Origin of the sequence: Streptomyces sp. H27-H5 (genome assembly GCF_026627505.1) — a bacterium.
In the GTDB taxonomy this organism is placed as follows: domain Bacteria; phylum Actinomycetota; class Actinomycetes; order Streptomycetales; family Streptomycetaceae; genus Streptomyces.
In genome coordinates this window covers 1-53,045 of the sequence record NZ_JAPNLK010000060.1, presented here as the reverse complement: position 1 = coordinate 53,045, position 53,045 = coordinate 1, and the positions used below count along the sequence as shown (strand labels likewise).

Genomic DNA, 53,045 nt, shown 5'->3' with positions numbered 1-53,045 from the left:
ACTTCCTGCCCTCAGGCCTGCCCTTCGGCAGTCCCGAGGACTGCCTCGACTGCGCCTGCTACCTCTACCTCGGCGACCAGCCGACCTGACCAACACCCCTCCACGAACTTTCGCGGTGCAGCACTAGAGTGTGCGCGTGACCGAGCAGAACCCCGTACTCATCGCCGGCAGGTACCAGCTTCTCGAACGTATCGGCCAGGGCGGCATGGGCCGGGTCTGGCGGGGCGTCGACCAGCAGCTTTTCGGGCGCGAGGTCGCCGTCAAGGAGATCCTCTTCCCGCCCGGGCTGGACGACCACGACCGTGCCACCCTCGTCGGTCGCTTCACCGGCGAGGCCCGCGCGGCGGTCACACTCAGCCACCCCGGGATCATCACCATCCACGACGTCGTGGATCACAACGGCGCCCCCGTGATCGTCATGGAGTTCATCCGGGGGGAGTCCCTCGCCGCGGCCATCCGTCGGGAGGGCCGGCTGCCGGTGCGGCGGGTGGCGGAGATCGGCTCCGCGATGCTCGACGCGCTCGCGGAGGCGCACCGCGCGCGGATCGTCCACCGCGACATCAAGCCGGACAACGTGCTCCTGACCAAGGACCGCGTCATCGTCACCGACTTCGGCATCGCCCACCTCGCGGACGCGACGACCAAGCTCAGCCACAGCGGCATCGTCATCGGCACCCCTCAGTACATGCCGCCGGAGCAGTTGGAGGGGAAGCGGCCGACTCCCGCCAACGACCTGTGGGCACTCGGCGCGACCCTCTACCACGCCGTCGAAGGGCACCCGCCGTTCGAGGCGGAGGGATTGCACGCCCTCGCCGTGGCCGTCTTCACCCGCCCCCACACCCCGCCGGTCCACGCCGGGCCCCTGGCACCGGTGCTGGAAGCGCTGCTCGCCAAGGACCCGGCGCGGCGCGTCGGCGCGGCCGAGGCCGCCGCGTTGCTGGCGTCGGCACTGGAGTCGCTGCCGTCCCGTACGGCTTCGACCGGCGGATCCGTCGGGCGAGGATCGACCGGCGGATCCGTCGGCCCGGGTCCCGTACCGGAGGCGACCGCCGAGGGCACTCCCACCCCGACGGCACCGGTGGCGGAGTCCTCCCCCGTACCGCCCCTGCCGACGCCCACCGTCAAGGATTCCGCGTCCACCGCCGGGGAGGCCGCGGCCCCGGCCGGGGAGGACGTGTCGGGCGCGGTCACCCTCGGGGGTCCCGTGCCGGAACGGCCCGGCGGCCCGCCCACGGTCGTTCCCCCGACCGACGATCTGGTGGCGCTCGGCGGCACGGATGACCGGCGGCACGGCAAGGAGGCGTCCACCCCGCGGCGCGACCTCACCCGGCGCTCGGTCGTCCTGGGAACGGCCCTGGCCACGGTCCTCGTCGGGTCCGCCCTCACCTGGACCCTCACCCGACCCGACACGCCCGACGGCGGGTCATCCGACAAGGGTGCGGCGGCCTCCCCCGTCACGGTGGTCATCGGTGTGGACGCTCCCCTCAGCGGCGGCATGTCCTCCTGGGGACTGGGCATCAGGAACTCCGCCGACCTGGCCGTGAGGAACGCCAACCGCACCGGTCACGTGCCCGGCGTCAAGTTCGAGATCAAGGCGCTGGACGACGCGGCCAGCCCCGTCAACGGCGCGCCGAACGCCACTCGGTTCATCGCCGACAAGGCGGTGCTGGGCGTCGTCGGCCCGCTCAACTCCGGTGTCGCCCAGAGCATGGTGGATCCGCTCGCGCAGGCGCGCCTGGTCAACGTGTCCCCGGGAAACACCAACCCCGCGCTGACCCTGGGCCCCGCCTGGGCCAAGGGCACGAAGTCCCGCCCGCATGACACCTACTTCCGTACCATCGCCACCGACGTCGACCAGGGCCCGTTCGCAGCCCGGTACCTCCACGACGCCGGAAAGACGAAGCTCTACGTCGTCGACGACAACAGCGCCTACGGCACCGCCCTCATCGCCGGGTTCGGCGCCGAGCTCACGAAACTCGGCGGAACCGTCGTCGGTACGGAGCACGTCGACCCCGCCCAGAGCGACTTCTCGGGACTCGCCGCGAAGGTCCGCGCCTCGGGAGCCGACGCCGTGTACTTCGGCGGCTACTACACGACCGCCGCGCCCCTCTCCCACCAGCTCAAGCAGGCGGGCGTGAACCTTCCCCTGATGGGCGGCGACGGCATCTTCGACCAGCAGTTCATCTCGACCAACCCGAAGGCCGAGGGCGACCTGACCACCAACCTCGGGGTGCCCGTCGAGGACCTGGCGGCAGGAGCGGAGTTCACCGAGCAGTACCGCAAGGCGGGGTACCCCGAGGCGGCCGGTTCGTACGGCCCCTCCGCGTACGACGCGGCCTGGACCGTCATCGAGGGGGTGAAGGCGGTCGCCGCCGCCCATGGCGGGACCCTCCCTGCGGATGCCCGGGCGAAGATGCCGCGGGCCGTGGCAGGACTGGCCTTCGACGGCGTCACGGGTCGTGTCGCCTTCGACGGGTTCGGCGACACCGTCAACCGCCGGCTGACGGTCTACGCGGTGAAGGGCGGCAGCTGGACCGCCGTGAAGAGCGGCACCCGCACCCCCTGACATCGGCGCGACGCCGCCGGGCGCGCGGCACTCACCAGCTGTCGGTCCGTGCCGTTGATCCAGCGCTGGTGGTCGTGGAAGGACAGGTGCGCCGTCGAGACGCCGGTGCTGCGTTGACATCCTCTCCGCCCAAGTGGGCGGAGGTTCCCGCCTGCCTGCCGGTGGTCACCGGCTGGGGCTTCGGGTGGGTTCCTGTTTCTTCGCGCCGTGCCGGGAGGAGCCCCGGTCTTACCCGCGCTCCGCAGGCTGATACCGCCAGTCCGGCGGCCTTGGCGTCGTTGACCGCCGCATTGATGTCCCGATCGAGGACAACCCCGCAAGCCCCGCACGTCCATACGCGGATACCGAGGGGCTTGGAGCCGTCCCTGACACCACACACCGAGCAGACCTGCGAGGTCGGTTCGAATCGACCGATTCGGTGGAAAGCTCGCCCGTACAGAGCGGCCTTGTATTCCAGCATCGCCACGAACGCCGACCACCCGGCATCGTGCACGGACTTGGCTACGCGCGTGCGGGCGAGTCCCTTGACCGACCCCCGTACGCGGGCGCTCACCGACTGAAGGGGGTACCGCCATGGCGTGTGCTTGCACGAACGCGGGTCGCACGAAGTGCGCCTGGTGCAAGGAGGCCGAACACCTGCGCAGGCCGCCGTCGGGACACAACTGCCAGTGGGGCAAGTGCTCCTGACCCGGCTCCGCCCGATCGGTTGATCCGCCGGTCCGCCGGCCAGTCGGTCGGTCGGTCGGTCGGTCGGTCGGCCAGTCAGTCGGTCAGTCGGTCAGTCGGTCAGTCCAGGGTGAGTTGGAAGTACGCCGTCTCCCGGAATCCGGCGCTCGGCGGGTCGACCTCCACCGTGACCGGAATCCCTTTCCTGCTCGGCTTGACGCGGATCGGAACGGTTCGCTTCTTGTCCGTGCCCAGCGTCGGCATGAGGGTGGCGGCGGACTCCCGCCGGTTCAACCAGCTCACGCTGTAACCGGAGGCGTAGTCGTCGAGCGACGTGCCCGCGCGGACCACCAGGGGCGCGGGACCGTATGCGGACACGCCGGCCTCCGGTGACTCCCCGCCGGGGAGGAGTTCTTCGTCGGTGTCGTTCTCGTAGGTCACCGTGAGGCTGTAGGTGCCGTCCGGCTCCGGGCGCGGTCGGCTGACCGTCACCTTCAGGCCGTCCTCGTACCGCGCGGTCGCGCCGGGGCCGAGCGGGTCCGCCACGTAGCCGGAAGGGCCGCTCTGCTCCAACTGGCCGTAGCCGTCGAGGCCCTTCTCGAACTCGGCCAGGGCCCAGGCGCCCAGGGCGACCAGGCAGGTGAGGACGGCGACGGCGATCGCGCAGCCGTAGAACCCCCGCGGTGTGTCCGAGGTCGGCGTACTGGTGGGGGTCTGGTCCGTGTCCATGCAGGTCACGATAGGGATCGGCCGGCGCACGGATCATGAGCAGGCGTACTCAGAGACCGCCTGAGTAGCCTCGTGCGCCGGCTTCCCCACCCGGACCGGGTGTACCGCGCGGTCGCGGGCGCGCGGAAGGCCGGGGTGAGGTGTCAGGCGTTCGCGTGGCGTGGGGTGACGGCCCGTCGGGGTGCGGCGTGGTGGGTCGGCGTCTCGGTGGGCCGGACGCGCCGCAGCCAGACGGAGGTCGTGACCAGCAGGCCGGTGAACACCGTGAGGAGAAGGACGGAGACCCACATCTGTCGGCTCCCGGGATGCAGCCAGCCGGCCCAGGCGGCCGCGGCCGCCCAGAGCAGGGCTCCGGCCGTGTAGAGGGAGCGGACCCGCCGCAGTTGGCGTGCGGCCCGCAATGACGTGAGGAGTTCGCGCTTCGGTGCCATGCCGGCCCGTCTACCCCGAAGTCGCCCGTGTCCACGGGTGAATTCGGGGTTGTTCCCCCAACCCGGAGCGACCGGCCCTCTCTAGGTCCTCGGTGTTCAGGAGGCTTCGGAGGGTTCGGGGCCTTCGAGGGCGTGACGGAACTTCTCCTTGAGGGTCTTCGGCGGGGCCTGGGTCACTTCTCGGGTGTGGATCAGACGGGCGGTGCTCACGCGGAGGTGGCACTCGCGGTGACGCTGCCTGAGCCGGACCAGCCAGGCGCCGTCCAAGGTGAGGAAGGCCTGACGGGCCGGGACGTCCCCCGGTCTCGCGTGACGAGCCAGGATCCCCGGCAGGTGGTACAGGGCCGCGTCCTCGGCCACGGCGCGAGCCTGTTCCTCCGTGCCGTTGACGGGGTGGGTGGCCACCAGTGTCCAGCGGTGCAGTTTGAGTTGCACTCCGTCGGCACTGCGCGTCGTCCGGGTGTCCTCCTCGATGAGGACGTACCACTGGTCGGTAGTCATGGCCGGAACCTAGTGCTGTGACCGGAAAGGTTCACCGTGTCACGACGCCCGGCACGGCACCTCGCCGCGTTGTCGAACCGCCCGAGTACGTCCAGTACAAGCGGCAGTCCTCCGCCTTGCGATGCACCGCACCGGACACCGCGACCCGGCAAACCTTTCCGGCCACAGCACTAGGTCGTCTCTTCCGGGGTCGGGAAGCACGGTTCACAGCCGTCTCGCCCCACGGCCGGGAAGATCGGCCGGTGCATTCGGCTCGCGAACGAGGGGTGCGGGCGATACGGGTCGGGGGGCGGTGCGGGCGGATACGGCCCGGGCCCGGAACCCCCGCAGGGGCTCCGGGCCCGGGCCGGTGGGTCAGGCGGTGCCGGGGGTCATGCCGCCGATCATCTCGGCCAGCACGGTCCGCCGGTCCTCTCCCGGCCGTGCTCGCAAGGGGCGGGCCAGGCGGGCGGCGTCGTAGTGCCAGCGGTGATCGAGGTCCCGGGGGACGTCGTCGCTCTCGCGGAGGTCGGCGCGGGTGTCGAGCAGTTCCGTGAGGTCGAGGGCCAGGTCACGCCAGGACACGTGGCCGCTGGACGCGTTGGCGACCCCGTGCACGGGACGGTCCAGGCTCTCGGTCACGGCGCGGGCCAGGGCTGCGGCGTGCACCCACGCCACTCCGTACCAGGGGTGGCCGGCGGCACCGGGCCGCGGCAGTTCGATCGGCCGGCCCTCGCGGGCGGACTGGTAGAGCGTGCCGATGGCGCCCCAGCGCAGCTGTTCGCGCAGCCGGTCGTGCGCGCCCCACACGATCGGTGACCGTACGGCGCTCGCTCCGCCGCGTCCCTCGGTGCCCGCGGCGCGCAGCAGCAGAGCCTCGCAGTCGAGTTTTGCCCTGCCGTACGGGCTGACGGGCCCGTGGGGCGGCGCTTCCTCGGCGACCCGGTCCGTGTCGGGGTGCCCGTAGGCGTCGACGCTGCTGACGAAGACGAACGGTCCGCGGCGCCAGGCGTCGACCATCGTCTCCATGGCCGCCAGGTCCACGTCGTGCCGGGTGAAGGTGCAGGCGGAGTGGACGATGGCGTCGGCGTGCGCGACGGCGTCCCGTAGTCCGGCCAGGTCGGAGAGGTCGCCCTCGATGACGTCGACGCCCTCGCCGGCGATCAGGTGGGCGGACTCGGGCCGGGCCAGCGCCAGCACGGGGCGGCCCTGTGCGGCCAGTTCGCGTACGACGAACGCGCCGACGCCGCCGGTCGCGCCGGTGACCAGGACCGTGCCCGGGCGGATCTCCCGGGAGCGGGGGGCGGGCCTGCTCGCGGCCTTCGCGGCGTTCTGCCGTGCGGCGCGTTCGTCGAGGAGCGCGGTCAGCGCCCGGGGCGTACGGGCCTGGAGGACGTCGAGGCCCGTGAGGGGCAGCCCGAGGTCCGTACGGAGCCGTTCGGCGAGTTGGACGGCCTTCAGGGAGTGGCCACCGAGGGCGAAGAAGTCGTCGTCGGGCGAGGGGAGGACACCGAGCACGGCGGCGAAGGTCGCCGTGACCGCTTCGGCCCGGGGGCCGGACGGGGCGCTCGGCGTGGACGACCCGGGCAGCCGGCCGTGGTCGAGGGGGCCGGCGGCCGCGCGCGGAAGCGCGTCGAGCAGGGTGACCGTGGCGGGCACGGACTCGGCGGCGAGCGATCGGCGCAGCAGGCCGAGCAGTTCGTGACCGGAGGGGCCGACGCTGTCGTGCAGGACGGCGTAGGCCACGGGCGGTCCCTGGGCGGGCCGGACCACCGTGGCGTCGGCGACCTGCGGGTGGGCGCGCAGGGCCCGCGCGGCCGGGTGCCCGTCGCCGTCCGGGTCGTCGCCGTCCGCTTCCCCGCCATCCGGGCCGTCACCGCGGTCCGGTTCGGCGTCGTGGTCCGGTTCGGCGTCGTGGTTCGGGCCGGTCAGGGGCAGTTGGGCCAGGGCGAGTTCCGGGTCGGCCGCCACCGCGTGGAGCAGGGCCGCGTAGTCCCGTACGGCCGTCTCCGCCACGGTGTCGTCCAGCGCGTTCCCGTCGTACTGGACGAGCGCCACCGGCTGTGCGGCGTCGCCCAGGCCCAGGCCGTAGGACAGGGTGAACTTCGCGCCGTCGGTGGGTACGTCGACGTATTCGGCCGACGTGCCCGGCAGGCGCAGGACCGTCGGCTCGCCGAGGACGTCGGAGGTGACGCGGACCAGCGCGGTGCCGTCGGCGCCGCGTGCCCCGGCGCCGAGGCGTTCGAGGACCAGGTCGAAGGGGATGTGCCGGTGGCTCTGGGCTTCGAGGAGTGCGGCGCGTACCCGGTCCAGCAGCTGGACGAAGGTCGGGGCGCCGGAGACGTCGACCCGTACGGGCAGGGTGTTGACGCACAGGCCGACCAGGCCGCGCATGGCGGTTCCGCTGCGGTGGGTGCCGGCGACGCCGATGATCAGGTCGTCGTCGCCGGTGAGGCGGTGCAGTGCGGCGAAGGCCGCGGTGAGCGACACCGCGAAGAGCGTGGCGTTGCGGTCCGCGCCCAGCGCCCGCAGGGCGTCGGGCACGGTGGGTGCGAGGGGTACGGTGCGCACGGCCGCGGGCCGGCGCGCGGAGGACGGCGCGGCCGCCGCGGGTCGGGGCAGGCACGGGGGTGCGGCGTCGGCCAGCAGGTCGCTCCAGCGGTCCAGTTCCGCCGCGTGGCCGGGCAGGGCGTCGTGCTCGCGGCGGGCGTGGTCGGCGTACCGGGGCGGTGCGGCGAGGGTGTGCCGGCCCGTCCCGTCGGTGGCCGCCGTGTAGAGGACGGCGAGTTCGCCGGCGACCGTCTCCAGTGAGCCGCCGTCCACGGCGATGTGGTGGAACGTCAGCAGCAGGGTGTGGTCCTGCGGGCCGTGGCGCAGGACGAGGGCCCGTACGGCCTCGCCGGCCGTGAGGTCGAACGGCCGGGCCGACTCGCGCCGCAGCAGCCCGGGGGCGTGCGTCGCGTCGGTGTCGACGACGGGTACGGGGACCGTCCGCGGCGCGGGCAACACCTCCTGGCAGGGTTCGCCCGCGCGCTCCGTGTAGCGGGTACGGAGAATGCCGTGCCGGGCCACGAGCGAGGTGAGGGCGCCGGTGAACGCGGCCACGTCGAACGGGCCGCGCACCCGGGTGGCGAACGGTACGTGGTACGAGTCGCCCGCGCCGCCGAGCCGCTCCATCAGCCACATGCGGCGCTGGGCGCGGGAGAGGGGGATGCTTCCGTCCTGCGGGCCGGTACCGGAGGCGTGGCCGGTGTCCTTCGGTACGGGACCGCCCGCGCCGGCGGTGGGTTCGGCCGTCACGCGTCGGGCGGTTCCGGCGCGGGCCCGGCGCAGCAGTTCCCGCTGGAGATGCTGTTGGCGCTCGCGGGCCGCGGAGTCGGCGTCAGTGGACATCGCTGTGCTCCGAGGTCTCGGGGTGGAGGTCGCTGTGGGCGGCCAGGAGGGCGCGTTCGACCAGTTCGGCCTGTGCGGCGACGGTCGGGGCGGCGAAGAAGTCGGCGAGGGAGAGTTCCACGCCGAGTTCCTCGCGCAGGTCGTCGGTGACGGCGAGGGCGAGCAGGGAGTGGCCGCCGAGGGCGAGGAACTCGGCGTCGGCGCGGGTGACCTCGCTGCCCAGTTCTCGGCTCCACACGTCGGCGACGGCCTGTTCCAGCGGGGTCATCGGCTGCGCCGGCGCCTCGGCGGGCCCGTGGTCGGCCGTGTGCGCGCGGGCGGTGAGCGCGCGTCGGTCGACCTTGCCGGCCGGGGTGAGGGGAAGGCGTTCCAGGACGGTGACCGTGTCGGGCACCAGGTGGGCGGGCAGGACCGCGGTGAGCCGCTCGCGCAGCGCTCCGCCGGACGGCACGGGGCCGGGCGCGGCGACGACGAACGCGACGAGGGACGCCTCGGGGGTGCCGGCTCCTTCGACGGTGACGGCGGCGTCGTCCACGTCCGGCTGCTCGCGGAGCGTGTGTTCGACCTCGGCGGGTTCAATGCGGAAGCCGCGGACCTTCACCTGGTCGTCGTTGCGGCCGTGGAACAGCAGGATGCCGTCGGTCCGGAGGGACACGATGTCGCCCGTGCGGTAGAGCCGGCCGGCGGCGGGCTGCTCGACGAACCGTTCGGCGGTGAGTTCGGGCAGGCCCGTGTACCCCTGGGCGAGCCTGCTGCCGCCGATCCACAGTTCGCCCCGGTCGCCGTCGGCCACCGGCCGGCCGTCGGCGTCCAGGACGTGTGCCGTGGCTCCGGCGATGGGCCTGCCGATCGGTATCGGCGCGTCGCAGTCCTGCCCGGTGACCCGGTGGGCGGTGGCGAAGGTGGTCGTCTCGGTCGGCCCGTAGCCGTTGACGAGCTCCAGCCAAGGGAAGGCGGTGAGCACCTCGCGGGCCTGTGCGGTGGCCATGGCCTCGCCGCCCACGACGACCGAGCGGAGCTGGGCGAAGACGCGGGAGCGGCGCGCGGCGAGCTGGTGGAAGAGGGCCGTGGTGAAGAACGCGACCGTCACGCCGTGCCGCTCGACGTGCCGGGCCAGGTCCTCCAGGGAGGGGCGCTGCTCGGTGCAGACGACGACCGCGGCGCCGTTGGCGAGCGCGACCCAGACCTCGAACGTCGAGGCGTCGAAGGTCATGGGCGAGTGGAACAGGACGCGGTCGCGGCCGGTGAGGGTGACGTAGTCGGGTGCGGTGACCAGCTCGGCGATCGCGCGGTGCGGCACGGCGACACCCTTGGGGCGGCCGGTGGAGCCGGAGGTGAACATGATGAACGCCGAGCTGTCCGGGTCGGACGCGTCGACGGGCCGGCCGCTCGTGAGCGGCTCCTCGGGCAGGGCGAGGACGGGGCCGGGGAGCCTGGCGGCCTCCAGCAGCTTCGCGTCGCCGACGGTGAGCGTCACCTCGGCGTCGGTGATCATCGCCTCGGTGCGCGGCCTGGGCTGGGCGGGATCGAGCGGCACGCACACCGCTCCGGCCAGCCACAGCCCGAGCTGGGCCACGACCGTGCGGGACGACCGTGTCGTCAGCAGCGCCACCCGGTCGCCGCGCACCACGTGGTGGTCGCGCAGGCGGGCCGCGAGGGCGTGGCCGGCCAGGAGGAGCCGGCCGTAGGTGAGGGTGGTGTCACCGTCCACGACGGCGAGGGCGTTCGGGGTGAGCTCGGCATGCCGTGCGACGAGGGCCGGCAGGGTGGCCGCCCGGGCCGACGGCGGTACGGGCGTGCCGTTCGCCGGGTCGGCGGGCTGCAAGGTGGTGGGTGCCATGTCAGGCTCCTTCCGGGCGCGGGGTCCGGCGCTGGTCGAGGAGGGCGGCGAAGGCGCGCAGGTCGGTGCTGAGGAGCAGCTCGTGGGCGCGCGGGCGTACTCCGGTCTCGCGTTCGACGATCGCCAGCAGCCGTGCGGCGACGACGGAGGTGCCGCCGGCGTCGGTGAAGTGGTCGCCGAGGCCGGTGCCGGGACGGCCGAGGAGGTCGCGCACGGTCGTCAGCACGAGCCGCTCGGTGGCGGTGGCGGCGGCGAGGTCGTCCGGGGTGGCGGTCCGGGACGGTACGGGGGCCGATCCCCGGGCTTCCTCCCGGGCCACCAGAGCCACTCGGTCCACCTTGCCGTTGGCGTCGAGCGGGTAGCCGTCGACGATCCGTACGGCGGCGGGGACGGCCTGCTCGGGGAGCCAGCCGCGGACCGCGGCGAGGAGGTCCCCGCTCGCGGGTTCGGCGCCTTCGGCCGGCCGTACGTGGGCGACGAGGCGGCTGTGTCCGGAGCTGTCGCGCAGCACGGTGACGACGGCGCTGCGCACCCGGTCGTCCTGCTCGAAGGCGGCTTCCACCTCGGCCGGTTCGATCCGCACCCCGCTGATCTTCACCTGGTCGTCGAGACGGCCGAGGAAGTCCAGGCTGCCGTCGGCGTTCATCCGTACCCGGTCGCCGGTGCGGTAGAGGCGGTCGATCCCGGACGGCGCCAGTTCGCGCGGCGCCTTCGTGAACCGGCGTGCGGTGAGTTCGGGGTCGAGGTAGCCGAGCGCCAGGCAGTGGCCGCCGACGCGCAGTTCACCGTCCTGCCCGCGGGCGACGGGGCGGCCCTCGTCGTCCGTGACGACGAGGGTGACGCCCGGCAGCGCGGTGCCGATGGGCGGCGGGGTCGGGTCGCCGGCCTCCGGGTCGGTGCCGCGCATGGCGTGGGTGGTGGTGACGACGGTGGCTTCCGCGGGGCCGTAGGCGTTGTGGATGGTGGCGGTGACGTCGGCGCCGGGGCGGCGGCGCATGCGGTCGCCGCCGACGACGAGGTGACGCAGCTTCAGGTCCTGCGGCCACGGCCGGTCCAGGAGCGGCTCGATGGTGGGGGTGGCCGCCACGGCGTGGGTGAGGCCGGTGTCGCGCCACCAGTCGGTGAGCACGTGCGAGTCCCAGCGGGTGTCGTCCGGGGCCGGGACGAGGGCGGCGCCCGAGGTCAGGCCGGCCCACAGTTCCAGCAGGTGCGGGTCGAACGCGACTCCGATGAGCAGGGACTGCCGGTCGCCCGGCGCCAGGCCGGTCTCGGCCCGGTACCAGTCCAGGGCGACGGACAGCGAGGGCTCGGCCACGGCGACCGCCTTGGGGCGGCCGGTGGAACCGGAGGTGAGGACGGCGTACAGGGCGCCTTCGGGCGCGCGCCGGGTGCCGCGGCCGGAGCCGGCGAAGGCCGCCACCGCGGCGGCGGGGGCGTTGACACCGTCGGTGGGCAGCGGCAGGGAGGTGTGCTCCCCGCCGCGGTGTGCCTCGGGCAGGACGCCGGGGTCGCCGATGAGGCAGGCGACGTCGAGGTCCTCGGTGACGGCCTGGGTGCGGCGTTCGCCGGGGCGGGGGCCGAGCGGCAGGTAGACGGCGCCGATCCGGGCGAGCGCGACGGCGGTGACCACGAGGGCGGTGGAGCGGTCGAGGCAGACGCCGACCAGGTCACCGGGTCGTACGCGGTCGCCGAGGGCGGCGACGACCCGCGCGGCCGCCGCGTCGAGGTCCTGGTACGTCCAGGTCCGCGTTCCGTCGATCACGGCCGGGGCCTGCGGGTCGCGCAGGGCCTGCTCCTCGAAGCGGGCGAGGACACCGGTCGGTTTGGCGGCGGGGCCGTGGGCGATGCTCGCCACGGCGGCGGTGTCGGTGCCGTGTGCGTTCGCGATGCTGTGCGCGGTGTCGGTCGCGGTGCCGGTGGCGTGGCCCGTGTCGACGGGCGTGGCGGGGGCGACGGGAAGGGTCGGGGACTGGGTCATCACGACTCCGTGGAAAGGGTGGTGGTGGCGAGGGCCTCGGCCTGGTCGGCGAGCACGGGGTTGCGGAAGAGCACCTTCAGCGGCGGGCGCGTGCCCAGCCGGGGCTCCAGCCAGGCGGCCAGCTCGGCGGCCAGCAGGGAGTGGCCCCCGCTGTGGAAGAGGTGGGAGCGGGCGTCGAAACGGCCGTGGCCGAGGACCTCGCGCCAGCCTTCCGCGAGCAGCGCCGTCATCGGATGGTCGGACATGACGGACACGGCGGTGCCGGCGGGCCCGGACTCGGCGCCGGTTCCCGACTCGGACGTCACGCTGTCCTCGGGGGCGGACGTCACGGTGTCGTCGGGGTCGAGCGCCGCCGCTCGGCGGGACAGCGCCGTACGGTCGGGCTTGCCTCCGGCGAGGGTCGGCATGGTCTCCAGCCGTGCCCAGCGGGCGGGTACGAGCGGGCCGGGCAGGCGCAGGCTCAGCGCGGCGTGCAGCGACTTCTCGTCGAAGTCCGCGCCGTCGGCGCCGTCTTCGAGGAATCCGATGAGCCGGGGCCCGGCCGTGCTCTCCCGGTCCAGGACGACGGCGCAGGACCGGCCGCCGAGCACCGCGGACGCCGCCGCCTCGATCTCCTCCAGCTCGATGCGGTGACCGCGCAGCTTGATCTGGTTGTCGCGCCGCCCCAGGAAGTACAGCAGCCCGTCCAGGCCGCGGTAGCCGAGGTCGCCGGTGAGGTAGACGCGCTCCCCGTCGAGCGCGTCGACGGTGACGAACCGGGCTGCCGTCACCTCCGCGTTGCCCGCGTAGCCCTCGGCGAGACCGGGTCCGGCGACGGCGAGTTCACCGACGGCGCCGGACGGCAGCGGGCGGTGGTGGGCGTCGAGGACGAGGACCCGCTCGCCCGGGAGTTCGGTGCCCAGGGGGATCTCGGCGCCCTCGGCGAGGGCGTCGCGGGAGACCTCGTGGACGGTCGAGCTGATGGCCGCCTCGGTGACGCCGTACACGTTGAGCACGGTCGCGTCGGTGTCGGCGAGGACGCCGCGCAGGGCCTCCACGGGGAGGCGTTCGCCGCCGAGCACCAGGAGCCTCGGCGCCCAGCTCTCGTCGCGCAGCGCGGGACGCAGGTCCTCGCGGGTGGCGAGGAAGTAGCTGGTGGGCAGGTTGGCGACGGTGACCCGGGCGGACGCGAGCAGTTCGGCGAGCTCCGCGCCCGTGGGCACCTCGTGCTCGGGCAGGACCAGGCACGCCCCGGCGTGCAGGGTCGGCAGCACCTCCTCCAGCGCCACGTCGAAGGACGGCTGGGCGAACATCAGGACCCGGTCCGAGGTGACGAGGCCGAACCGGTCGGCGGCCGCCGTCATGTGGTGCGTCAGCGCCGCGGGGCCGACGGCGACCGGCTTAGGCGTGCCGGTGGAGCCCGAGGTGTGGATGACGTACGCGGCGCCGGGGAGTTCGGCGGCCTCGCGCGCGGGCGGCAGGACCGGGGCGTCGATCCGGGCGATCGGCAGCGCTTCCGGCAGGGAGGGGGCGCCGTCACCGGTGAGGACCAGGGCCGGGGCGAGCCGTTCCAGCAGCAGTCCGAGGCGGGCCGGCGGATCGGAGGGGGACAGCGGGCAGTAGACGGCGCCGGTCCGCAGGCACGCGAGCAGGGCGACGACCGAGTCGGTCCCCCTGGGCAGGACGGCGGCCACCGGCCGGCCGGGCGTCACACCGGCGGCGCGCAGCCGCTCGGCGAGCGAGCCGACCCGGTCGTCGAGTTCGCCGTAGGTGAGGCGGCGCGCGCCGCACAGCAGGGCGGGCAGCGACGGGTGGTGCGCGGCCACGGGGTCCAGCGGATCGCGGTCGGTGGGCACGGGCACGCGCTCGGCGGCCGGTTCCACGGCGGTCGGTGCCAGGTCGGCCAGCGGGGTCTCGGGGCTGTCGAGATAGGCGCGCAGCAGGTCCAGGAAGCGGCCGGAGAGCAGCCGGGCGACGTCCTCGCCGAAGAGGTCGTCGTCGTAGTCCCAGACCAGGGTCATGCCGGGCGAGCCGTGGCGCGGGGTGACGCCGCGCCGGTCGTCGGGGAGCAGCACCACGTCGAGGTCGAAGCGGGTGGTGCCGGTGTTGAACCCCTCGAAGAGGGTGATGTCGAGACCGGGTACGTCGATCTCGGGCAGCGGTGCGTCGTGGGCGCTGAACATGACGGAGAACAGCGGGTTGTCGGCGCCGGAGGTGTGCATGCCGAGCGCCCGGGTCAGCTCCTGGACCGGCACGTCCTGGTGCGGCAGGGCCCGGATGAGGGTGTCGGTGACGTCGTACATGGTCTCCTGGGCGGAGACGGCGCCGTCCAGGGCGAGCGCCAGCGGGATGGTGTTGACGAACATGCCCACGGCGTCCTCGTAGCCGAGGGGGCGGTTGCCGACGGCGGTGCCGATGACCATCCGGGAGCGGCCGCTGTGCCGGCGCAGGAGTTCGGCGAACAGCCCCAGGAGCGTGGCGAACGGGGTGAGACCGCGCGAACGGGTGTGGGCGCGCAGCCGTTCGGCGAGATCGGCGCCGATCGTCTGGCGCAGCTGGCCGCCGTTGTGCCGGCGACGGGCACCGGGGCGGACGAGACCGGGCAGCGGCAGGTCGTGGGGCTGGTCGCGCAGCTCGGTCCGCCAGAAGTCCAGGGATTCGGGGGCGTACGCGGCCTCGGCCCGGGCCCGGACGTGGTCCGCGTACGACGAGGCGGGCGGGAGCTCCAGGGGTTCGCCGAGGACGTGGGCGCGGTAGACGCGGAAGACGTCGTCGAGCAGGATCGCGAAGGAGTGCCCGTCGTGGATCAGGTGGTGCTCGACGTGGACCAGCCGGTGATGGTTCTCGGCCAGCCGTACGAGCGTCCAGCGGATCAGCGGGGCCTCGAAGGTGTCGAGCGGTGTCTCGGCCTCGGCGCGCAGGAGGTCGGCGAACGCCGCCTCGGGGTCGGCCTCCGCTCCGAGGTCGACGGTGCGCAGCCTCGGCGGACACTGCGGCGCGACCCGCTGCCCGGGTACGGAACCGGTGGAGGCGACGAGTTCGAGGCGCAGGCCGGGGTGGCGTGCCAGGGTGGCGGCGAGTCCCAGCCGCAGCGCCTCGGCGTCGAGCGGGCCCCACAGGTCCAGCGCGGCGGTGAAGTTGTAGGCGCGACTGCCGGGCTGCATCTGTTCGTGCAGCCAGACGATCTCCTGCGAGGAGGAGAGGGGAAGCATGGGCGATCCCTGAGGTTGTCGGGTCGGATTCCGGTGCCGGTCACGGTTGTGTCCGGTGGTCGTGCGGGCGGCTTCGCGGGTCGCGCGGTGCCGTTTCGGGCGCGGGGGGGGGATGCCATGGGGGGAGTTCGGGGTGCGCTGGGACGCGCGGTGCGCCGGCGTGGGGTGCACCGGTGCGGGGGCGGCGGTGCCCGGAGGGGCCGGGGTCCGGGGCGGGGTCAGACCGCGGTGTGCGGGGCGGGGCGCAGCGCGTGGGTGAGCGCGTCGAAGGCCCGGTGCGCGGTGGCGTCGTCGAGCACCGCGCGGTCCCACACCATCCGCAGGTGGATCTCCGCTCCCTGGGTGACGGAGACGGCGAAGGGGCCGCGGACGGGTCTGCCGTCGACGTGGACCTCCCGCCCCTCGACACCGGCCAGTCGCAGGGGCGGGCGACGGCTGTCGTCGTCCACGGTGAGCAGTCCGTCGAGGCCTCCGGTCCAGCCGGAGCCGGCGGCGCGCACGGCGGTCACGACGGCGTCGAAGGGCACGTCGGCCCGGTCGAGGTCGTCCCACCACGCGTCGGCCGTCGCCTCCGGGTCGGGCGTGCGGCCGGTGTCGGCCGGGAAGACGACGGTGTTGAGGAAGCAGCCGATGACCGGCTCCGCCCCCGAGGGACGGCCGCCCCACGGGTAGCCGAGCGGGACCACGAGGTCCGGGCCGTACAGCTCGCGGGCCGCGGCGCGGCAGGCGTCGAGCAGTCCGGGGAACGGTACGCCGCCGTCGTGCGCGGGCAGCCGGATCTGCGCGACACCACTGGACGACGCGCCGTCGGGCACGCGTGCCGGACGGGGTGACGGGGCGTGGGCCCGGAGCGTACGCAGCCGGTCCGCCCAATACGCGGCCGCCTCGGGCGTCTCCGCCCTTTCCTCGGCGGCGAGTTGGCGCAGGACGGTGTCCCGGTAGGCGGCGAGTTCGGCTTGCGTCTCCTCGGGCGCGGGGCGGGCCGTGATGGGCTCCTCGCTGTAGGCGGCGCCGAGTTCGTCGACGATCCTCGCCAGGGAACGGCCGTCGCAGACGGCGTGGTCCAAGGCGATGGCGAGGACGTCCTCCTCGCGCTCCTCGTCGCGTACGAGGAAGAGCCGCAGGGGGGAACCCTGCGCGTCCCAGGAGGACAGCGCGCGACGGAGCGTGTCGGCGGGCCGCTCCCCCGACATCGGGGCCGGCCGGGTCACATCGACGTCCGGATCGGCGACGCGCAGGACGGGAGTGCCGCGCACGACGGCCGGCCGCGAGCGCAGGGCGGTGTGCCGTGCGGCGAGCCGGTGGGCCGCAGCCCGCAGACGTTCGGGGTCGATGGTTCCGTGCGGGAAGGCGAAGAACATCGGCACCAGGTCGGGGCGGCCCGACGGATCCAGCGAGCGCACCAGGAGGAAGCGGCGCTGTGCTCCGGTGACGGGCAGCAGGACGTCGGACCGGTCGCCGGCGGCGGTGAGACGCCGGTAACGGGCCAGGTACTGACTCGTGATGCTGAGCACGTGGTTCTCTCTGTCGAGGCCGCGGTCGCGGGTCGCGGGTCGCGGTCGCGCGGAAGGGTGTGGCGGCGGTCGCCCCCGCGCGTCGCGGTACGGGTGGTCAGCGGGTGGGTGCGGGGGCCGGCCGTTCGTCGCCGGCGGCGGCGGCGGTGTTCTCCCCCGGCGCCTCGTGGGTGGCGCGGGCGTCGTCCTGCGGGCCGGGCAGGTCCCGCATCCGGCGCAGCGGGGAGAGGAGCAGCGGCAGCGGTACGGCGAGGATGCCGACGGCGCACCAGGCGAGTGCCGTACGTGACCCGTAGGACTGGGCGAGGGCGCCGCCGATGAGCGCGCCGAGCGGCAGGGTGCCCCACATGAGGAAGCGCAGGGTGGCGTTCATCCGGCCGAGCAGGCGTGGTGGGCACAGCCCTTGGCGGAAGCTGACCTGGGCGATGTTGTAGACGACCGCGCCGAAGGAGACGACCGCCGATCCGGCGGCGAAGAGGGCCGCCCCGGGGACGCCGTGCCCGGACAGGGGCCACAGCAGGGCGAACGGGCCGGTCACGAGGACGGACAGGAGGATGACCCGGGCCTGCCCGAGCCGGGCGGCGAGGCGTCCGGCGCACAGGGCGCCCAGCAGCCCTCCGACGGCCGACGCGGACAGCACCAGCCCGAGCCCGCCGGGTTCGAGTCCGACGACGCGGACGAGGTGCACGGTCTGCGTCGCCATGAGGACGGCGGTACAGAGGTTGGCGAGGCCGGTGGTGAGGGCGATGACCCGGAGCAGCGGATGGCCGAAGACGAAGCGGACGCCTTCGGCCATCTCCTTGCGCAGGGAGGCCCCGGCGGCGGGCTCGGGTATTTCCTCGGGCTGTTTGACGCGCAGGAGGAACAGGGCGGAGAGCACGTAGCCGATGGCGTCGGCGACGACGGCGAGGTGCGCTCCGACGAGCTGGACCAGCCCGCCGCCGGCGCCGGGGCCGGTCACCTGGGCGGTGGAACGGACCGTCTCCAGCGCACCGTTGCCGGCCACCAGCTGGTCCCGGGGCAGGATCTGCGGCAGGTAGCTCTGATGGGCGACGTCGAAGAACACGGTCGCCACGCCGATCACGAGCGCGACGACGTAGAGCTGGGCCATGGTCAGGGCGTGGGCGAGCGCGGCGGCGGGGATGCTCGCCATGGCCGCGGCGCGGATCAGGTCCGCGCGGATCATCAGGGATCGCTTGCGCATGCGGTCGACGAGTGCCCCGGCGGGCAGCCCGACGAGCAGGAAGGCGGCGGTCTCCGCAGCGGTCAGGAGGCCCACCTGGAAGGCGGGGGCGTCGAGTTCGAGCACGGCCACGAGGGGCAGTGCCACGAGCGTCACCTGGGCACCGAGCTGCCCGGTGGCGGCTCCCGCGAGCAGCAACCGGAAATCGCGCACACGAAGGGGGCCACCGGCGGCGGCTCGGGATGTTTCGGACATGTGACCGACACTCACCGACCCACCGATGACGAGTCAAAGCAACCCTGCCAGTTTCGGACTTCTTTTGCGTCACCGTGGGGCCAGGTCGGGAAATCTTTCGCCCTACCCGGGGTACGGCCGCGTGAATTCCTGCCGATGGTGCTCGAGCGCGAGACAGGCGGGGCAAGGGAGAGCAGAGGGCACGGGCAAGACCCGAATAACCCGCCTCACGCTGAGTCACCGGTCCAATCCTGACCGAAAACGCTCATCTATGATCACGCCCCTCCGGAATCACCCATTCCGTCCGCTATGAACATCACGCGGCCTCACCCGACGCCCCATGCCGCCGCCCCCGCAGGCGGCGCGGCGCGAGCGGGTCACCCGTGTGCGGTGACCTGCGCCCGCCCCGCCGGGCGACGCGCGGGCGCCCCCGGGCGTCAGTCCTCCGCTTCCTCCAGGCGCCCGCCGGCGTCGCCCGCCAGGACGAGTTGCGTGATGTCGGCGCCGTCGAGCGTGCGCACCGCGACCCGGTACAGGCCGGGGGCCTTGGCCGTGGCGACGGCGACCGCGTTGCCGTCTTCCCAGGTCAGGGCCGCGTCCTGGACGTCGCGTGGGTCGTCGAGGGCGGTGATGCGGCAGGTCACGCCGGCGAGGGAGTCCACGTCGGTGAGGGTCACCTTCCAGGCTTGACCGGCCTCGACGAAGTCGGGGGTGTCGAGCCCGCATCCGGCTTCGCCCTGCGGGGGGCCGAGGTGGATGTCCTCCCGGAGTATCTCGACGACCGCTTCGAGGGCGGTGTCGGCTTTGGCGACGTCTCCGTGCTGGAGGGGGAGGGTGGTCACCGCGGGGCTGATGGACGCGGATTCCTTGTAGACGGTGCCGTCGCCCTGGACCCGGAAGTACTTGATCCGATCGTGGCCGTCCCGGATGAGGGTGCCGTCGGCGTGCGCCCGGGCGCCGTCCTCGAAGGCGGTGACCCGGCCCTCGCGGATGCTCAGGTTCTGCAGGGTGGGCTGGTTGATGCCCACGACCGAGCGGTGCCCGGGCAGTTCGATGCCGCGGTGGTCGCGGTGGAGGCGGGCCGCGTCGCGTGCCAGTTCGGCGTTCCCACCGAGGGAGACGACGTCGCCCGGCGTCAGGTGCCGGATGTTCCCGTCCTCGCGCACGCTCTTGTACTGGGGCAGGAGGTCGTGCAGGCCGGGCATGTTCGCGCAGATCGCCCGGAGTTTGCGGTGCGGAAGGGGCACCGGAGTGCCCCGGCCGGTGTTGAGGATGACGGTGGCCTTGACGGCGCCGTGGAAGGGAGTGCCCAGGGTGAGGACGCCGCGGGTGTCCGCCTGGAGGTCGCCGTCGAGGCGGGGGTCCAGGGCCGCGCGGGTGACGAGGCCGCCCATGGAGTGCGCGACGAAGACGAGCCGGGCTTCGCGTTCGTCGACCCGATGGCGGCGGGCGCGGTCGTGGGCGGGATGCGCGCGCCAGGCGGTGAGGTGGGCGCGGGCGGCTTCGGCGAGGAGCCGGCCGTTGGTCGCGGCGGGCAGGCGCCAGTCGTAGGCGAACTCCAGGACGGCGGCGGGGTGGGCGACGCACCGGCCGACGGCCGCCACGAGGTCGGTGTAGGGCTCGATGCCGGCCAGATAGGGCGTCCAGGCGGAGTGCTTGAGCAGTCCGGTCGCCGTGATCCGCCCGGTCTTGCCCTCCAGTTCCTCGTCCCTCATGGCGAGGGAGGTGAGCCCGCCCGGGAGGGTCCAGGCGCGGACCAGCCACGAGATCCCCTCGAGCCCCCAGACGTGCCGGCCCCGTTCGTTGTCGTAGAGGGCGCTGCCCATGATGCCGGGCACGACGACCACGGCGTCCTGGGTGACGTCGGCGGGTAACTCGTCGTCCGCGCGGGGGTCCTGTGCGGCGGATCGGTGGTGCGCGTGCTGGTCCATGCCTGTGAACAATAGGGAACATGAGCGGTGGGCGGGGTGTGATCGGGCGGGCCGGGCGGGGTGGGACCGCACCGGGTGAGGTCGGGCCGGGAGGGACCGGGCCCGGTGGGTCCGGCTTGGTCGAAGGCACGCGCACGGCGGACGCGGCCGAGGCGGCGAAGGAGGCCACGGAGGCCTCGGCGGGTGCCTTGTTCGTGCTGGTGTTGGAGGACGGTACGGAGGCGTTCGCCGCCGCGGTGGCGGAGCAGTTGGACGCGGTGGCGCTGTGGTGGGAGCGGTCCGAGGCCGGACGTCCGGGGTTCGTGACGACCACTCACCCCGATCCGGTCGTCAACCGGCACGACGTGGAGTGCTTCCTGGAGGCGTCCCGGATCCGCGAGGCGGGCCCGGACCTCCCGGTGGTGTTGTTCGTGACGGGTCACGGCCTCACGTCGGCGGCGACGAAGCACTACACGGTGCTCCGCGACACCGACCGTTCCCGACTGCTCGCGACCGGCTTGCGCACCACGGAGATCGTGATCGCGGCGCTCGACTCCTCGGCCCGTGACGTCCTGGTGATCGTGAACATGTGCGAGTCCGCCGACATCGGCGGTGAGCTGCTGGACCTTCGACGGGACCTGTCCGCCGACCGTACAGCGTCCGCCACGTTGAACGTGCTGGCGACCGCCGCACCGAACGCGACCGTCCTCGGCGGGGCGTTCGCACTGATCCTCCGCCGCGCCCACGAGGATCTGCGCACGAGCGAGACCGTGGTCCGGCGGTACCTGACCATGGCCGAGTTCCACAAGGCGCTCGAAACCGCCGCCGCGGGCATCAATGCCGAACAGGGTCGCTCCCTGTACGTACCCCCACCGGTGCTGAGCAACAAGTTGTACGAACCGACGCCGGCGCTTCCCAACCCCGGCTACCGGCCGAACCCCTCGGCCACCCGGGAAGCGCGCCGGGAGGTCGCCACCAGCCTCGACGACATGGACTACTGGTTGGAGAAGGCCAGCGGGCGCACCAACAGCGTCGACCCGGGCTGGTACTTCTCCGGACGGCAGCGCCTGAACGCGGCGGTGGTGGGCTTCCTGTCCGGACCGGCCGGTGTCCTGATCGTCAGCGGGACCACCGCGAGCGGGAAGTCCGCCATCCTCGGACGTGCGGTGACCCTCAGCGACGCGTCCTTCCGGCAGGATCCCCGGTTCGCCCGGGCCGCCGGCCACTGCCCCCCGGACACGGTTCCCGGCGAAGGGGCGGTGACCGTGGCCGTCACCGCGCGCAACCGGGAACCGCTGAGCCTGCTGCGCACCATCGGCGACAAGCTGGGCGTATCGGCGGATCCCACGGGCCGGGACCGGTTGCGCCGCTGGCAGGGCGGGCTGCGGTCCTTCCTCGCTCGGCCCGGTCCGATGGTGACCGTCGTCGTGGACTCCCTCGACGAGGCGGTGGACCCCGCCTCCTGCATCGACCAGGTGTTGGTCCCGCTCGCCGGCCACCTCGAAGAGGCCCCGTCGGTCCCGTCGGTACCGGCCCAAGTCCACGGGTCGTCCCCCGTGATGCGGCGCGTGCGCCTGGTGGTGGCGGTCCGCAGCCACGGCGATCACGTCCTCGGGTCGGAGTCCGAAACCGGCGGCGACCTGTTGTCGGAACTCCGCAACGCGCTTCCCGGATCGTCGGTGCTGCGCACCGACGACTCCGGCATGCGTGAGGACATCGAGGCCTACGTACAGGCCCTGTTGCACGGCGCGACCGCCTGGAAGGGCGTTGACCTGACCGCCGTGGCGCGGACCATCGCCGTCGCCTCGCCGCAGTCCTTCCTCGACGCCCGCGTCGCCGCCGACCAGCTTCGCGGCGGTGGCCCCGGCCTGTTGGCCGACCCCGATTGGCTGGCCGGCCTGCACCGGGGCACAGCGGGGCTGCTGGACGAGGATCTCGAACGCGCCGCCGAGGACGGTCTGCCGGTGCCGGAATCGCTCGCCCTCCTGCGGGCCTGCGCGTTCTCACCGGGTCGCGGCATCCCCCGCGGCCCGGTGTGGTCGGCGGTCGCCTCGGCGCTGCTCCGGCGGCCCTTGGACGAGGCCGAAGAAAAGATCCGCCTGCTGCTGGGAGGCCGCCTGGCGGGGTATCTCACCCGTGACACCGAGGACGACTACCGCGTCTACCGTCCGGCACACGACCGGCTGTCCGCGGTACTGAGGGGCCGCCGCCCCGAAGCGGCGGCCGGGCGGGGTGGGGGGACGGCTGTGCCGCACGAGGGGGAGGGCGCGTCCGAGGACGGGCCGGATGAGTACGCGGACGAGCGCGAGGACGCGCACGAGGTGCACGCGCGGATCGCGGCGGCGCTGGCCGGACTGGTCGGCCCCTACGCGCACATACCGCCGGAACCCTACGTGCGGCGATACCTGGCGCAGCACGCCCGGTGGGGCCGGGTTCTGGACGACGAGCACGTGCCGGCCGAGCTGCTGCCCTGGGTGACGGGCAGCCCCATCCGGGCCCTGCTGCCCTCGGCCGGCGGCAACGGGCCCCGACACTGGTTACAGGCCTGGGCGAGCGTCGAACCGTACCTGCACCAGGCGGACTTCGCCTCGAGGCTGGCCAGCCTGTACCTGGCGTACGCCGGCCTGGCCGATCAGAGGGTGAGCCGTCCCCGCACACCGGCCGGGGAGGAACGTCCCGGCGCCTCGCCCATGGCGGTTCTGTGGTCGCGGTGGCGCCCGCCCTCCAACGTCCTTGCCTCGCTGGACATTTCAGTGCGCTCACTGGCGGTCCTCACCCTGCCGGACAACCGGACCGTTCTCGCCGCCGGCGACGACGACGGCCACATCGAGCTGATCGACGCCGTGGCGGGCACGGCGATCGGTGAACGGATCGCCGCCCACGAGGGATCCGTTCGCAGCCTGACGGTCGCCGCGCGTCCCGGCCGGACGGACCTGCTGGTGTCGGGCAGCACCGACGGCACGGTCCGCTTCTGGGACCCCGCCCGCGGCACGGCCGTCGACCGGCTCAACCAGCCCGGTGACATCTGGATCGACGACGTCGCCTCGTACGTCGACACCGAGGGGGAGGCCGTCGTCGTCTGCGTCGACGGCAACGGCTCCGTGGTGTCCTGGATGGAGCGCTTCGGCCGCGAGGAGCGGCTCGCGCTGCCCGGGGAAACGCCCCGCACGGCCAAACTGGCCCTCGCCTCGTGGGAGGACGAGAGCGGCCGGGGCCTTGTCGCCGTCGCGGACGGCACGCGGTTGAGCTTCCGGGAAACGGAGTCCTTCCGCACCGTCGAGAGCTTCGACCTCCCCAGCGCCGTCCGGGTACTCACCCGTGCCGGCGCCCGCGGGCGGATCGCCGCCGGACACGTCGACGGCACCGTCACCGTGTGGGGCACGGCAGGCCGCCTGATCACGCTTACGGGCGCCACCGGACCGGTGGGCAGCCTGGCCGCCGTCCCCTTCGGCGGCCGGCACCTGCTCGCCGCAGGTTCCGGCAAGGACATCGCCCTGTGGGACACGGAGACCGACCGCCCGGCGGCGTTCCTGACCGGACACACCGCCGCGGTCACCGCGCTGGAGCCCGTGCTCCTCGGCGGCACGACGACCCTCGTCTCCGCGGCCACGGACGGAACGCTGCGGCTGTGGAACGCGAGCGACCTCACCCGGGCCCTGGCCGGGGCGGGCACGGCCCCCGGTTCCCGCGGCGGCGTCCTCGCTCACGGCGCGGCCGGGCGGTCCGCGGGCCTGGCCCTGGGCAGCGACGGTCCCGGTATCGACATCGTGGAGGCCACGACCGGTACGACGACCGCACGGATCGACACCGGCGCACCGGCGTCGGCCCTGGCCTGGGCGCCCGAGGGCTTCGGCGGGGCGACCCTGCTGTGGGCCGATTCCGATCACGGCGTCCGTTTCTGGGATGCCGCCGACGGGCGGGTACTCCCCCACCGGCTCGACGGTCACATCGACCGGATCCGCTCGCTGGCCCCCCTCACGACCCGCGACGGACGGAACCTCCTCCTGACCGGCAGCGACGACTACACGGTCAAGCTGTGGGACCTCGACGGGCGGCGCCTCCTGCACACCGGTCGCGGACACGGGCTGCGGGTGCGCTGCGTCGCGGCCGCTTCCGACGGGGACCGGGACTGGTACGCCTCCGCGAGCTCCGACGGCACCGTCCGGTTGTGGGGTACCGGAACGGGCCGCATGGTCGGCGCGCCCCTCAAGTGCGACCAGGGTCGGGTGCACGCCGTCGCCCTCAACGTCCGGCCCGCCCCCGGTCTCGTCCCCCACCTGGCGAGCGCGGGCGACGACGGCACCGTCCGGCTCTGGGAGCTCGCCACCCGCCGCCCCCTGGGCGAGGCGCTGACCGGCCACACCGCCGTCGTCCACGCCGTGGCCCTGTGGACCGTCGAGGGGCACGGGAACTTCATGGCCAGCGCGTCCGGTGACGGCACGATCCGCGTCTGGAACGCCGGCTCCGGCACGTGCGTACTCCAGTTGGCCACGGGAAGCCCCGTCCGTTCCCTCTCCGCGCGCGTCACGGCGGCCCCCTCGGCGAGCGTGGTCCTCTCCTTCGCGGGAGACGCCGGCGCCGCAGCCGTGGAGCTCGACCTCGCCATGACCCGACAAGGCACGAAACAAGGTACGAACTGAACAGTGCGCCCCCCTGAAACCCTCGTGCGCCCCCTCGTGATCGCTCCGACTCGCTCGCATTGGTCCGACGACAGCATGAAAATGATCGTTCGACGTGCGTCCTGGTTCACCGCGCACAGCCACCCACGACCACCGTGCGCGGCGCACGGTACGGGATCCAAGACCGAACCGGCCCGGTCGGCGGAGCAGCCGGCCTGCACCGACGGCCGCGCCACGAGCATCACCGGCCGACCGCGGCAGAGCGGGCGGCCGGAGCAAGGAGCGGCCGCATGGACAGGGCGACAACACATCGGGACATCAGCCTGATCCCGGCCCCCGAACGCGGCATCTGGCGCCTGGGCAAAGCGAAGAACCCGATCAAGTACGAGTTCATCAGCGAGGACGACGCCCACACCGCCGGGGGAAACCGCTGGAGCCTGGCCACCCACGGCACCCTCTACTGCGCCTCCGAACACGAAGGGTGTTTCGCGGAGACCCTCGCCGCCTTCCGCGTCGACCCCGCCATGCGCGACCTCATCGCGGACGACTGGAAGGAGCCGTACTACCTGACCCCCGGCAAGATCCCCCGGGACTGGACCACGGCTCACACGCTGATCCGCTTACAGCCCGTCAAGGAAGCCCGCTTCCTAGACGTCGACGACGAGGCGACGCTCGACACCCTGACCCGGGAACTCCACCGGGAACTCGCGGCCCACCGCGTGGGCCGGCTCACCACGGAGCACATCCAGGGCTTCAACCACCGCGTCACCCGCGTGATCGCCGCATGGGCGACGGCCCAGCGGACCGGCCCCACCCACCAGGACGGTCTCATCCAGGGCATCGCCTACCGCTCCCGGTTCGGGCGGCGCCGCTGCTGGGCCTTGTTCTCGGGGGTCGATTTCAAGCAGGAGGAATCCAGCCTCGTCTTTCCCGAGGCCGAGGCATTGCGCACCGTCGCCGAGGAGTACGGCCTCACCATGCTCTGATCCCGCTCCGCGTCTCGACGGGTCGGCGAACCTCCTCCTGCTCCGGGAGACCACCACCGAACACCACCCGTAACACCACCACTAAAGCCACCTCTTACTCACTCTCAATCCACCCGGTTGCCCTCCCCCGAACGTAGGAAAAATCCCCTGCACGGGGGCTGGTCACGCCGCTGCCCCATCACGGGAGTGGCGGCGTTTCGCCTGTTCAAAGGGCCATCAGATCCCAAACAGCGGAATCTCCGGCAGTATCGACCGGCGTTAAGTTTCGCCCTAACAGGTGGAGTTGACTGGTGATATTGGGTAGCCTATGGCGGAAGGACGCAACCGAGCACAAGACCGAGCACAAGGGGGACACCGTGAAGACCGCCTTCCGGCACTTATCGGCAACCGACGACGCCACCAGCCCCGAGCCATCCCGCTCCCAGGGCGCACACGGCCGAGCCGCGGTCCTCGCCACGCGCCTGAACGACAGCTGCCACTCGTGCTCCGGAACCCACCATGCAGGCCAACGCCGATGGTGAACGCCGACCCCGAGTCGGCCACACCCCCCGCGCAGGTAACGCTTCCCGGCGGGGCGGCAGCACACCAACGAAGCGGCAGACCCGCGCAGACCAGGTCCGTACCGGCTCCCGCTCACGCCGGCACGCGGTCCCAGGTCACGCACTCACCCGAACTGCGTCGCCTGACACGCGACCCGCTCCCCGCGGGCCCGCGGTCACGACAGCAAGGGAGACCGCAGCATGACTCCGCAGCCCCAGATCACCGTCGCCAAGAGCGTCGTCAGTGCCGAACGGGCCCACGCCATCACCGTGCGCATGCACATCGATGAGATCGCCCGGTTCCTCCAGGACAACCTCGGCCAGCGCCTGACCGCCCGTCTGGCCGGCATCAGCGACCCCAAGCAGGTCGGCCGGTGGGCATCCGGGGACAGCGTCCCTCGGCACGACGCCGAGGAACGTCTGCGTGCGGCCCTCCAGGTGTTCCAGCTCATCCAGGACGCCGAAAGCCTCTACACCGCCCGCGCCTGGATGATCGGCATGAACCCACAGCTCGAAGACCAGGCGCCGGCCCAGTGCATCGCCGACGGACGACTTCGCGACGTCATGGTGGCCGCCCGAGCGTACGTGGACGGCGGCTGAACCACCGCGCCGAGGATGGCGACCCGGTCACGGGAACGGGTCCGGGACCGGGACTGGCACCGGCCCACGACCCCGGGGGTCAGGACAGGTCGCCGGGCAGTGTCACCGCGAGCTTGCCGTCCTCGGTCATGCCGTGGAAGGTCAACCGCGTCCTGTCGAACTGCTCCCCGTCGCACCGGATGCGGAAGACCTTGTGCGGAGCGAGGCCGGAGACGTCGAGGGTCGTGGTGAAGTCACCGTTTCCCGTCACGAGGCGGACCGCCTCGCGCGCGTCCTCAGGATCGCCCTCGATGAGCCGGGCCAGCCGGTCCAGGCTGGTCACGATCTCCTTGTGGCGCACCTGTACCAGAGATGTTGGTCAGGCGCCCCGGGCAGCGCCCCGAGGACCTGGGAGAAGGGCTCGATCACGTCCGGGGCCGGCTGTGCGAACCGGTGGGAGACCCGACCGCGGACCGTGTCCTCGCGGCCGGGCGCTTCCAGGTCGAGTTCCTGGCCGTCGTCACCGACGTCGTGGGCGAACCGAACGCACCGCACTACGGCACCCTGCTCCTCGCCGGCGCACACGGCATCGCGGCCATGGAGCTCAGCGGTCACCTCGGCACGCGCATGTTGCGCACCACCGCGGACGCACTCATCGACACCCTCGTCCGCATGGTCGCGGCGGCCGGCGATGCGACGTAGCCACGCCCACGCCCCGAGGGGGCGCCGGCGCGTGGTGGTGGGGTGGGCGTCAGGCCGGGATGCCGGTCAGGTGGTGCCAGCCGCTTCGGCCGGCCTCCGCCAGCAGGTCCGGGTGGTCGCCGACGACGACCGGATGGCCGACGAGCCGGAGGAGTCCCAGGTCGGAGACGTGGTCGCCGTAGGCGTGGCAGTCCTCGGGGGCGATCGCGCGCTCGGCCAGCAGTTCCCGGGCGGCCCGGGTCTTGGCGTCGCCGATCATCGTCGTCAGCACTTCCCCGGTGTAGACCCCGTCCTGGATCTCCGGGCGCGTGCACAGCACCACGTCGGCGCCGACGTGGGCGGCCACGGGGTCCAGGGCGGCGGCGAAGGAGCCGGAGACCAGGACCGTGGCCAGCCCGCGCTCCCGATGGGTCGTGAGCGCTTCGAGGACGTCCCGGTGGAAGAAGCCGCCGTGGCGCAGGTGTTGTGCGAACCACTCCCGCCCGGCGGCCTGCGTCCGCTCGGCGCGGTAGCCGGCGAATCGTCGGTAGAAGAGCCGGTTGCCCTCTTCCCGGGGCAGGCCGGGGCGCAGCAGGTCGCGAGCGTCCTGGCGGAGCCGTTGCTGTTCCTGTGGGGTGTGCCCGACGGCGTTCAGGAAGAAGTCGTAGAAGTCGAACATGGTCTTGACGGTGGTGAGCGTCTCGTCGACGTCGAAGAACGCGACGGCGTGCGTGGTCGTCGGCAGTGCCGTGGTCACGGAAGACTCCGGGGGCGAGAGGGTCGGGAGGGGCGGGAAGGGCGGGAAGGGCGGGAGCGAGGTGGGGAGGGCGGGGAGGGAGGCAGGTGGGGTGGCCGGGGCGGAGGGCTCAGCCCAGCGCCACACGTACTTCGGCGACCGTCTCGTCCTGCTGGACCGCGCTCATCCGGAAGGCCTGCCGGCTGCCGTCTTCCTCGCGTGCGGCGGTGAGACGCACGTGCTCGTCCAGTTCGGCGAACTTCAGGAAACGACCGTGCAGGCGCAGTACGCGTCCGGATCCGGCCTCCGGCGTGGAGGGGACGGTGTCCTCGGTGGTGGAGGTTCCCTCCGCGGCGAGCAGCAGGGCGCACTGGCGTGCCGCCTCGCTGAAGACCATCGCCGGGACGTGGTCGTAGGGGTGGTCGTACATGCTGCGGTTGCGGTACGTACGGGCGCTCAGGCGGGCGGTGAGGGTGCCCGGGTCCGGGTGTACGACCGCGTCGAGGACGCTGTTCAAGGGGTCGAGTCGGCGTACCAGGGCCGGGGCGACCGGGGTTCCGTCCGGATCGGCGGGCAGGGTGAACGCCGTGGGGACGGTGGTGCCGCGCTGCATGCGGCGCAGTGCGTGGTACTGGTCGGTGGGGGTGCAGTTGGTGTCCATGGTGAGGTGGCCCAGGGTGCGGCCGTCGAGGGTGAGGTCCATGGCGAAGGCCAGCCGGCGCAGCCGTCCGCCGCGCCGTGCGCGGTCGGTGACCTGTGCCTCCATGCGCAGTTCCCCGGGGCGTTCGCCGCATCGGAGGGCTTCGGGGTCGGTGATGTCGAGCGTCCAGGACGTGACCATGAACGTCGTGTCGCGGGGCACCTCCTCGTGGAGGTGCGAGGCGTAGGTGACCGCCTGGCGGCAGCTCTCCAGGACGAGCAGCGGGTCGTGAAAGTCGCGGCCCGGTACGTGGTCGCGGAAGTATCCGTGGGAGAGCGGCAGTTGAGCGGCGGCGGTGAAGGTGCCCTCGCCGGTGGCGATGGAGTCGGTGAGGAACACCTCGGACAGGGCCCAGCGGTGGACGAGCGCGCGGGACACGGTCCGGTCGTAGGCGGGGGCGACGGGTGTGGTGGGGCTGACGGGTGCGTCGAGGAGGGGGGCTTCCACGGTGACTTCCCTTCGTTTCAGGGGCGTTCAGTGCGCGGCGGCGCTGCCGCTCGGTGAGCCGGCGGCAGGCGTGGTGGCGGCCGTGGTGGCGTGCTCCTTGCGCTCCGCGGCCACGCCCAGGCCGGCGAGGAGGAGTCCGACGAGGGTGACGAGGGCGCCGGCCCAGTTGAGGGCGGGGTAGCCGAAGCCGGCGTCGATGATCCTGCCGCCGAGCAGCGGGCCCGCGGCGTTGGCGAGGTTGAAGGCGGCGATGTTGGACGCCGAGGCGAGCGTGGGGGCGCCGTCGGCCTTGGCCATGATCCGCATCTGGAGCGGGGAGATGGTGGCGAAGGTGGCCGCGCCGAAGAGGAACACGGTCACGCAGGTGGCCGCTTTGTCGTGCACCGTGAAGGTGAACGCTCCGAGGACGAGGGTGAGCAGTGCCAGCGCGCCGCACATGGCGGTCCTGGGGGCGCGGTCCGCGAGCCGGCCGCTGATCAGGTTGCCGACGAACATGCCGACGCCGAACAGCACCATGATCAGGGTGACGGCGTCGTCGGTGAAGCCGGTGACCCCGGTGACCATTTCGGCGATGTAGGTGTACGAGGTCATGACGCCGCCGAAGCCGAGCACGGTGGTGAGCAGGACGAGCAGCACCTGCGGGCGGCGGAGCACCTTGAGTTCGGAGCGCAGCCCGGTGCCCTCGGGCGCCGGGGTCCGGGGCACGAGGGAGGCGATGCCGGCCAGGCCCACGGCGGCGAAGAGGGCGACCATCCAGAAGGCCCAGCGCCAGCCGAAGTGCTGGCCGATGAAGGTGCCCGCCGGGACGCCGAGGATGGTGGAGAGGGTGAGACCCGCGGCGACCATCGACACGGCGCGGCCCTTGCGGTCCTCGGGGACGAGATCGGAGGCGACCACCATGGCGACACCGAAGAACGCGCCGTGGGCGAGGGCGGAGAGCACGCGGCCCGCCATGAGGAGCCCGTAGGTGGGGGCGAGGGCGGACAGGATCGTTCCGGCGAGGAAGACCAGCATGAGCCGGATCAGCAGGGTCCTGCGTTCGGTGCGGGCGCACAGGACGGTGAGGCCGGGGGCGCCGATGACGACGCCGAGCGCGTACCCGGACACCAGGAGTCCCGCGGTGGGGATGGAGACGGCGAGGTCCGCTCCGATGTCGGGGAGGATCCCCGCGATGATGAACTCGGCGACTCCGATGGCGAAACCGCTGAGGGACAGGGCGATGACGGCGATGGGCACGGGTGTGCTCCTGGGGTGGACTGCGGCTGAACGGTGGGAGGGCGGGAGGGCGGCCGCGGCCGCGGTCAGGGCCTGAGGTCTCCGGGCAGGTCCCGGTCGCCGGCGATCGCGCGCATGTGCCAGTACGGGTAGGGGGCGGGCCGGTCGCTCGCCGCGTCGAGGCGCTGCCGCTCCTCGGTGGTGAGTTCCCACTCGACGGTGCCGAGGTTGTCCTGGAGCTGGCCGGGGCGGCTGGCGCCGAAGACCACGGACGTCACGGCGGGCTTGGCGAGCACCCAGTTGAGGGCGACCTGGGCGATGGAGACACCGCGCTCGCGGGCGATGCCGTCGAGCACTTCGACCACGTCGTAGGCCTGCTCGCGGTCGGTGAGCGGGGCGATGGAGGCGGGGCCCTCGTGGGCCAGACGGAAGTCCGCGGAGACGTCCTGGCCGCGCCGGTACTTCCCGCTGAAGAATCCGCCCGCGAGCGGGCTCCACACGGTGATGCCCACGCCCTGGTCGGCGGCGGCGGGCACGATCTCGTGCTCCAGTTCGCGCGCTCCCAGGTTGTAGTAGCCCTGGTAGGCGGAGAAGCGGGTGAGGTTGCGCCGGTCGGAGATGTCGAGTGCCTTCATCAGCTGCCAGCCGGGGAAGTTCGAGCAGCCGATGTAGCGCAGCTTCCCGGCGCGCACCAGGTCGTCGAGGGCTGTGAGGGTCTCCTCCAGGGAGGTTCGCGGGTCGGTGCCGTGGAGGTAGAGCACGTCGATGTAGTCGGTGCCGAGGCGGCGCAGGCTCGCCTCGACGGCGCGCACCAGGTGGTGGCGGGAGGAGCCGGCGGCGTTGATGTCGTCGGGGTCGGTGCGGAAGCGGGCCTTGGTGGCGATGACGGCCTTGTCGCGGCGGTCCTTCAGGGCCAGTCCGAGCAGTTCCTCGCACTCGCCGTCCCGGTAGACGTCGGCGGTGTCGAAGAAGTTGACGCCCGCGTCGTGGCAGGCGTGGACGAGGCGGACGGCGTCGTCGCCCGCGTTGACCCCGAACTGGGACCAGTTCGCGCCGGGCAGTCCGCCGAACGCCCCGGGGTTGCCGAGGGTGGCCGCCCCGAAGGAGAGCTCGGAGACCTGGAGGCCGGTGCGGCCGAGATAGCGGTAACGCATGGGGAGGGATGTCCTTACGTGTGTGGTGGTTCGGGGGGCGGCGGAGCGGCGGGTCGGGGCGGGGAGCCTCAGGCGTCCGCGTGCGGGTGCAGCAGGACGGCGCAGCCGACCGAGCCGTCCGGTCCGACGGAGGTGACGAGGGCGGCCCGTTCGCCGCGGGTGTCGAGGTGAGGGTCGTGCCAGCGGGCGACGACGGCGGCGATCTGGAGGGCGGCGCTCGCCGCGTGGGTCTCGCCGAGGACCTCCTGCACCCGCAGGAGGTGCGGGCCGTCGGGGCCGTCGGGGCCGTCGGGGCCGTCGGGGCCGTCAAGCGCCGCGCGCAGGGCGCGTTCCTCGACGGCCGCCCAGCCTCGCCGGCCGGCCGCACCGGGTGCCACCACGGCGACGTCGGCGGCGCCGACCCCGCTGCGGGCGAGTGCGTTCCGTACGCAGGTGGTGAGGCGACGGCCCACGGCGAGGGGCCCGGCCGCGGCGAAGCCGGTCTCGACGGCCAGGACGAGGGCGAGGGGGCCCTCGCCCGTGGCCCCGTCCGGGTCGGTCCGCAGGGCGAACACGGCGGCGCCCTCGCCGAGTGCGGTGCCCGGTGCGAGCGCCTGGGCCCGGTGCCAGGCCCAGGCGCTCTGGGGCGACAGTTCCTCCACGCCACCGGCCAGCAACCGGCGTGCGTGGCCGGCCACCAGGGTGTTCCGGGCGAACCGCAGTGCGTGCAGGGAGGCCGTCGGTCCGCCGGAGACGGTGGCGTTCGCGTCGGTGAGGCCGTGGCGGATGGCCGTGCGGCCTGCCACCGAGTTCATGAGGGTGCCCGGGAAGGCCGACGGGTTCACCATGTAGGGGCGTTCCTGGACGAAGCTGTCCCGGGTGAAGCGGCCGACGCCTGCGCTGCTGCCGACGGCGCTGCCGAGGACCACGCCGGTCCCGGACCGGTCGGGGACCGGTTCGAGGGCCACGGCGCAGGCGGCCATGCCCAGGTGTTCGGCCCGTGTCAGCCGGTTCAGTCCCTTGGCCCCGAGGAGGTCGGCTGCCGCGAAGTCCGCCGGGCGCAGGGCGAGGGGCGGATAGCTCTCCGCCTCGCCGGCGGCGGGCGGCTCACCGCCGTCCGCGAGGCCCCGCCGCAGGGCGTCGGCGAGCGGTCGCAGTCCCACGCCGGCGGCGCTGATCACCCCGGCGGTGTCCAGCGCCATGGGAACCACCGTCCGCGAGGTGACGGCCGGACGCTGTTGGTCGTCCACGATGCTCATGCGGTGAACTCTCCGAAGATGGTGACGGCGTTGTTCCCGCCGAAGGCGAAGCCGTGGTTCTGCACGATGCGCGGCCGGGCGGCCCGGGCCCGCCCCTGGACGCAGTCGAGATCGGGTCCGAGCGCCGGATCCACCCGGCGGAGCGTGGCGCTCGGCGGGAGGAACCCCTCGGACAGGGCTGCGCAGCACACCAGGGCGCCGAAGGCGGCTGCCGCTCCCATCGTGTGCCCGAGCATGGACTTGATCGAGCTGATCGGCGGCGGGCCGTCGGTGAACACCTCGCGCACGGCGGCCGTCTCCGTGGAGTCGTTGGCCCTGGTGCCGGTGCCGTGCGCGCAGATGTAGTCCACGTCGCCGGGCTTGATGCCGGCGTGGTGGTGGGCGCGCCGGACGCACTCGGCGATCGACGCGGCGTCCGGGTTGGTCATGTGGCGGGCGTCGCAGGTCATGCCGTAGCCGAGGACCTCGGCGTAGATCCGGGCGCCGCGTGCCAACGCCGTGTCGAGGGGCTCCAGGAGCAGGGCCGCCGCGCCCTCCGCGGTGACGATGCCGTCGCGGTGCTCGTCGAAGGGACGGGGCACATCGGCGGCGAGGGCCCCGAGCCGATGGAATCCGGCGTGGGTGGCCCGGTTGGAGGCGTCGGATCCGCCGCACAGAACGGCGTCCGCCTCTCCGGTGCGGACCAGGTCGAAGCCGTAGCCGATGGCGTAGTTGCCGGCGGCGCAGGCGGTTCCGAAGGTGACGGATTCGCCGCTCAGGTCGAGTTCGGCGCTGACGGCGGCGGCGATCCGGCCGGCGTCGGCCCGACCGGCGAGCACCGGGTCGAGCGCGGCGAGGCCGTCGTCCACCCACTGTCGGGTCAGGCCTTCCATCACCTGTGACTCGCCGTTGGTCGTTCCGAAGCAGCTCGCGGTGCGCCCCGCGGACAGCGCCGCCGGATTCACCCCGGCGTCCGTGACCGCCATCCGCGCCGCCGCGGCGGCGAAGCGGCCGCTGCGCCCCCACCGCGCGGGATCGGTGCCGCGCAGGTGCATCTCCGCGTGGAAGCCGCGCACTTCGCCGGCGAGGGTCCGTTCGAAGCCCGTGCCGTCGAACTGTCCGATCGGCCCGATGCCGCTGCGCCCGGCCCGGATCGCCGCGGTGACCGCGCGGGCGCCGAGCCCGAGGCTGCTCACCGCGCCGAGCCCGGTGACCACGACGCGGCGCCCGGTGCCGGAGGCCTCGTCAGACACCCAGCGCCTCCGGGGCGCTGTGCTTCTCGACCAGGCGGTAGGCGCTGGGCAGTTCGTCGAGCTCGGTGAGGTCCTCCTGCGGGATCCGGATGCCGAGGTCGCGTTCGAAGCGCGAGAAGATCTCGATGATCAGCAGCGAGTCCGCGTCGAAGTCCTCGGCGAAGCTGCTCTCGTCGGTCAGGGCGTCCGCGTCCACTTCGAGGACGTCCGCGACGATGGCCCGTACCTGGGCGCGCCGGTCCTCGGATATCGCGATGTCAGTCATCTGATGGCCCTTCGATTCATGGGTCGTGGGAGGCCTGATCGGGGACGTCCATGTGTTCCCGATCCGGCCTGAACCAGCCAATCCCAGGTTCGGAGGCAGCGGCAAGCACTCCGAAAGTGACATGGGCGGTGCCTCCGCCGGGCCCGTGTCGTGCGTGCTTGGGGGTGATCCGCACCGGGCGCGGCGGTTTCGGCCGGCTTTTGCCCGCGCTTTCATCGGGGCGCCCGAGCCTTCCGGCGATGAAGACGATCCGATGTGCGGACAGGTGGTGCGGGCGATGAGACCGACCGAGCCGGTGGGCATTGTGACGGCCGGGCTGTGGTTGCCCGAGGGGCGCTCGCTCGCCTCGGAGGCGGTCGCCTCGGGGCGGTTGCGCCGCAGCGACGCGGCGGCCCTGGGGCACGAGAGCGTTCCGGACGCGGGGGCGGTGGCCCCGCCCGACGCGGCGGTCCTCGCGGCCCGCGGGGTGCTGGACGCGGCGGGCCTGACGGGCGACGGGCTGGATGTGCTGGCGCATGCGTGGATGTACCACCAGGGGCACGACCTGTGGTCGCCCGCGCACTACGTGGCCCGCCGTCTCGATGCCCTGCGGGCCCTGCCGATCGGCATCCAGCAGGTGTGCAACGGCGGCGCCGCCGCCATGGGGCTGGTGATGGCGTGGCTGGCCTCGTCGGCCCCGGACGCCTCGGCGCGGCCGCGGCTGGGCCTGGTGACCACGGGAGACCGCTTCGCCGAGCCCGGTTTCGACCGCTGGGCGGGCGACTTCGCAGTGGCGTACGGGGACGCCGGTACGGCCGTGCTGCTGCGCCGTCCCGCCGCCGACGGCGACGTGCTGTTGCTGCGGTCGATCGCGATGGTCGCGGACCCGCTGCTGGAGGAGATGCACCGCGGCGCGGACCCCTTCTCCCCGGTGGCCCGCGGGCATCGCGACCGGGTCGACATGCGCGCCACCAAGCGGGCCTACCTGCGCACCCACGGAGCGCTGCCGTTCACCTCCTCCAACCGTCGGGCCATCCGCACGATCGTCTCGCAGGCGCTGGCCGACGGGGGCATGGACGGGCGCGACCCGCGCCTGACCCATGTCGTGCTGCCCCGGTTCGGTGCCAAGACGCTGGCCGAGGCGTGGATCCCGGTGCTGGCGGAGCAGGTGGGCGGGGCGCACCTGCTCGACCTCGGCCGGGAGACCGGGCATCTGGGCGCGGGCGACGCGCTCGCGGGTCTCGCCGAGTTGGTGGCGCGTGGTCTGCCCGCGCCCGGGTCCAGTGCCCTCGTGTTCAGCGCGGGGGCCGGCTTCACCTGGTCGTGCCTGCTGGTGGAGTCCCCGGCGCGATGACCTTCGCGCCGTTCACGACATCGGGCGAGCGCCCGGTGTCCCCGTAAGGAGAGAAACACATGTCACGTTCCGTCTTCGTCACCGGCGGCAACAGGGGGATCGGGCTGGCCGTGGCGCGGGCTCTGGCCGCCGACGGCGATCGGGTGGCGGTCGGCCACCGGACCGGTACGCCCCCGGAGGGGTTGTGGGGGGTGCGTTGCGACGTCACGGACGACGCCTCGGTCAGGGCCGCCTTCGCCGCCGTCGCGGAGGAGCAGGGTCCCGTGGAGGTGTTGGTGGCGAATGCCGGCATCACCCGGGACACCCTGTTGTTGCGCATGGACGACGCCACGTTCGACGAGGTGCTGGAGACGAACCTGAAGGGCGTGTTCCGTACCGTGCGGGCCGCCGCGAGCGGCATGCTGGCGGCCCGCCGGGGCCGGATCGTGCTGGTGTCGTCCGCACTGGGGTTCCTGGGGTCCCCGGGGCAGACCAACTACGCGGCGGCGAAGACCGCCTTGCTGGGCTTCGCCCGCTCGCTCGCCTGGGAACTGGGCTCCCGGGGCATCACCGTGAACCTGGTCGCGCCGGGCATCATCGACACGGACATGACGAGCGGGCTGACCGACCGGCGCATGCAGCAGGTCATGGGGATGACTCCGCTCGGTCGGCCGGGTACGGCCGAGGAGGTCGCCGCGGCGGTCCGTTTCCTGGCCTCGGAGCAGGCCGGGTACGTGACGGGCGCGGTGCTGCCCGTGGGTGGCGGCATCGGCATGGGCATCTGACACCGCCCGTGGCGCACGGGCGCCGTTGCCCGGGAGACCGGGTCCGGCGCCCGGCGTCCGGTCCAGGGCTGCGCGAGGGCGGCGCCCGGCGTGCGCCGCCCGGCCGGGCCCTACCCGACGACGGTGTCCGGCAGGGCGCGGGCGTGCCGTATCCCCCGGGGGGCGGTCACGGGAGGGGCGATCAGACCGCGCTGCACCGCCTTGTTGGCCGCCTCCACCCGGGACCCCGCGTCCAGTTTGTCGAAGATGTTGCGCATGTGGCGTTTCACGGTCCCCTCGGCGATGTCGAGTCGGCGTGCGATGCGGTAGTTGCTCAGTCCGCCGGCGGCCAGTTCCATGACCTGCGTCTCGCGGACCGAGAGCAGTCCGGTGTCCGAGGGTGCGGGAGTGGCCAGGCTCCGGGCGGAGAGCGAGAGGGTGACCCGGCTGCCGCCGGCGCACACGTCGCGCACCGTGCCGGCCAGCGACTGGTGGCTCACGGTCTTGTGCAGGAACCCCCGGATGCCGAGCGGCAGCAGTGTCTGGACCAGCACGGGGTCGTCGTGCATGGTCAGCACCATGATCCGGGCTTCCGGCGCGGCCCGACGCAGGTGCCTGACGGTGGCGGCCGGGTCCTCGTTGCCCGGCATCTCGATGTCCAGGAGCACGACGTGGGGCCGCAGTTCGGCGGTCAGCCGCACGGTCTCGGCGGCGTCGCCGGCGACGGCCACCACGTCGAAGTCCTCCTCGGCGTCGAGGAGTTCGGCCAAGGCGTCGCGCAGCAGGGTGTGATCGTCGGCCATCAGGATGCGAATGAGTTCCATGTCTCCCCCGGGTGCGGCGCGTGGCCGCCGGTCAGCGGCACCCACAGCAGCAGCCGGGTGCCCTCCTGCGGGGCGCTGAACAGCAGGCAGCGCCCGCCCATCCGCGTCACCCGCTCGCGCATGGCCGTCAGGCCGCCGCCGTGTTCGCGCGGGGTGTCGCGGGAGAAGCCCCGCCCGTCGTCGACGGCCTGTACCTCGACGCGGTGGGGTGAGATCCGTACACCGATCGTGACGGTCCGCGGATCGGCGTGGGCGAAGGAGTTGCGCAGGAACTCCCCGACGACGAGGACGATCTCCCGGCGGTGGGTGGGCGGTACCCGCGACGCGTCGCCCTCCAGTGTCAGCCGCACGGGAAGTCCGGTCGGGTTGAGCCGGTCCGCGTGGCGGCGCAGCGCTTCCTCCAGGCCTTCCCCGGTGGCGCGGCGGGCGTCGCGCAGTCCGGTCACCAGGCCGCGCGTGAGGGCGGTCGCCTCCTGGAGCGCGTCGTGGATCGCGGTGAGGTGCCGGTCCGTTCCCGAGGCGTCCGTGCCCGAGGCGTCCGCTCCCGGGGCGTCCGTGCCCGCGGTCCGGGACTTGAGGCGGTGGAGCTCCAGGTGCCGGAAGGCCAGGGCGAGGCTGCCGCCGAGGTGGTCGTGGGCGTCGCGGGCCAGGCGGGCACAGCAGTCGTCGCCCGGGGCGGTTCCTCGCGCCCGAAGGTGCGTCTCGTAGCCGTGGGCCGCGGCGCGGGTGTGGCGGGCGCGCACGCGGCGCACGACGTCCGCCGCGGCGGCGCCCGTCTCGCGGCGCGTCGTGTCCAGCTCCGCGAGGAGTGCGTCCGTGAGCCGGTCCATGGCGGACAGGCAGTCGGCGAGGCCGAGTTCGGCTGCGGCGCACCGGGCGCCGAGCGCGTGGAAGGACACCTCCGCGGGCTGGACGGCGTCCAGGTGGCCGCGTGTTCGGGCCCGGCCGGGTGCGTCGAGGGCGCGGGCGCACTCCGCGAGGACCAGTGCGGCCTGGGCGCGGGTGTCCCGCCACAGGTCCGGGAGTTCCACGAGCGGGTGACCCTCGGCCCGCAGGGCGTCCGCGTAGCGGGCGAGCACGTCGGTGGCGGCCCGCCTCAGTCGTGCGCCGGGCCCGTCCGGCGCGCGGTGCGCGCTGTCGACCGTACGGTGCGCGACGGCGTTCTCCGACACAGAGATGGTCCCCACACAAGCCTCCCGAATCGGGCCCCCGTACCGACCGACCGCTGTCGACGGCCATCGGCGTACACCCGCTTGTTCATCTCAGCTAACGATCCGACCGTAGGTGCGAGGTGAGGGGCTGTCAACTAGGATTGGTCGCCATCGCCCTGCTGGTTCACGCTGGCGGACAGAAGGAGTGTTGATGCCCCCCTTGGCCGACAAGGTCGACAAGCTCTTCAGGACCATCCGCACCAACGGCCGGGAGTACACCTACGACGAGGTCGCCCGCGGCTGCAGCCAACTGAGCGGCGGCACGTTCTCCAAGACGTACGTCTGGCAACTGCGCACCGGACAGCGCGACAACCCCACCAAGCGGCACTTGGAGGCGCTGGCGGCCTTCTTCCGTGTGCCCGCCGCGTACTTCTTCGACGACGACACCGCCGAGCGGGTCGACGCGCAGCTCGCCATCGCCTCGGCGATGGGCAACGCCGAGGTCCGCGACATCGCCCTGCGGGCGATGAGCATGGACGACTCCGGCCGCAAGCATCTGGCGCGCATCATCCACGAGGTCAGTCTGTTGCACTCGGCGGCCTCGTCCCGCGGGCAGTCGGGACGCGGCAACGGGACGACCGACGACCCGGAGGGCAGAGACACCGGCGGCACGACGGGCGGCGGGGAGTAGACCTCCGATGCGATTCCTCCAGCGACATCGGCGCCGATCCGACCTCCAGGCGATGCGCCGGGAGAGCCGGCAGCGGCTGGCCTCCTTCGGGCTGCCCGAGTCCTACGACCTCATGACCCTGTGCGATCACCTCAGCGACTCCCGGGGCCGGCCCATCCATCTGCTGCCCATGCCCCTGGACGCGTCCGGTCCGTGCGGGCTGTGGCTGGCCTTCTCGGACGCGGACTACGTCGTCTACGAGCAGCACACCAGCCGGCACCACCAAGAGCACATCATCGCCCACGAGTTGGCGCACATGCTGTGCGACCACCGCAGTGGGAGCGCCGATTCACAGGCCGTGGCCACGCTCTTCCCCGACCTCGATCCGTCGCTGGTACAGGACCTGTTGTGCCGGGACAACTACTCCGACTCCCAGGAGCGGGAGGCGGAGGTGATGGCGTTCCTCCTCGGTGAGGGCCTGCGCTCGCAGCCCGGCACGGCCGCCACCGAGACGGACGGGGTGCTCGGCCGCATCCAGGGCTCGCTCGACTGGCGCCGCCGGGACCGGCCGTGAACAGTGTCCGCTACCCGCTGGGCGCGCTGGTCTGCTGGCTGGCGTTCGCCCTCACCCTCCGGCCGGTCCTCCGGCGCGGACCGCGGCCGGCGCTCGTCGCCCTGTGCGCTTCCTTCGGATGCCAGGGCATGTACCTCGCCATGTCCACGCCCACCCACCTGACCGGGAGGCTGTTCGGCACGGTCACCTGGTACAACGTCTCCGTCCAGATGTGGATCATCGCGGCGATCGCCTGTCAGCAGGTGCTGCTCATCCACTGGTTGCACGCGCCGGAGGTGGCCCGCGTCCGCGCGCGCCGCCGGCTGGCCCTGCTGGCCTGTGTGCCGGTGGCGATGGCCGTCCTCTTCGAGCTCGCCGTCCTGCACGGACACCCCCGGAACACGTTCACGCACCCGCGGGAACAGCCGTACTTCGTGGCCTACCAGGTCGTCTACCTGACGGCCTTCGCCCTCGGGAAGGCCGTGGTGGCGAAGGCCTGCTGGTTCTACGCCCGGCTGACCGAGGACGTCTGGGTGCGGCGCGGGCTGCGGACCGCGGCGGTCGGCGCGTGCCTCGACCTCGTCTACTCCCTGGGGCGGTTCGCGGACGTGTTCCTCGTGCACCGGGGTTGGGATCCGTCCGCCTGGGCGACCGTCACACGGACCTGTCTGACGGTGGGGTTGACCCTGAACACCATCGGCTGGACGGCGCCGTTGTGGGGCTCGCGGGTGCAGGCGGTCCAGGCGTGGTGGGCCGACTACCGCCGCTTCCGGCGGCTGCGCCCGCTCTGGTACGCCCTGTACCGGGCCCACCCCGAGATGTCCCTGCAACCCGCTCCCCGCAGCGACCTCTTCGCCCTGTGGGACCTGCGGTTCCGCCTGCACCGACGGGTGATCGAGATCAGGGACGGCTGTCTCGCCCTGGGCGGGCAGGTCTCCCCCGGGCTCCCCGCCCCGGGGCCGGAGGGGAGCGTCGAGGAGCGGGCGCGGTGGGAGGCGGCGCGGATAGCGGCCGCCCTCGCGGCGCGCCCCGGACAGGACCCGAGGGACGGGGTGGCGGACCGGGTGGACGACGCCTCGCCGGTGTCGGTGATGAACGCGGGCGACCTGGACTTCTCCGCCGATGTGCGGTGGCTGGTCCAGGTGTCCCGGGCCTTCGCCTCAGCCCCCGCCGCGCGGCCCGAGCCCGACCGCGCGACCGTCCCGTGAGCCTCCTCAGCCGGCGAACGCCGTGGGCGTGAGGCCCTGGCCCGCACCGGGCACGACGAAGACGCTGCCCGCCAGCGGTTCGTCGTGTTCGGGCGCACGCCGCGCCGTGGTGACGTAGAGGTCGCTCAGGTCGTCCCCGCCGAAGCCACACGACGTGGTCAGTGCGACGGGGAAGGGGATCTCCCGGTCGAGGGTGCCCCGGGGCGTGTACCGGCGGACCGCGCCGCCGCGGAAGAGGGCCACCCACACGCCGCCGTCGGCGTCGACGCACAGGCCGTCGGGCACGCCGGCCGTGTCGGTCGGTTCGACGAAGGGGCGCCGGCCGGAGGCCTCTCCGGTGGACAGGTCGTAGTCGAGTACGTCGATACGGCGTGTGGGGGTGTCGACGAAGTACATCCGCCGGCCGTCCGGGCTCCAGGCGATGCCGTTGCTCAGTCGGGTGTCCGAGACCGCGCGGTGCGTCACGCCCCGGGTGTCGACGCGTCCCAGCCAGCCCGGGGCGGACGGGCCGGCCATGGTGCCGACCCACAGACGGCCGAGCCCGTCGACGCCCGCGTCGTTGCCCCGTACCCCGTCGGCCGACCAGTCGGCCAGCGGGCGCAGCGATCCGTCCGGGTCGTACAGCGCCACACCGTCGCGCATGCTGAGCGCCAGACCGCCGCCGACCCGGGGTTTGGCGGCGGCGACGGGCTGTTCGAAGCGCAGGACCGTGTCGGTGCCGTCGCGGGGGCACAGCCGGTGCACCTCGCTGCGGTTCATGTCGACCCACAGCAGTGTGCGGTCGACCGGGTCCCAGGTCGGGCACTCGGCGAAGGCGGCCACCGCGCGCAGCGGCACCTCCACGTTCACCGTGCGACCCCTGCCCGTGCGACCCCTGCCCGTGCGACCCCTGCCCGTTCGGCGTCGTCCGCCTCGGACCACACGGCCCGGGCCGCGTCCAGCAGGACCGCCGCGCCGTCGCCGTCCAGGACGTCGGCGACGGGGAGTCCCAGGTGGCGCAGGCGGCGCACGTTGTCCCGACCGCGGGTGGCGATGGCGGCGACGGGGGCGCCACCGAGCGCTTCGACCATGCGGATCTCCGTCTCCAGGTCGGCGAGGGGCAGATGGTCCCAGTGGTAGCGGGAGACGCGCTCGGCGTCGTGCGCGAAGACGACGGCGTCGGGCTGCGAACCCTGAAGGATCGCACTGGCCAGGCCGCCGAACGCCGGGTGCATGACGGACGCCTGCCCCTTGATGATCAGCAGGTCGTGGCGGGCGTCGGCCTGTTGGACCAGATGCTCGACGAGACCGGCCGCCTGGAACACCGGTGTGCGGTCGATGATCGCTCCCTCCGTGCATCCGGCGAGCAGACAGGTCTGGCCGGTGCCCACGTACCCGGCGTCGATCCCGCGGGAAAGGGCCTGTCGGTGTATCTGCAGAGCGGTGGTGCGCTTTCCGACGACACAGTCACTGCCGGCGACGTGAATCAGCTTGGCACGTTTCCTGGGGACCCGTCCGGAATACTTGGGCAGCACATCGTGCGGACGTCTCACGTCGACAATGCGTTGCCCCTCCGACAGCATCCCGGCAAGTTCCGTGTCGAGCAGTCGTAGATGCAGGCAGGAAATCACGTGAAGGCCGCCGCGAACGGCGGTTCGTATCTCCTCCCACCACAGATCCGGAAGGTCGCCGGGATCCCTCGGGTTATGCAGGAACTTACCGTCCAGCGACTCACCGAAATCGGACTCGGTCAGTGCCACCACGAACGCCTCGGGACCGTACTTCATGGCCTCGGCGACGGAACCGACGACCGGGATGTCGGTCCCGGGCAGGACGAATGCCGAGGTCGGGTGGGGGTGGGAGCGGTCGACGACCGCCACGGGGCGCAGCACCGTACTGTGCCGGATCACCCCCTGGATGGTCTTTCCCTCGGGATGGGCGAATACTCCGTCGGCGAACAGAACAGCGGGGAGCGGCAATTGCGAGAATTCTGAAAGAAGCACCGTGTCATCCTAACTACCGCGCCGGGACGGATTGCCCGATCAAATCCCTTGCCGTCGAGTGGAGTTCGTCACGGAACGGGTCGCTCAGCGCGTCGATCGTTCCGTCGGGCCGGACGAGAACGGCACACGGACGGTTCAGTCCCAGCAAGGAATGGCCGAGATTGTTCGCATCGGAAATCACGGTGACCCGGATGCCCTCGTGTGTCTTCCGGAAGATGTCGGCCACGCCCTCGACGTCCCTGCGGCGCCTTCCCGTTCCGGGGAACAGCAGCAGCAGCGGGGTGGGGGCGGCCAGCTCCTCCCGCAGCCAGCGCCCGCGTTCCGCGTCGAGTGGTACGTCCGGCAGACGCATCCCGGTCCGCAGGTGGCCGGCCTGCTGCCGCGGCCCCGGATGGGCGAACGACAGCTGCGCCTGGCGCGGCACGACGATGCGGTTCAGCACGCCGCTGCGTCCCGCGATCCCCAGCGCCGCGTCCCGGGCCCGCGCCCGCCAGCCGCTCATCATCCACATCCGCGTCTGGAGATCGGTGTCGGAGACCACGGCGCGAGCGACCCTGAGCCGCTCCTCTTCCCACCGGTCCAGCGCCTCGTCACCCCACCGGCCCTCGCACACGCCGGCGAGCCGCCAGGCCAGCGAGGCCGCGTCCTCGATGCCGGTGTTCAGCCCCTGACCGCCCGCCGGGCTGTGGATGTGCGCGGCGTCACCGGCCAGCAGCACCCGACCGACCCGCAGCCGGTCGACCACCTTGGCATGCACTCGGAACACACCGGTGCGCTGCTCGCCGATCAGCTCGATCGGTACCGGGCAGCGCTCCGAGGCCGCGCGTTGCACGGCGTCCCGGGGGTCGTCCACCGCCAGGTCGGGGGCGGCGCTCACGAACGTCCGGTACATGCCGCCCGGCAGTCCCACGACCACCAGCACTCCGGCGGCCGACATGAAGTAGTGGACCTCGTCATGGGCCAGCGAGGTACGCGCCGGCCCGTCGGCGAGCAGGAACCGCTGCGGGTACGAACTGCCCCGGAAGGGCACTCCCAGCACCTCGCGGACCCTGCTGTGCGCGCCGTCGCAGCCGACGACCCAGCCGAAGCGTGCCGTCGCCCGGCCGCGCGCCGTCTCCAGCTCGGCGCTCACCCCGGCGTCGTCCTGGGTGAAGGAGGTCAGGGACGTCCCGAACTCGATCGTGCCGCCCAGCCCGCGGAAGGTGTCCCGCAGGACCGCCTCCGTCTCCTGCTGGGGAATCGACAGGGCGTACGGGTAGCGTGTGCGGCGCATTCCGCCGAACGCCAGGCGGGCGACGCGCTCCCCCTGTGAGTGGTAGTTCTGGGCGCGCAACACCACGCCGCGCCGGTGCAGTTCGTCCGCGGCACCGAACCGCGCCAGGGCCTCGATGCCCCGCGGCCACAGGGCGATCGCCTTGGAGTGGGGATTGGGACGTTCGGAGCGGTCGATGACGCGCACCGGCACACCGCGCCTGAGGAGTTCGATCCCCGTGACGAGCCCCACCGGGCCCGCTCCGACGATGAGCACCAGCGACGATTCGGTCATGATTCCACCTTCTGTGCGGATGTCTCTTTAGGCGCAGCCGTGCGCTTCTTGCGGGGCAGAGCCGCCGGACACGGCCCGCGTGCGTGCTTGTATTCCAGCCGGTGAACGGCGATGCGCACGGTGTCGCCGGCGTACTGACGGAGGTGCTGGCAGCAGTGGCCGGCCAGATCTGTTTCTCGGTGCTCGGAGCCCTCGGCGTCTCCACGGGCACCACTACCCACACCCTGCGCGGCCCTATGGTGAACAAGGTGATGGCCCTGCTTCTGCTGAGGGCCGGACAGGTGGTGGATGTCGATGCGTTCGTCGACGAGCTGTGGGACGAGCGGCCCCCGCGGTGGGCGCTCAGCACCCTGCGCACGCACGTCTACCACCTGCGCCGCCAGCTCGACGAGGTGTTGGAGTTCCCCGCCCAACAGCTGTTGCACACCCGCCGGTCCGGCTATCTCCTGGACATCGACCCCGAGCAGTTGGACGCCACGCGGTTCACGCGGCTCTTCCGGGACAGCGAGCGGCTGCTCGCCCGGGACCGGCCGGACGAAGCCGTCGCCGCCTGCCGTGAGGGACTGGCACTGTGGCGGGGCCGGGCGCTGTCCACGGTGGACCCGGGGCGGGTGCTCAGCGGTCACGTCCAGTACCTGGAGGAGCTGCGCATCCGGGCCCATCAGGTGCGCGTCGAGGCGGAGATGCGGCGCGGCCGCCACACCCACCTCGTGCCCGAGCTTCGTGACCTGGTCGCCTCGCACCCCTTCAACGAGTGGTTCCACCACTCCTTGATCGAGTCCCTGCGGGAGTCGGGGCGACGTGGTGAGGCGCTCAGCGCCTTCCAGGCCCTGAGGACCATGCTCCGGGACGAGCTGGGTCTCGAACCCGCCGACGGGCCGTCGTGGAGCGTGCCCGCGTGACGGGGCACCCGCGCACCCTGTGGACATGGACTTCCTCCTCGCTCCGCCGCCGCCCGAAATCGTCTGTCCGGTCTCCCGATGGTGGGGCGCCGCCATGAAAGCCCGATAAAAGCGGAGGGGAACGAGAGATGGGCGACGTCCACCTCCTCGGCGGAAGGGCCGACTCCTCCTCCGGAACGACGGGGATACGGGTCTTGGCCGTGCGCCCCGCGCGGGACGTGATCGCCGTCCTGCGGCGGGCAGGCGCCGGCGGGGCCACGGAGGCGCACACGGACGGGTCCGGGTCCGGGTACGACATGCATCCGGCGGAGCGGGAGCTGGTGCGGGGAAGCTCACCGGCCCGGCGCCGCGAGTTCGCCGCCGGGCGCGCCGCGGCAGCCGACGCCCTGCGACTGCTCGGCCGGTCCGGGCCGGTCCTGCGCGAGGCCCGACGCCCCCGCTTCCCGGTCGGGGTACGGGGGTCCATCAGCCACTGTCGAGGCGCGGCCGCCACCTGCCTGGCCACCACCCGGCCGGACGTGTCGGCCGTGGGCGTGGACGTCGAACGCGTCGGCCGGCTCTCACCGGAGACCGCCGCGCTGGTCTGCACACCGCCGGAGCGCGCCCTGCTGACCGACGACCACGCGGGCGAACGACTCCTCACGGTGATGTTCTCGGCGAAGGAAGCCTTCTACAAGGCGGCCGGCGCCCTCGACCTCCCCCGTGAGCCGGTCTTCCACGACCTGGAGGTCGTCCCGTACCCCGGCCGCGCGAGGCGCGACGCGAGCGATCCCGGGAGCGGAATCGGCACCGGCAACGGGCTGCGCCTCAGCCCCGTCCCGGGGCTCCTCCCCGACGGATGCGTCGTCCGGGGCCAGGTCCGGTCCGTGGGGCCGTACGTCTGGACGACGGTGCTGTTGCTCCGGGTCGGCGGCGCCCCTGCGGCAAGTCGGACATTCCGGTTCGCATGATCCTCCGGATCGGCTCCGAGGCGGAGAGGGAGAAGCCTGCGAACACGGTGGCCCGTGCCACGGAGCCTCCCCGCCGCGCACGACGGGCGGACCTGGTGATCGGGACCGTTCACGTCGCGTCCGCGGACACCGCCTGATGCCATCAACAGCCGTACTGAGCAGGGGGGTTGCTGAAAGCCGCCGGATCGCGCGCGCGGGGACCGGCCCCGCCCGACCGGCTCCCTCCAGCGGTCCGTCCACGTGGACCACCACCGCGCCCGCGGGGAGCTGTCGCGCACTCGTTTGCTTGCGGCCCTGCGAGCGTGCACACTTGCGCGAATTCCGGTACGGGCGCAGTGCCGCACCCTCCTCATGACGGATGTACCCGGAAGCCGCCTTGCGGGTCATCAGCAAGCCGAACGGGAGCACGTGTTGAGCACACCGGGTACTGGTCGTCCGCAGCATCTGCGAAGCCTCACCGACGGGGAGCTCTGCGCCCTGCTGCGCGGGCACGACTCGGAGTCCGACGCCGGGGTCGAAGACGTGATGGCCGAGGTGTTCACGCGTCACCATTCCTCGGTCCTCGCCTACGCGCGCACGTGCTGTCGGGACCTGTCCACCGCCCAGGACCTCGCCGCCGAGGCCTTCGCCCGTACCTACCGGGCCGTCGCCTGGGGTGCCGGGCCCGAGCACGCCTGGCGGCCGTACCTGCTGACCTGCGTGCGGCGCCTGGCGGCCGCATGGGCGCGGGAGAGCGCCCGTACGCGGCTGTCCGACGACTTCGAGGAATGGGCCGCGCAACTCTCGGACGGCCAGGACGCCGAGGACACCGTCTTCTCGGCGGAAGAGGGATCGCTGGTCCTGCGGGCGTACCGGTCGCTGCCGGAGCGCTGGCAGGCCGTGCTGTGGCACGCCGTCGTCGAGCACGAGCCGGCGGCCGAGACCGCCGGCCGGCTCGGGATATCGGCGGGAGGCGTCGGCTCGCTGGTCGCGCGTGCGCGGGAGGGCTTGCGGGAGGCGTACCTGCGCGCACACCTGGACCAGAGTGCGAGCGACGAGTGCCGGCACTACGGCGGACAGATCGCCGCCACGCTCCGTCGGCCGGGCAAGCGCCGTACCCGGGACCTGGGCCGCCACCTTCAGGGGTGCGCCGACTGTGCGCGGGCCGAGCGCGACCTGCGCGACGTCAACGGCCGGTTGGGGGTGCTGTTGCTGGGCGCGATCCTGTTGTGGAAGCCCGCCGCCTTCCTGGCGACCTTGGGCGAGAACGGTGCCCATCTCGCGGCGGGTGCGGGAACGCTGAACGGAACCCAGCTCGCCGGGGCCAAGGTCGGTACCGTGAAGTGGGCCGCGGCGGTGGCCGTGGTGGGAACCACGGCGACCGTGGTCGCCCTGCTGCCGGCCGAGGCCGAGGACAACAGGTCCGGCCGGGCCGCCGTACCCGCCAGAACGGCCGCGGCCCCGGGAGAGCCGCTCCCGGCGGTGACACCCGTCGTGGCCATCGGTACGGCCGCGTCGGCGTCGGCCACCTCCGCCTCCGCGACACCCCGCCCCTCCGCCTCGACGTCCGCTTCCGCCTCGGCCACCACCGCTCCGACCTCGGCATCGCCCTCGCCGAAGCCCGTCGGAAACACCCTGGTCAACGTGGGTTCGGGACTGTGTGTCGGCGTTGGCGGCGGCCGTTCCGGCGGCGCGGTGCAACTGGAGAAGTGCTCCGGCAAGGCCTCCCAGGGATGGCAGCGGCTGCCCGCCTGGCGGAACACCCACCAACTCCGCAACGCCGACACCGGCACCTGCCTCGACGGAACCAGCGGCGGCGGGAACCTCACCGAGGTCACCCTTCGCCCCTGCCGCACCGGGGCGGACCGCATGACCCAGCTCTGGCGGTTCGAGCCGGACGCGCGATCCGGCGCGTACCGCATCTGGTTCGTGCCGAGGGTCCCGCGCAGCGATTACCCCGACCATCTGCTGGGCCCGAGGAACTGGCCGAAGGCCGACCCGCCGCGTCCGGGCTCGGAGATGGTGCACCTGCCCAACTACTACAACTCGATCAACCTCGTCTTCGCCCTGGGCTGAGCGCCGCCCGCGGATGCAGAAGCCCCGCGGTTCCCCGACGCGGACACCGTCGCCCTGTTCGGGAACCGCTGGGCTCAGACGACCAGGACCCGGCGCCCCCGGCTGTGGCCGGTGCGGCTGTCGGTGTGCGCCGCCGCCGCCTCGGTCAGCGAGTACGCCTTCTCGACCGGGATGTGGAGCGTGCCCCGGGAGGTGACGTGGCGGCCGAGGCCGACGTGGCCGTCACCACCGTCTTCGCCCACTTCGCCTCAAAGGAGGCGCTGGTCTTCGAACGCGACCAGGACTTCGAGCAGCGCCTCACGCGAGCGGTGACCGACCGGCCCCCGCACGAGCCGCTCATGCCGGCCCTGCACCGCGAGGTCCAGGCTCTGGTGCGGCACTGCACGGCGGAGGGCGGTGCCCCCGTCCGACGCATGATCGAGGGGTCACCCGCCCTGCGGGAATACGAGGAGTCGATGAGCCTGCGTCACGCGCAGGCGCTGGCAGCGGCGCTGGCCGCCGATCCCCACCTGTCCCGGAGCGCGACGGCCTGCCGGGCGACCGCGCGGTTCGCCATCGACGCCTTCGCGCTGGCCTGCCAGGCGGACGATCCCGGGGCGACCGTGGACGAGGTCTTCCGGATGATCACGGCGGCCTGGGAAGCCACCGCGCCCTGAGTCGCAGACGCCGGCGCGCGGACGGGGCCGGGGGCGGGGGCCGGGGCACGTCCCCGGAGAAGGCCGGCCGTCAGGCCGCCCGCTTGTGGGAGGACTCCCCCGCGGCGGGCGGCCGCAGGGGATCCCTCGTCGTCCGGCTCCCCGCCTGATCGGCGGGACAGCTCCTAGAAGACCGTGTTGAAGCCGGCCGTGTCCAAGTCCGAGTACACGGACGAGGTGACGGGGGGCTTGAACGGGGTGGCCGCGTCGCCGGTGCCCGCGTAGAGCTTCGAACCTCCCGGTCCGACCGCGTAGAGGTCGCCGCGGCCGTCGCGGTCCGCGTCACCGACGCCGACGAGGTGGGTGAAGGCGCCCCAGCCGCCGCCGAGCTTCGCGCGAGGTCCGAAGGTGCCGTCTCCCTTGCCCTCGTACAGCCACAGGACACCGGAGGCGTCGCGGGCGAGAAGGTCTCCTGCGGCGCTCGCGGTGATGTTGCCCACGGCCGTGAGCTGGTTGTAGATGCCCCAGCCGCCGCCGAGCTTCACGCGTGCCGCGAACGGCGCGCTCGCGTTCCCCGTGCTCTTGTAGAACCACAGGGTGCCCGCCGTGTCGGTGGCGAGCAGGTCGGACCTGCCGTCGCCGTCGAGGTCGCTGCCGCCGGTGAGCCGGCTGTAGCCGCCCCAGCCGCCGCCGATCTTCGTACGGGCGGCAAAGTTGCCGTCGCCCTTGCCCTCGTACAGCCACAGGACGCCGTCGGCATCGCGGGCGACCAGGTCGGCGGCGGCGCCTCCGGCGATGTCGCCGACGGCCTCCAACTGGTTGAAGACCTGCCAGCCGCCGCCCATCCGCACCCGTTCGGCGGAGTACGTGTCCGACGAGAGCGGCGTCTTGACGGTGTCGTCGCGCCACAGCACACCCGAGGCGTCCCGGGCCAGCAGGTCGGGGCTGCCGTTGTCGGTGTAGTCGTGCATGTTGGTCGCGCGGACGACCTTGAAGGTGCCGGACTCCTTCAGGCTCGGGCCGATGCCGTTGAGCGGGGCGGCGTCGAGCTCCCACGTGTAGTCGCCGCCGGGAGCGAGTGCGCCGTAGCCCTGGGCGTTGGGCAGGAGCCCGTCCCAGCGGAAGGTGACGGCGCCGGTGCCGTGGGGCGTGTTGAAGTCGAACGTGAACTGCCTGCTCTGCCCCGTACGGACATGGCGCAGCGTCACGGACCCCTTGGCGTTGTACCGGGAGAGCGTCCAACTCAGCGTTGCCGCGCCGCCGTTCTTGTCGAGTTCGGCGACCTGGGGGACGTCCTTCCCGACCAGCGTGAGCGCGGTGGACTCGCCGGTGCTCGCGATGAGCGTGGCGTTGGGCGCACCGTTCGCCCCGAGCGCGATCCGGTAGCTCCCCTCGCCGTGGGCGAGCGTGCCGCCGCGCACCAGGAGCGCGCCGTCGGGGGTGGAAACGGCGGACGTCGCGTGGTCGAGCAGCTTCACCGTCGTCTTGTCGACGACGTTGACGGCGTTGAACGCGAACCGCTCGGACGGGTACGTGTAGTTCAGCGCGTAGGGCAGAGGGGCGTACGCCACCCAGTCGCCCAGGAGGCTGACATGGGCGTCGCCGGCGTTGCCCAGGTCGGCGAGGGTCACGGCCGGAGTGCTGCCGTTCCCGCCACGGTCGGCGTACTTCAGCTCGTAGCCGCCCGCCGGGGTGCCCACCACCCAGGCCAAGCGGTTGCCGGAGGCGGCCGCGTCCACGTCGGACGGGGCCTTGCCCAGCTCGCGGTGCTCGACGACGGAGGCGGTCGCGAGGTCCACGACCGCGAGGTGGGAACTCTTGGTACCGGGACCGCCGACGAAGTAGCGGACGAGCATCTGGGTGGTGGAGACGGGCTCCATGGTCTGGAACCGGAAGTCCGCCGGGAGACCCGTCACCTGCCGGTCCGAGCCCGCCTGGTTGCCCTCGCCGATGAGACGCAGCTGACCCTTCTGGGTCGCCTCGTCCCACGAGGAGAAGGCGAGCGTCCTGCCGACGATGCCCCTCCACAGGAGACGGCTGTCCGTCTGCTCGATGAACTTCGGGGAGCTGCCGGGCGAGGACATGTCGTGGAGGGCGTAGCGGCTCGTGGCGTCCTCACGGGTCGCGACGGTGTCGGAGCCGCCGACGTGGTAGCCGTTGTACCGGTCCGGGAGATCCGTGGTCACGCCGGTCGCGGTGTTCGTCCAGCGGAAGACCGTCTTCTGCTGTCCCGTCAGGATGTCGGCGGACAGGAACCCGCTCTCCCCGGCGCCGACGATGCGCGAGGTCCGGGGGATGGAGATGACGCCGTCCCGCGCCTTGGCGGGGGCGGCGGTCGTCGGTGCCGCGGTCGTCGGTACGGCGGTTGCGGGGGCTGCCGTCAGCGCGGTACCGGCGGTCACGGCGAGGACGGCGGTCACGGCGGCGGCGAGTCGGCGGCGCGGGACGCGGGTGACGGCGGCGCGGGCAGCGTCCGCGGCGTCGACGGCGACTTCGGCTGTGGCGTTGGCTTCGGCTTCGGCTTCGGCTTCGGCTTCGGTAAAGCGGCGACGAGCGATGGCTCGGTCGTGGAACACGATGGGTCCTCCCCCAGAGAGACCGGGCGCACCCTGCGCCACGCCTGGTCAGACTCATGATCACGAGGGAGGGTTGTACACACGTTCGATGGTTGTGTGGTGTTCTCGTTCCGTGGCCACACCGATCACCCAGGCACCGGCGGCCGGGACACTGGCCGCCGGTCACTGGTCACCGCCTTCCCCGAGCACGCAGATCAGAGCGACGAGTACGAGCAGGATCGTGGCGAGCCGCTGAACGTCCCGGGCCGCCCACCCCTCGTTCAAGGCGAGGACGAGAACGGCGGTGACGGCGTACGGCCACGAACGGCGCGGCGGCCGGGCGAAGTTCGACATGGGCGCTCCAGGTTCGACGATCGGCTGAAGACCCAGGCTGCTCCGTGGTCAGATTGTCCGGCCGGGCCCGGCGACGCGGTGCAGGTGACGGGCGGGGCATCGGTGACAACGCCGGGTTGTCTGCCGGACAAGTCGGGGGGCGGGGTGCATGGCACGGCCTCTGGGCGAGTTGCGGGGCACGACGGAACAGGCGAATGAACTGGCGCGCTGGCTGCGAAAGATCACGAACGGAGTCGGTGTCCGGCAACTGGAGGCGGACTTCCCGTACAGCAAGTCGATGTGGACCCAATTCCGCAACGGCAGCCGTCTCGTACCGAAAGAACTCCTCGGCCAGGTGGTGAACCGCTACCTCCGCGAACCGGCCATGCGACAGCGCCAACTCGACCTCGGGCTCCGGCTTCTGGACGCGGCCCGACAGAGTGCCGCGGCCCGGACCCCGGGCGAGGGGAGCGAGCTCACGCGCGCCGCCGCCCGTCCACGGCACCTGGACTCCTTCGCGCAGGCCGTACTCCGGCTCGATGACGCGCGGTTGCGCCAGATGGAGGCGATCCGCCGGCTGACCGCCTCCGAGCGCCGGTGCGAGCAGTTGCAGGATCTGGTGTCCGCGCTGGAACAGCGCTGCACGCTGTTGGAGCACGAACGCGATCGGGCGCGCGACGAGGTCCGCGCGGAGCTCCAGCAGGCACTGGAGATGTCGGTGGAGTACCGGCGTCAGGCGAACCACAAGCTGAAGCGGGCACGACGTGCCCGCATCGAGGCGTACGAACTGAGGCTGGCCGCCGAGGCACAAGTGACCCGTGCACAGTTGGGCATGAGCCGGGACAGCGCGGTCCCGGACGAGATGGGCACCGCTCTCGTCCCGCCCTCGGCGACCGCCGGGAACCTCGCCTCGTTGGAGGGACTCGCCCCCGCACTGCATGCCATGGACGACGAGTTGGACGAAGACGATCAGGGGAGGGACGAGCTCCGCACGGCGCTGCGGCTCCCGGCCGTCGACCGTCCGGTACACGACGCGACGCTCCTGCGCGGCACGGTGGAGGAGTCCCCGGCCGAGCCCCCGCTCTCCCCCTCCCCCTCC

Annotated in this window: 41 protein-coding genes and 1 pseudogene; 15 read left to right on the top strand and 27 right to left on the bottom strand. The window is 72.9% G+C overall.

Features of this window, described 5'->3' with window-relative positions; translation table 11 throughout:
* Positions 1-136: 136 nt before the first annotated feature.
* Positions 137-2,566 carry a bifunctional serine/threonine-protein kinase/ABC transporter substrate-binding protein gene (locus OTB19_RS27075; protein ID WP_267801115.1) on the top strand — a complete coding sequence of 810 codons (2,430 nt, stop codon included), beginning with the start codon at positions 137-139 and terminating at the stop codon, positions 2,564-2,566.
* A gap of 31 nt (positions 2,567-2,597) precedes the next feature.
* On the opposite strand, the pseudogene OTB19_RS27070 reads toward OTB19_RS27075, so the two are convergent.
* From OTB19_RS27070 to OTB19_RS27020, 11 genes and pseudogenes are all read right to left on the bottom strand, one after another.
* A pseudogene (locus tag OTB19_RS27070) lies at positions 2,598-3,098 on the bottom strand (RNA-guided endonuclease InsQ/TnpB family protein); the annotation flags it as partial.
* 254 nt (positions 3,099-3,352) lie between these two features.
* Positions 3,353-3,961 carry a hypothetical protein gene (locus tag OTB19_RS27065; RefSeq protein ID WP_267801114.1) on the bottom strand — a complete coding sequence of 203 codons (609 nt, stop codon included), beginning with the start codon at positions 3,959-3,961 and terminating at the stop codon, positions 3,353-3,355.
* 143 nt (positions 3,962-4,104) lie between these two features.
* Complete coding sequence (locus OTB19_RS27060) at positions 4,105-4,392, bottom strand: hypothetical protein (RefSeq protein ID WP_267801113.1); 288 nt, start codon at positions 4,390-4,392, stop codon at positions 4,105-4,107.
* Between the two features lie 96 nt (positions 4,393-4,488).
* On the bottom strand, positions 4,489-4,893 hold the full coding sequence (locus OTB19_RS27055) for a hypothetical protein (RefSeq protein ID WP_267801112.1): 405 nt from the start codon (positions 4,891-4,893) through the stop codon (positions 4,489-4,491).
* A gap of 354 nt (positions 4,894-5,247) precedes the next feature.
* Complete coding sequence (locus OTB19_RS27050) at positions 5,248-8,265, bottom strand: condensation domain-containing protein (protein WP_267801111.1); 3,018 nt, start codon at positions 8,263-8,265, stop codon at positions 5,248-5,250.
* Positions 8,255-10,105, bottom strand: a complete 1,851-nt coding sequence (locus OTB19_RS27045) for a non-ribosomal peptide synthetase (protein ID WP_267801110.1) — start codon at positions 10,103-10,105, stop codon at positions 8,255-8,257. Before OTB19_RS27045 ends, OTB19_RS27050 begins: the two co-directional genes overlap by 11 nt.
* Before the next feature lies 1 nt (position 10,106).
* Positions 10,107-12,083 carry a non-ribosomal peptide synthetase gene (locus tag OTB19_RS27040; RefSeq protein ID WP_267801109.1) on the bottom strand — a complete coding sequence of 659 codons (1,977 nt, stop codon included), beginning with the start codon at positions 12,081-12,083 and terminating at the stop codon, positions 10,107-10,109.
* Positions 12,083-15,274, bottom strand: coding sequence for a non-ribosomal peptide synthetase (locus tag OTB19_RS27035; protein WP_267801108.1), 3,192 nt, complete (start codon positions 15,272-15,274; stop codon positions 12,083-12,085). Before OTB19_RS27035 ends, OTB19_RS27040 begins: the two co-directional genes overlap by 1 nt.
* A gap of 218 nt (positions 15,275-15,492) precedes the next feature.
* Positions 15,493-16,788: a condensation domain-containing protein gene (locus OTB19_RS27030; protein ID WP_267801107.1), complete on the bottom strand. Its 1,296-nt coding sequence runs from the start codon at positions 16,786-16,788 to the stop codon at positions 15,493-15,495.
* A gap of 97 nt (positions 16,789-16,885) precedes the next feature.
* Positions 16,886-18,226, bottom strand: a complete 1,341-nt coding sequence (locus tag OTB19_RS27025; protein ID WP_267801106.1) for an MFS transporter — start codon at positions 18,224-18,226, stop codon at positions 16,886-16,888.
* Between the two features lie 416 nt (positions 18,227-18,642).
* Positions 18,643-20,136 (bottom strand): lipase/acyltransferase domain-containing protein, encoded by a 1,494-nt coding sequence (locus OTB19_RS27020; RefSeq protein ID WP_267801105.1) that lies wholly within the window; start codon positions 20,134-20,136, stop codon positions 18,643-18,645.
* Between the two features lie 116 nt (positions 20,137-20,252).
* Here OTB19_RS27020 and OTB19_RS27015 point away from each other — a divergent pair, with 116 nt between their 5' ends.
* The 3 genes from OTB19_RS27015 (at position 20,253) to OTB19_RS27005 (ending at position 26,859) form a co-directional block, all read left to right on the top strand.
* Positions 20,253-24,755 (top strand): WD40 repeat domain-containing protein, encoded by a 4,503-nt coding sequence (locus OTB19_RS27015; protein ID WP_267801104.1) that lies wholly within the window; start codon positions 20,253-20,255, stop codon positions 24,753-24,755.
* Between the two features lie 269 nt (positions 24,756-25,024).
* A complete protein-coding gene (locus tag OTB19_RS27010) occupies positions 25,025-25,720 on the top strand; it encodes an RES family NAD+ phosphorylase (RefSeq protein ID WP_267801103.1) in 696 nt (231 codons plus the stop codon).
* A gap of 740 nt (positions 25,721-26,460) precedes the next feature.
* Positions 26,461-26,859, top strand: a complete 399-nt coding sequence (locus OTB19_RS27005) for an XRE family transcriptional regulator (protein ID WP_267801102.1) — start codon at positions 26,461-26,463, stop codon at positions 26,857-26,859.
* Between the two features lie 79 nt (positions 26,860-26,938).
* Here the strand turns inward: OTB19_RS27005 and OTB19_RS27000 are convergent, their stop codons facing one another.
* Positions 26,939-27,181: a DUF6042 family protein gene (locus tag OTB19_RS27000; protein ID WP_267801101.1), complete on the bottom strand. Its 243-nt coding sequence runs from the start codon at positions 27,179-27,181 to the stop codon at positions 26,939-26,941.
* A 29-nt stretch (positions 27,182-27,210) separates the two neighbouring features.
* Here OTB19_RS27000 and OTB19_RS26995 point away from each other — a divergent pair, with 29 nt between their 5' ends.
* Positions 27,211-27,540, top strand: coding sequence for a WHG domain-containing protein (locus OTB19_RS26995; protein ID WP_267801100.1), 330 nt, complete (start codon positions 27,211-27,213; stop codon positions 27,538-27,540).
* Between the two features lie 49 nt (positions 27,541-27,589).
* On the opposite strand, the gene OTB19_RS26990 is transcribed toward OTB19_RS26995, so the two are convergent.
* The 7 genes from OTB19_RS26990 to OTB19_RS26960 form a co-directional block, all read right to left on the bottom strand.
* Positions 27,590-28,276: an HAD family hydrolase gene (locus tag OTB19_RS26990; protein ID WP_267801099.1), complete on the bottom strand. Its 687-nt coding sequence runs from the start codon at positions 28,274-28,276 to the stop codon at positions 27,590-27,592.
* A 109-nt stretch (positions 28,277-28,385) separates the two neighbouring features.
* Positions 28,386-29,402 carry an AfsA-related hotdog domain-containing protein gene (locus OTB19_RS26985; protein ID WP_267801098.1) on the bottom strand — a complete coding sequence of 339 codons (1,017 nt, stop codon included), beginning with the start codon at positions 29,400-29,402 and terminating at the stop codon, positions 28,386-28,388.
* A gap of 27 nt (positions 29,403-29,429) precedes the next feature.
* A complete protein-coding gene (locus tag OTB19_RS26980) occupies positions 29,430-30,638 on the bottom strand; it encodes an MFS transporter (RefSeq protein WP_267801097.1) in 1,209 nt (402 codons plus the stop codon).
* Positions 30,639-30,703: 65 nt separating this feature from the next.
* Positions 30,704-31,771: an aldo/keto reductase gene (locus tag OTB19_RS26975; protein ID WP_267801096.1), complete on the bottom strand. Its 1,068-nt coding sequence runs from the start codon at positions 31,769-31,771 to the stop codon at positions 30,704-30,706.
* Positions 31,772-31,839: 68 nt separating this feature from the next.
* On the bottom strand, positions 31,840-33,009 hold the full coding sequence (locus OTB19_RS26970; protein ID WP_267801095.1) for a beta-ketoacyl synthase N-terminal-like domain-containing protein: 1,170 nt from the start codon (positions 33,007-33,009) through the stop codon (positions 31,840-31,842).
* The gene (locus OTB19_RS26965) at positions 33,006-34,241 is read right to left on the bottom strand and encodes a beta-ketoacyl-[acyl-carrier-protein] synthase family protein (protein WP_267801094.1); all 1,236 of its coding nucleotides are present in this window, start codon (positions 34,239-34,241) and stop codon (positions 33,006-33,008) included. The genes OTB19_RS26970 and OTB19_RS26965 overlap by 4 nt, the downstream gene beginning before the upstream one ends.
* Positions 34,234-34,506 carry an acyl carrier protein gene (locus OTB19_RS26960; RefSeq protein ID WP_267801093.1) on the bottom strand — a complete coding sequence of 91 codons (273 nt, stop codon included), beginning with the start codon at positions 34,504-34,506 and terminating at the stop codon, positions 34,234-34,236. Before OTB19_RS26960 ends, OTB19_RS26965 begins: the two co-directional genes overlap by 8 nt.
* A gap of 277 nt (positions 34,507-34,783) precedes the next feature.
* Here OTB19_RS26960 and OTB19_RS26955 point away from each other — a divergent pair, with 277 nt between their 5' ends.
* Entirely contained in the window at positions 34,784-35,839 is a 1,056-nt protein-coding gene (locus tag OTB19_RS26955; protein WP_267801092.1) for a ketoacyl-ACP synthase III family protein, read from the top strand.
* Between the two features lie 59 nt (positions 35,840-35,898).
* The gene (fabG, locus tag OTB19_RS26950) at positions 35,899-36,603 is read left to right on the top strand and encodes a 3-oxoacyl-ACP reductase FabG (RefSeq protein ID WP_267801091.1); all 705 of its coding nucleotides are present in this window, start codon (positions 35,899-35,901) and stop codon (positions 36,601-36,603) included.
* Between the two features lie 110 nt (positions 36,604-36,713).
* Here the strand turns inward: fabG and OTB19_RS26945 are convergent, their stop codons facing one another.
* Together OTB19_RS26945 and OTB19_RS26940 are read right to left on the bottom strand one after the other, a co-directional pair.
* Positions 36,714-37,406, bottom strand: coding sequence for a response regulator (locus OTB19_RS26945; protein ID WP_267801090.1), 693 nt, complete (start codon positions 37,404-37,406; stop codon positions 36,714-36,716).
* Positions 37,385-38,593 (bottom strand): sensor histidine kinase, encoded by a 1,209-nt coding sequence (locus tag OTB19_RS26940; protein ID WP_267801089.1) that lies wholly within the window; start codon positions 38,591-38,593, stop codon positions 37,385-37,387. Before OTB19_RS26940 ends, OTB19_RS26945 begins: the two co-directional genes overlap by 22 nt.
* 175 nt (positions 38,594-38,768) lie before the next feature.
* Between OTB19_RS26940 and OTB19_RS26935 the strand changes: the two genes are divergently transcribed.
* From OTB19_RS26935 to OTB19_RS26925, 3 genes are read left to right on the top strand one after another with little or no spacing between them, the layout of a single operon-like run.
* Complete coding sequence (locus OTB19_RS26935) at positions 38,769-39,248, top strand: XRE family transcriptional regulator (protein WP_267801088.1); 480 nt, start codon at positions 38,769-38,771, stop codon at positions 39,246-39,248.
* A 7-nt stretch (positions 39,249-39,255) separates the two neighbouring features.
* Entirely contained in the window at positions 39,256-39,801 is a 546-nt protein-coding gene (locus tag OTB19_RS26930; protein WP_267801087.1) for a toxin, read from the top strand.
* Entirely contained in the window at positions 39,798-40,988 is a 1,191-nt protein-coding gene (locus tag OTB19_RS26925) for an MAB_1171c family putative transporter (protein ID WP_267801086.1), read from the top strand. The genes OTB19_RS26930 and OTB19_RS26925 overlap by 4 nt, the downstream gene beginning before the upstream one ends.
* A gap of 6 nt (positions 40,989-40,994) precedes the next feature.
* Here the strand turns inward: OTB19_RS26925 and OTB19_RS26920 are convergent, their stop codons facing one another.
* From OTB19_RS26920 to OTB19_RS26910, 3 genes are read right to left on the bottom strand one after another with little or no spacing between them, the layout of a single operon-like run.
* On the bottom strand, positions 40,995-41,837 hold the full coding sequence (locus tag OTB19_RS26920; RefSeq protein WP_267801085.1) for an SMP-30/gluconolactonase/LRE family protein: 843 nt from the start codon (positions 41,835-41,837) through the stop codon (positions 40,995-40,997).
* Entirely contained in the window at positions 41,834-42,970 is a 1,137-nt protein-coding gene (locus tag OTB19_RS26915) for a DUF1611 domain-containing protein (RefSeq protein WP_267801084.1), read from the bottom strand. Before OTB19_RS26915 ends, OTB19_RS26920 begins: the two co-directional genes overlap by 4 nt.
* A 13-nt stretch (positions 42,971-42,983) precedes the next feature.
* Positions 42,984-44,516: an FAD-dependent oxidoreductase gene (locus OTB19_RS26910; protein WP_267801083.1), complete on the bottom strand. Its 1,533-nt coding sequence runs from the start codon at positions 44,514-44,516 to the stop codon at positions 42,984-42,986.
* 101 nt (positions 44,517-44,617) lie between these two features.
* Here OTB19_RS26910 and OTB19_RS26905 point away from each other — a divergent pair, with 101 nt between their 5' ends.
* The 3 genes from OTB19_RS26905 to OTB19_RS26895 all read left to right on the top strand — a co-directional run bounded on the left by OTB19_RS26905 (position 44,618) and on the right by OTB19_RS26895 (position 48,423).
* Positions 44,618-45,418 (top strand): AfsR/SARP family transcriptional regulator, encoded by an 801-nt coding sequence (locus OTB19_RS26905; protein WP_267801082.1) that lies wholly within the window; start codon positions 44,618-44,620, stop codon positions 45,416-45,418.
* Between the two features lie 128 nt (positions 45,419-45,546).
* On the top strand, positions 45,547-46,368 hold the full coding sequence (locus OTB19_RS26900) for a 4'-phosphopantetheinyl transferase superfamily protein (protein ID WP_267801081.1): 822 nt from the start codon (positions 45,547-45,549) through the stop codon (positions 46,366-46,368).
* 411 nt (positions 46,369-46,779) lie between these two features.
* The gene (locus OTB19_RS26895; protein WP_267801080.1) at positions 46,780-48,423 is read left to right on the top strand and encodes a sigma-70 family RNA polymerase sigma factor; all 1,644 of its coding nucleotides are present in this window, start codon (positions 46,780-46,782) and stop codon (positions 48,421-48,423) included.
* A gap of 74 nt (positions 48,424-48,497) precedes the next feature.
* On the opposite strand, the gene OTB19_RS43420 is transcribed toward OTB19_RS26895, so the two are convergent.
* Entirely contained in the window at positions 48,498-48,572 is a 75-nt protein-coding gene (locus OTB19_RS43420; protein ID WP_324290547.1) for a hypothetical protein, read from the bottom strand.
* Between OTB19_RS43420 and OTB19_RS26890 the strand changes: the two genes are divergently transcribed.
* Positions 48,549-49,079: a TetR/AcrR family transcriptional regulator gene (locus OTB19_RS26890; RefSeq protein WP_324290546.1), complete on the top strand. Its 531-nt coding sequence runs from the start codon at positions 48,549-48,551 to the stop codon at positions 49,077-49,079. The genes OTB19_RS43420 and OTB19_RS26890 overlap by 24 nt on opposite strands.
* A 164-nt stretch (positions 49,080-49,243) precedes the next feature.
* Here OTB19_RS26890 and OTB19_RS26885 read toward each other — a convergent pair whose 3' ends face one another.
* Complete coding sequence (locus tag OTB19_RS26885) at positions 49,244-51,634, bottom strand: VCBS repeat-containing protein (RefSeq protein ID WP_267801078.1); 2,391 nt, start codon at positions 51,632-51,634, stop codon at positions 49,244-49,246.
* 162 nt (positions 51,635-51,796) lie between these two features.
* Positions 51,797-51,967: a hypothetical protein gene (locus OTB19_RS26880; protein WP_267801077.1), complete on the bottom strand. Its 171-nt coding sequence runs from the start codon at positions 51,965-51,967 to the stop codon at positions 51,797-51,799.
* 148 nt (positions 51,968-52,115) lie between these two features.
* Here OTB19_RS26880 and OTB19_RS26875 point away from each other — a divergent pair.
* The coding region (locus OTB19_RS26875; RefSeq protein ID WP_267801076.1) for a hypothetical protein at positions 52,116-53,045 on the top strand (930 nt) is incomplete at its 3' end.

Coding starts and splice junctions, on each gene's coding strand:
- OTB19_RS27065 (WP_267801114.1), bottom strand. CDS start 3,961: ATGGACACGGACCAGACCCCCACCAGTACGCCGACCTCGGACACACCG.
- OTB19_RS27060 (WP_267801113.1), bottom strand. CDS start 4,392: ATGGCACCGAAGCGCGAACTCCTCACGTCATTGCGGGCCGCACGCCAA.
- OTB19_RS27055 (WP_267801112.1), bottom strand. CDS start 4,893: ATGACTACCGACCAGTGGTACGTCCTCATCGAGGAGGACACCCGGACG.
- OTB19_RS27050 (WP_267801111.1), bottom strand. CDS start 8,265: ATGTCCACTGACGCCGACTCCGCGGCCCGCGAGCGCCAACAGCATCTC.
- OTB19_RS27045 (WP_267801110.1), bottom strand. CDS start 10,105: ATGGCACCCACCACCTTGCAGCCCGCCGACCCGGCGAACGGCACGCCC.
- OTB19_RS27040 (WP_267801109.1), bottom strand. CDS start 12,083: ATGACCCAGTCCCCGACCCTTCCCGTCGCCCCCGCCACGCCCGTCGAC.
- OTB19_RS27035 (WP_267801108.1), bottom strand. CDS start 15,274: ATGCTTCCCCTCTCCTCCTCGCAGGAGATCGTCTGGCTGCACGAACAG.
- OTB19_RS27025 (WP_267801106.1), bottom strand. CDS start 18,226: ATGTCCGAAACATCCCGAGCCGCCGCCGGTGGCCCCCTTCGTGTGCGC.
- OTB19_RS27020 (WP_267801105.1), bottom strand. CDS start 20,136: ATGGACCAGCACGCGCACCACCGATCCGCCGCACAGGACCCCCGCGCG.
- OTB19_RS27010 (WP_267801103.1), top strand. CDS start 25,025: ATGGACAGGGCGACAACACATCGGGACATCAGCCTGATCCCGGCCCCC.
- OTB19_RS27005 (WP_267801102.1), top strand. CDS start 26,461: ATGACTCCGCAGCCCCAGATCACCGTCGCCAAGAGCGTCGTCAGTGCC.
- OTB19_RS26995 (WP_267801100.1), top strand. CDS start 27,211: ATGTTGGTCAGGCGCCCCGGGCAGCGCCCCGAGGACCTGGGAGAAGGG.
- OTB19_RS26975 (WP_267801096.1), bottom strand. CDS start 31,771: ATGCGTTACCGCTATCTCGGCCGCACCGGCCTCCAGGTCTCCGAGCTC.
- OTB19_RS26970 (WP_267801095.1), bottom strand. CDS start 33,009: ATGAGCATCGTGGACGACCAACAGCGTCCGGCCGTCACCTCGCGGACG.
- OTB19_RS26960 (WP_267801093.1), bottom strand. CDS start 34,506: ATGACTGACATCGCGATATCCGAGGACCGGCGCGCCCAGGTACGGGCC.
- OTB19_RS26955 (WP_267801092.1), top strand. CDS start 34,784: ATGAGACCGACCGAGCCGGTGGGCATTGTGACGGCCGGGCTGTGGTTG.
- fabG (WP_267801091.1), top strand. CDS start 35,899: ATGTCACGTTCCGTCTTCGTCACCGGCGGCAACAGGGGGATCGGGCTG.
- OTB19_RS26945 (WP_267801090.1), bottom strand. CDS start 37,406: ATGGAACTCATTCGCATCCTGATGGCCGACGATCACACCCTGCTGCGC.
- OTB19_RS26935 (WP_267801088.1), top strand. CDS start 38,769: ATGCCCCCCTTGGCCGACAAGGTCGACAAGCTCTTCAGGACCATCCGC.
- OTB19_RS26930 (WP_267801087.1), top strand. CDS start 39,256: ATGCGATTCCTCCAGCGACATCGGCGCCGATCCGACCTCCAGGCGATG.
- OTB19_RS26910 (WP_267801083.1), bottom strand. CDS start 44,516: ATGACCGAATCGTCGCTGGTGCTCATCGTCGGAGCGGGCCCGGTGGGG.
- OTB19_RS26900 (WP_267801081.1), top strand. CDS start 45,547: ATGGGCGACGTCCACCTCCTCGGCGGAAGGGCCGACTCCTCCTCCGGA.
- OTB19_RS26880 (WP_267801077.1), bottom strand. CDS start 51,967: ATGTCGAACTTCGCCCGGCCGCCGCGCCGTTCGTGGCCGTACGCCGTC.